Genomic DNA, 55,464 nt, shown 5'->3' with positions numbered 1-55,464 from the left:
GCTCGCCGACGACGTCGTCCACCGGGTCACCGGGCGGGGGAGGCTGAGCGGCGAGTACCGCACCGCCGAGGAGGTCCTCGGCTACTACGTCCGGCTGTTCGAGCTGTCGGGCGGGACGTTCCGCGCCGAGCCGTACGCCCTGATGGCCAACGACGAGTACGGCACGGCCCTCGTCCACACCTACGCCGAGCGCCCCGGCCGGGTCCTGCACGGCCGCTCCGTCGAGCTGTTCCGCATCCGGGACGGCCGGATCGCCGAGATCCGCACGGTCCCGGAGGATCAGTACGCCGACGACGCGTTCTGGTCCTGACGCGGCCTCGGGGCCGCCACGACCGGCGGGTCGCACCGCTCGTCGGCCCGCTCGGGGCTGTCCTCGTCGGCGCTGAGGACGACCCGCCGCGTCGCCGTCCAGGCCGCCGTGAACAGCACGTACCGGGACGCGATGTTGATCCACACCATCAGCCCCACCAGCACGGCGAACGACGCGTAGACCGGGTTGCCGGTGGTGTGCCCGACCAGCACCGAGGCGATCTGCTTGAGCGCCTCGAAGCCGAGCGCGCCGACCAGCGCGCCCCGGCCGATGCTGCGCCAGGACGCCTGCGTCCCCGACAGCCGGGTGAACAGCACCAGGAAGATCACCGTGTTGAGCCCGACGCCGCAGCCGAGGGACAGCAGCCGGAACCCGGTGCCCGCGCCCGGCACGTCCTCCAGGCCCACCCAGTCCAGGAGCATGTGCGTCGAGGCCGTCGCCACCGACGACACCGCCATCCCGGAGATGAGGATCACGCCGAGGAACGCGAGGACCGCCGCGTCCCAGAGCCGCTTGCTGACGAAGTTTCCGCCGCCGCCCGGCTCGTTCGCCCAGATGTCCCGCAGCGACTCCCGCAGCACCTGCACCCAGCCGAGCCCGGTGATCAGCAGCGCGGCCGCGCCGAACAGCCCGACCGCCGTCTTGGACTGGGCGATCTGCTCCACCTGCAGCTGGTCGGACAGGCCGGGCAGCAGCGAGTTGACCGCCCGGACGAAGTAGTCCCGCGCCTGCTCGCTGATCCCGACGACGTAGCCGAGCAGCGAGTACGCGAGCGCCAGCAGAGGGAAGAACGACAGGAATCCGTAGCAGGAGAGCGCCGCCGCGAGCCGGTCGCCGCGCCGCTCCTGGTACCGCTCGAACGCCCGGCCGAGGTGGTCCAGCCACGGCCGCCGCTCGCGAGCACCGCGCCACCGTTCGCGGACGGCCTCCCCGAGCGCCTCGCCCCGGCTCTGCGCCCACCCGACCGCCCGCTCGATCACCCGCCGCATGCCCCCGCACGTACCCCCTGGGGCCCGGACGAAGCCGAGTGCGGTGCGCCATCGCCGACGGGTGCCGCGCGGGACGCCGGTTCTCAGGCCGGGCGGTTCTCTCCCCGGTGGGGGCCGGCGGCGCCGACACCGAAGACGAAGTCGCGCTGGGGGCGCCAGACGCCGTCCGCGCCGTGCTCGTACAGGGAGAAGCCCCAGACGTCGAAGTCGGCGCTGTAGGCGGACAGGTCCTTGAAGGCGCGGTCCATGACGTCGTCCGGCAGGTGGTGGGCGACCGTCACGTGCGGGTGGTACGGGAACGGCGGCAGATGAGCGAGCGGACCTGACGAAACCTTCGTCTGGACGCGGGAGCAGCCCTCGATTCCTTCGGCCAGTGCCACGTACACGACCGGTGACACCGGACGGAACGTTCCGGTGCCCCGCAAGCGGATGCGGAACCTGCGCTCGGCCCGCGCGATCTCCCGCAGATGCCCCTCGATCACGTCCAGGTCCGCCCCGGCGACCTCCGTCGGCGGGACCAGCGTGATGTGCGTCGGGATCGCGTTCGCGAGCGGGTCGCCGTACGCGGCGCGCCGGCCCTGGAGGTCCGCGCCGAACGGGGCGGGAATCGGGATGGCCACGCCGATCGTGCGGGTCGGGTCAGTGGCCACGTCCCACGAATCCCACCCGCTCGCGCACGGTGTCCATCGTCCGGGTGGCGACCGCGGAGGCCCGCTCGGCGCCGCGGGCGAGGATCGAGTCGAGGTGCTTCTCGTCGTCCAGCAGTTCGAGGGTGCGCTCCCGGATCGGGCCGAAGGTGTCCAGGACGACCTGCGCGAGGTCCTTCTTGAACTGGCCGTAGCCGGAGCCCTCGTAGCGGCCCTCGAGGTCGGCTATGGAGGTGCCCTCCAGCGCGGAGAAGATCCGCAGCAGGTTCGTGACGCCCGCCTTCTCCTCCTCGTCGTAGCGGACCTCGGTGCCGGTGTCGGTGACGGCCCGCATGATCTTCTTGCGCATCGGGCCGGGCTCCTCGAGGACGTCCAGGATGCCCTGCGGCGACGACGCCGACTTGCTCATCTTCGCGGTCGGCTCCTGGAGGTCGGTGATCTTCGCGGCGCCCTCCGGGATGAACGCCTCCGGCGGCGTGAACGTCTCGCCGAACCGGTGGTTGAACCGCTGCGCGAGCGTGCGGGTGAGCTCCAGGTGCTGCCGCTGGTCCTCGCCGACGGGCACGTGGAAGACCCGTTCTCCCTCGCCCGGCTCCGGCGTGTAGAGCAGGATGTCGGCGGCCTGCAGGATCGGGTACGTGAACAGCCCGACGGACGTACCGGACGTCCCCTGCTTGGCCGACTTGTCCTTGAACTGCGTCATGCGGCCGGCCTCGCCGAACCCGGTCAGGCAGCCCAGGACCCAGGCCAGCTCGGTGTGCTCGGGCACGTGGCTCTGCACGAACAGGGCCGACCGCTCGGGGTCGACGCCCATCGCGAGCAGCTGCGCCGCGGCGACCTTCGTCCGGCGCCGCAGCAGCGCGGGGTCGTGCTCCACGGTGATCGCGTGCAGGTCGACGACGCAGTAGAACGACTCGTGCGTCTCCTGGAGCGCGACCCACTGCCGCAGCGCGCCCAGGTAGTTCCCGAGGTGGAACGAGTCGGCGGTGGGCTGGATTCCGGACAGCACCCGCGGGGTCGGCGCGGCGCTGCTGGGGCTGGAGGCTTCGGGCGTCTGCACGGTTCGATTCTCTCAGGCTTCTCCGACGGACGGGGCGACCGGTGCAGGGTCCCGCCCTCCGGACGCCTCTCGCGGCGGACCTGTCGACCGGGTCCCGCCTTCCCACCGCGCCGATGCGGATAGCCTTGCCGCATCCCGGTCGCGCATTTGGAGGTCTCTTCGTGAAGCTGCTCGTCACCGGCGGCGCCGGCTACATCGGCAGCGTCGTCTCCGCCCAGCTCCTGGAGGCGGGCCACGAGGTGGTCGTGCTGGACGACCTGTCCACCGGGCACGCCGACGCCGTCCCGGACGGGGCCCGGCTCGTCCGCGGCACGCTCCGCGACACCGCGGCCGAGGTGCTCGGCGGCGCCGGATTCGACGCCGTGCTGCACTTCGCCGCCAAGTCCCTCGTCGGCGAGTCGGTCGAGAAGCCCGGCCTGTACTGGGACAAGAACCTCGGCGAGTCCCTCGCCCTGCTGGACGCCATGCGCGTCGCGGACGTCCCCCGCATCGTGTTCTCCTCGACCGCCGCGACCTACGGCGAGCCGGAGTCGACGCCGATCCTGGAGACGGACCCGACCCGCCCGACGAACCCCTACGGCGCGTCCAAGCTGGCGATCGACACCGCCCTCGCCGAGTACGCGCGGCTGCACGGCATCGGCGGCGTCTCACTGCGCTACTTCAACGTCGCGGGCGCGCAGGGGCGGCAGGGCGAGCGGCACACCGTGGAGACCCACCTGATCCCGAACGTGCTGAAGGCCGCGGACGGCGGCGGGCGGCCGCTGCGGATCTTCGGCACCGACTACCCGACGCCGGACGGCACCTGCGTCCGCGACTACGTGCACGTCACCGACCTCGGCAACGCGCACCTTTTGGCGCTGGACGCCTGCGCCCCCGGCACCCACACGATCTACAACCTGGGCAGCGGCAGCGGCTACTCCGTCCTCGAGGTCCTCGAGGTCTGCCGCGAGGTCACCGGACGCGACATCCCCGTCGAGACCGGCCCCCGCCGCCCCGGCGACCCCGCCGTGCTGGTCGCCTCGTCCGACCGGATCCGGACGGAGCTCGGCTGGAAGCCCGAGCGGGACATGCGCGCCATGGTCTCCGACGCCTGGACCTTCCTGCGCTCCCGATGAGGGACGCCCCCTCCGCGGCGGCCGACGCCTTCACCGCCGCGTACGGAACGGCGCCGGAGGGCGTCTGGCGCGCCCCCGGACGGCTGAACTTGATCGGCGAGCACACCGACCACAACGACGGGCTCGTCCTGCCGTTCGCGCTGCCGCTCGGCGTGTCGGTCGCCGCGGCGCGCCGCGACGACGGCGTCATCGAGGTCCGCTCCCTCCAGATGGGCGGGAAGGCGGTGACCGCGCCCGCCTCGGGCGGCCCGATCACCGCCGAGGGGTGGCCCGCCGCCGACGCGTGGGCCGCGTACCCGATCGGCGTGGCGCGCGTCCTGTACGGGTCCGGGACGGGCGGCGCGTCCCTCGTCATCGACTCCGACCTGCCGCGGGGCGCGGGCCTCTCCTCGTCCGCCGCGCTGGAGTGCGCCACCGCCCTCGCGCTCGCCGACCTGTACGGGATCGGCCTCGACCGCGCCGAGCTGGCCCGCCTCGCCCGCCGCGCCGAGCACGAGCACGCCGGCGTCCCCTGCGGCCCGATGGACCAGGCGGCTTCTCTGCTGTGCACGGCCGGCCACGCGCTCATGCTGGACTGCCGCAGCGGCCTGTCCGCCCAGGTGCCCTTCTCCCCCGCCGACGCGGGTCTGACGGTCCTCGCCATCGACACCCGCGTCTCGCACGCCCTGACCGGCGGAGGGTACGCCGCCCGCCGCCACGAGTGCGCCGAGGCCGCGTCCCTCCTCGGCGTCGAGGCGCTCCGCGACGTGAAGGACCTCCCCGCCGCGCTGCGCGCCCTCCGCGACCCGGTGCTGCGCCGCCGCGTCCAGCACGTCGTCACGGAGAACCACCGCGTGGAGGCCGCCGTCGGCCTCCTGCGGGCGGGCGCGGCGGCGGAGCTGGGCGCCCTGCTGAGCGCGTCCCACATGTCGCTGCGCGACCAGTTCGAGGTCTCCTGGCCCGAGGCGGACGCGGCCCTGGACGCGGCCCTGCGCGCGGGTGCCCGAGGCGGCCGGATGGTGGGCGCGGGCTTCGGCGGCTCGGTCCTCGTCCTGACCGCCGCCGACCGTGCCGGCACCGTCCGCGAGGCCGTCCGGAACGCCTATGACCTGCGCGGCTGGACGCCCCCGGCCTTCATCGAGGCCGCTCCGTCGGCCGGCGCCCACCGCGTCGCCTGACCGGCCGGCCTCGCAGAGGGCCGTCCTTCGTTCCGGCCGTCTACCCGTTCTCGCCGCGTCCCTCCAGGTCTTCGGCGATCTGGGTGCGGAGGGCCTCCGCGTCGGCGGCGGGGCCCTCCTGGTTCACGGCGCGGAAGCCCTCCCCGGCCCTGGTCGCGTGCTTCAGGGCTTCGTGCGGGTCGCCCGTCTGGGCCAGCAGGCGCGCCTCGTCGTAGGCGACCAGGGACGCGTACCAGGTGCGCGCGTCCTCGGCTTCGGCCGGGATGGCGTCGATCGACTCGCGGGCGGCGGTCATCGAGGCGGCCGCGGCCTCGGGGTCGCCGCTCCACAGGTGGCACATCGCGGCGCGGCGGCGGGCGTCGACGACGCCGTACGGATTCCCGGCCTTCTCGTGCGCGTCCGCCGCCGCGCCGAAGCGCTCGGCCGCCAGGGCGTCCTTGTCGAGGTCCGTCAGGATGCCGCCGGCCTCTTCCAGGAAGTGCGCGACCGCGGCGGGCTCGCCGTCCCGCGCGGCGTCCTCGGCCAGGGCCGTGAACGTGCCGGCGGCGTCCTCCTCGCCGAGCTCCTTCTGCGCGTGGCCGAGGATCAGGCGGCAGCGGCGCTCCGCGTCGGCCGCGCCCAGGTCCGCGAGGGCGGGCAGCGCCTCCTCCGCGACCTCGGCGGCCTCCAGCGCGCGGCCGCCCGACAGGTAGCCGGCGGCCAGGTCCACCCGGGCGAACGCGGCGTTCGCGTGCTCGCCCGCCGCCGTCCACCCCGCGACGGCCTCGACCAGGTCGGCGACGGCGTCGGCAGGGCGGTTCGCCGCCAGCAGGACGGAACCGCGCCGGCTGTGCGCCCCGAGCCTCATCCCCGACGACGCAGGCAGCGCTGCCACCGCCTCGTTCAGCAGCGCGACGATCTCGTCGGTGGGCTCCTCCACCTCGGCGCCGAGCGCGTCGGAGAGCATCAGCGCCGTCCGCGCCAGGTTCTCCGGCGAGCCGCCCGCGCGAGCCAGGGGAAGGGCACGGCGCAGCTCCGCGATCGCGCCCGGCACGTCCCCGGTCACCAGCAGGGCGTGCCCGCGCATCGCGTGCGCCTCGCCCCCGCCGGACGGGTCGTCGTCCGGATCGACGCGGTCGAGCGCCGCGAGGGCCTCTGCGGGACGGCCGCCCTCCAGATGGACGGCGGCCAGCCGCATGAGCGCGGCCGTGGCGGCGCCGTCCCCCGGCGGACGCGCCGTGAGGAAGTCCGCGGCGGCCGTCAGGTCGGCCAGCCCTTCGGGATCGCCGAGCGAGATCCGGATCGCGCCGAGACGGCTCAGCACCCGGTGCCGCCGCACGTCCTCGCCGAGCTCGCCGAACATGCGCGCGGCCTCCGCGAAGCGCAGCGCGGCGCTCTCGGCGTCGCCGTTCACGGCGCTTTCGACACCGATGCCGTCGATGCGGCGGGCGCGCTGCAGCGGGGTGAGGTCGACCGTCTCGGAGAGGGCGTCCACGCGGTGCCAGGCCGCGAACACGCGCGCCATGTCGTCGTCGGCGCGGCGCCGGTCCGCGAGGTCGAGGAGCGCGTCGACGTCACCGGGGAGGTCCGGTGCCGCCGGGGGCTCGGGCGCCGGGGCGGGCGCGGCCGGACGGCGGTGGTGCGCCGCCAGCGGCAGGAACTCGGTGAGCGGTTCGGCATCCAGCAGCGCACGCACCTTGTCGCCCTGGTGGGACGTGCCGTTCCGCGCGTCGAACCGGGCCGCGATGGCCGTCGCCGTCTCCGTCAGCTCCGCCCGCAGCACGTCGAGGGCCACTTCGCCCGAGGTGCCGCGGCGGATCGTCCCGGCGTGCCCGGCCGCCGCCACCCGGCGCAGCAGCAGCGCCGCCGCCGACGCGAACGACATGGCGTCCCGGGGGCTCGGCGCCCGGTCCAGCCAGCCGAGATGCCGCTCCACGATCTCCAGGCCGCGCGCCGCGTTGCCCGTCACCGCACAGAACCACACGTGCTCGGCGATGTCGCCCAGGTCGGCGAGGCGGGTACGGTGCACCCGGTACGCGCGGCGGTGCGCGTCCACGGCCTGCTCGGCGCGGCCCGTCCGCAGGTACACGTGCATCATCGCCGTCTGGACGGACTGCGGCTGCTCGTTGCAGCCCAGCTCCGCGTTCAGCACCGGCGCCGCGATCTCGAACGCGTCCTCGTGGCGTCCGGTGCCGACGAGATGCCACACCATGCCGGTCGGGTCGCAGCCCGCGCAGTCCGACAGCTCGTCGCGCGGCGCCGCCCGCCACTTCAGGAACCACTCGTCGGCCGACCCGTCCCCGACGTGCCGCGCCACCACGTTCCGGTAGTGGTACACCGCCTGGAGGCTGTGCCCACCGGCGCGGTACCGCCGCTCCATGTCGTCCAGGACGGCGTAGGCCCGGTCGAGGGGGATCTCCGGGAAGCGGGTGAGGGAGTTGACCGCCGCCTTCATCTGCCACAGCAGCATGTGGGTCTCGTCGAACCGGGCGGGGTCGCGGTCATGGTCGGCGAGCGTCCGGCCGAACGTCGCGAGCGCCTTCGCGGGCTCGCCGCCGTACTGGTAGGCGTCCGTCAGGCGGACCCGGATCCGGAACGCCAGCTCCTCCTCGCCGGCCGCCTCCGCCCGGCGCAGCGCGTCCTCCACCAGGACGGTCCGCGCCTCGCCGTAGGGCAGCTCCTCCGACCGCGACATCAGGTCGAAGACGTCCTCAATGCTCATCGCCGGCCTCCGGCCTCAGTGCTCTCATCGCCGCCCTCCGGGGCGTGGACGGCCCACTCCAGCAGACCGATGAACGAACGGTTCAGCACGGCCGTGTCGACCGGCCGCAGCGGATGGTGCCCGAGCAGCAGCGCCTGCCCGTACAGCGCCTGGACGGCCGACTCCACCGGGCCGCCCGCGCCGAGCGCCGTGATGCGTCGGGTCAGCGGGTTGCGATGGTTCAGGACGAGCTGCGGCCGGTCCGGGGCGGCGGTCGCGCCGACCGCGCCGAGCACGTCCGCCCACAGCTCGCCGGCCTGCTCGCGGGCCCGCGACAGCTCCTCCTGGAACTGCGCGTCCCGGCTGGTCAGGTACAGCGCGGGCAGCGACGCCGGGTCGAAGTCGCGGACGACCACCTCGCAGCCGAGCCGCTCCACCGCCGCCCGCGCCGCCGCGAGGAACGGCCGCAGCGCCAGCTCCGTCGCCGGGTCGAGGACGCCGAACGTCGTCGTCAGCTCCGCCGCGTCCAGCGGCGTGAGGCGGATGTCGGGATCGATCGCGGGCAGCCGCTCGATGATCTCCGTGTCGTGGACGTAGCCGCCGTTGACCAGGCCCAAGCCCTGCGCGCCCGCGACCGCCGACAGCCGCCGGAACTCGTCCACCGATGTCGTGAACCGGCCCTCGGGGTGCCGCCGCCGGAACTCCGACAGCGTCATCGCCCCCGCGGACGTCTCGAACTCCAGCCGGCGGTCCACGATGCGCAGCATGTCGTCGTCGTGCAGCGCCATCGCCTTCACGCCGAGCTGGTGCAGCCGCAGGAAGCCCCGCATCGCCGCCGGGTCCGTCTCGGCGAGGGTCACGAGCCACTGCCGCAGCACCTCGCCGAGGCCCTGCCGCGTCGCGTCGAGCAGCTCGTCCTCGAACAGGGCCTCGCGGCTCGCGGTCGGACGCAGCTCCCCCGCGTCCACGACGCAGCGCGCGAAGAACGCCCACTCGGGCAGCAGCCCCTCGACGCCCTCCGCCAGCAGCATCCGCTTCAGGTACACGCGGTGCGAGGCCCGCGCGGTCGGCGACACCGGATGCGGCAGGACGAACGCGACGCCCGTCAGGCCCGCTTCGGGCACGTCCAGATCGACCACGTCGAACGGCGTGAAGCCGTACAGGTCCTCGCAGTAGCGCTCGAGAGAGCGCCGCCGCGTCGCCGGGTCGGAGTACGCCGCCCGCCAGGGCGGCCCGTCGCCCGTGATCGGAACGCCGTCCACGGTCAGCTCGACCGGCAGCAGACCGCCGTAGGTGCGCGCCAGATCCGCCACCACGGACGGGCTCAGCAGCTCCGCCGCGCCGGGCCGCGCCCGCAGCGTCACCGTCGTGCCCGGTTCGTCCCGCTCCGCCGGCTCCACCCGGTAGCTGCCGCCCGAACGGCCCGTCCACCGGACGGCGTCGCCGCCCTTCGCGGACCGTGTCACGACTTCGATCTCGTCCGCGACCAGGAACGCCGACAGCAGCCCGATGCCGAACTGGCCCAGGAAGTCGTGCCGTGCGAACCCGAGCTCGTCCCGCTTCGACGACCGGCCGATCGTCGCCAGGAGGGCGTGCACCTCGTCCGCCGTCAGCCCGACCCCGTCATCGTGGACCCGCAGCGTCCCGCCGCCGGTCTCGATCGTCACCCGGCCACCGCCGCCACCGCGCGCGGTGATCGCGTCCACCGCGTTCTGCAGCAGCTCCCGCAGGTACACGCGCGGGCTCGTATAGAGGTGATGGCTCAGCAGATCCACCACGCCGCGCAGATCCACTTTGAACGCCTGCTCCGCCACCCGACGCCTTCCTGATCACGTTCTTTGGCATTCACACCCTAGCGACCGGTACGGACGCACCATCCCGGTTTTTCACGCGAACGAGCCCCGGCCCGTCGGGGCGCCGGGGCTCGCTGCGAGCGTCGGATCGGCTCAGATCAGGCCGAGCTTGCGGACCGCGTCGCGCTCCTCGACGAGCTCGTTCACCGAGGCGTCGATCTTGGCGCGGGAGAAGTCGTCGATCTCCAGACCCTGGACGATCTCCCACTCGCCGTCCCTGGTGGTGACGGGGAAGGAGGAGATGATGCCCTCGGCGACGCCGTACGAGCCGTCCGACACGACGGCCATGGACGTCCAGTCGCCCTCGGCGGTGCCGTTCACCCAGGTGTGGACGTGGTCGATCGCGGCGGACGCGGCCGACGCGGCCGAGGACGCGCCGCGCGCCTCGATGATCGCGGCGCCGCGCTTGGCGACGGTCGGGATGAAGTCGTTCTCCAGCCACGCCTGGTCGTTGACCGTCGCGGCGGCGTTCTTGCCGGCGATCTCGGCGTGGAAGATGTCGGGGTACTGGGTGGCCGAGTGGTTGCCCCAGATCGTCATCTTCTTGATGTCGGCGACGGACACGGCGGCCTTCTTCGACAGCTGCGCGAGGGCGCGGTTGTGGTCGAGGCGCGTCATCGCGGTGAACCGGCCCGCCGGGACGTCCGGCGCGTGCCGCTGCGCGATCAGGGCGTTCGTGTTCGCCGGGTTGCCGACGACGAGGACCTTGACGTCGTCCGCCGCGCCCGCGTTGATGGCCTCGCCCTGCGGCTTGAAGATGCCGCCGTTGGCCTCCAGCAGGTCGCCGCGCTCCATGCCCTTCGTGCGCGGACGGGCGCCGACGAGCAGCGCGACGTTCACGCCGTCGAACGCCTTCGTCGCGTCGTCGAAGATGTCGACGCCGGACAGCAGCGGGAACGCGCAGTCGTCCAGCTCCATCGCGGTGCCCTCGGCGGCCTTCACCGCCTGCGGGATCTCCAGCAGGCGCAGGCGTACGGGTACGTCCGCGCCGAGCAGGTGCCCGGACGCGATGCGGAACAGCAGCGCGTAGCCGATCTGGCCCGCGGCGCCGGTGACGGTGACGGTGACTGGGGTGCGCGTCATTGTTCTTCTCCTGCTGGTGACCTGACGTGGCTCAGGCGGCCATCCTGGGAACCCGACCGCCCGAGAGCCACGCCGCCGCGCGTGATCTCTCGGTGTCGAGATAGTTCGCCCTCAGGCTATCGCGCGGGACCTCCCCCGCACCCGCCAGGTGCACCCCGCAAATCTCACAGACGCGGAAGGCCGCCCCGGACGGATCCGGGACGGCCTTCGAGGATCGGACGGGATCAGCCGTTGATCTTCTTCTGAAGGTTGGTGTCGAGCGCCTCCAGGAATTCCTGCGTCGTCAGCCAGGGGGTCTCACCGCCGACGAGGAGGGCCAGGTCCTTGGTCATCTGGCCGCTCTCGACGGTCTCGATGCAGACCTGCTCCAGCTGCCGGGCGAAGTTGACGACCTCGGGCTGGGAGTCGAGCTTGCCGCGGTGCTCGAGGCCGCGTGTCCAGGCGAAGATCGACGCGATCGGGTTGGTCGACGTCGGCTTGCCCTGCTGGTGCTGCCGGAAGTGGCGGGTCACCGTGCCGTGCGCGGCCTCGGCCTCGACGGTCTTGCCGTCGGGCGTCATGAGGACGGACGTCATCAGGCCGAGCGAGCCGAAGCCCTGCGCGAGCGTGTCGGACTGGACGTCGCCGTCGTAGTTCTTGCACGCCCAGACGAAGCCGCCCTCCCACTTGAGCGCCGCGGCGACCATGTCGTCGATCAGGCGGTGCTCGTAGGTGAGGCCCTTGGCGGCGAAGTCGGCCTTGAACTCGGCCTCGAAGATCTCCTGGAAGAGGTCCTTGAAGCGGCCGTCGTACGCCTTGAGGATCGTGTTCTTCGTGGACATGTACAGCGGCATCTCGCGGCTGAGCGCGTACCGCATGCTCGTCCGCGCGAAGTCGCGGATGGAGTCGTCGAAGTTGTACATGCCCATCGCGACGCCGCCGCCGGGGAATTCGGCGATCTCGAATTCCATCGGCTCGCCCTCGCCGGTCGGCGTGTAGGTGATCGTCACCTTGCCGGGGCCGGGGACCACGAAGTCCGTCGCCTTGTACTGGTCGCCGTGGGCGTGGCGGCCGATGATGATCGGCTTCGTCCAGCCCGGGACCAGCCGGGGGATGTTCGACACGACGATGGGCTCGCGGAAGATGACGCCTCCGAGGATGTTGCGGATCGTCCCGTTCGGGGACCGCCACATCTTCTTGAGGCCGAACTCTTCGACGCGCGCCTCGTCGGGGGTGATGGTGGCGCACTTGACGCCGACGCCGTGCTCCTTGATGGCGTTCGCGGCGTCGATGGTGACCTGGTCGTCGGTCGCGTCCCGGTGTTCCATCCCGAGGTCGTAGTACTTCAGATCGACGTCGAGGTACGGGAGAATCAGCTGGTCCTTGATGAATTTCCAGATGATCCGCGTCATCTCGTCGCCGTCGAGCTCGACGACGGGGCCCGCTACTTTGATCTTGGGCATGCTGTTGCTGTCCCTTTCCTACACCGGCCAGCAGTCCTTGTAAGGCTCAACTGGCAAGGCTAGCCGAGCGCGTCAGGAGGTCTAGACCTGCCCCGGCAGACTTTCCACTATACAGCCGCCTACCAGGGGAAACGCGGACAGCCCGGTCTCATCTACCGGTACGGGACGCCTTGCGGGCGGCGCGCCGCTCGGCGAACAGGTACCGGACGCCCCGCACCGCCAGCGCGAGGATGATCAGCACCCCGAAGGCGCCCGCGAGGGCGAGGCCCGTCTTGTTCATCGGCGGGATGGACAGCGCGACGAACGCGACCGTCTCGCCGAGGATCACGAGCGTCCAGCAGTCGACCGGACGGCTGCGCACCGCGAGCAGGCCGAGCTGCGACTCCGGCAGCAGCAGCCGCGCGAGCGCGCCGAGCAGCAGGGCGGCGGCCATCAGGCCCGAGCCCTTGCGGAAGTAGTCGAGCGCGCAGAGGGCGAGACCGCCCGCGACGCCGCCGAGAACGAGCAGGTACGGCAGCGAGCCGAGCCAGTGCGGCGCGGCGCCGTGGCCGCGCGGCGCCCTGCGCCGGCGGCGCTGCACCTGGGTGCCGGAGTTCGCGCCGTGTGTCGCCATGTCCTTCTTCACGTTAGTGCCTCGGCGGGCGCCGCACGACATCGGTCCGGCTTGTCGCCGGGTGTCCGATACGGGGTGGACGGTGCGCGAAAACCCCTGCCCCGGCAGTGCTACTCGCCGGTAGGAGGGTGTGACGCACCCCCGCCCGGGTAACCCGGACGACAGGGGTCGCTAACTAGCTGGGAGGACTGCCGTGGAGGGGCCGTTCATGCGGATCGAGGACAGCGGGCTGGTGATGCCGCTGCGCCCCGACGTGACGACGGTCGGGAGAGGGAGAGGAGTCGACGTCCACCTCGACGACCCGAGTGTGTCCCGTCTGCACGCCGAGATCATCCGGCGTGGCCCATACGTCTATGTCGTCGACCTGGGATTGTCCCGCAACGGGACCCGGGTCAACGGCCGACCGATCGCCCGCCGTGTCCTGGAGGACGGCGATGTCGTGAGCTTCGGCACGGCCAGGGTCCGCCTGGGGGGAATCCCCCGGGAGGAGGTCGAGCCCGATGTCGAGCTGCGCCGCGCCGTCGCACCCGAGCTGACCCGCCGCGAGGTGGACGTCCTGACCGCCCTGTGCCGGCCCGCCCTGTCGGACGAGGCGTTCGTGGCACCCGCCACGGCGCGCGACATCGCCAGGGACCTCGTCGTGACGGAGGCGGCCGTCAAGCAGCACCTGCTGCGCCTCTACCAGAAGTTCCGCATCCCCGAGGGGCCGAACCGGCGGACCCGGCTGGCGAACGAGGTCATCGCGATGGGCCTCGTCCGTCCGCTGCCGCCGGTGCAGGTCCCGCAGCAGGGGCGTCCGCCGGTGGACGGCCGGACGACCGGGGGGGGGGCCCCCCCCCCCCCCCCCCCCCGCGCCCCCCCCCCCCGCGGGGGGGCCCGCCGCCGTGTCCACGTGGGGCGGGGCCGTCTGTCTAGGCGGCGGAGTTCTCGGCGGCCTCGACGACGTTGGCCAGGAGCATCGCGCGGGTCATGGGGCCCACGCCGCCCGGGTTCGGGGCCACCCAGCCGGCCACGTCCATCACGTCGGCGGCGACATCGCCGGCGAGCTTGCCGTCGACGCGCGAGACGCCGACGTCCAGGACCGCGGCGCCCGGCTTCACCATGTCGGCGGTGATCAGGCCGGGGACGCCGGCGGCCGCGACGACGATGTCGGCGCCGCGGGTGTGCGCGGCGAGGTCGCGGGTCGCGGTGTGGCAGAGGGTGACGGTCGCGTTCTCGCTGCGGCGCGTCAGCAGCAGGCCGAGGGACCGGCCGACGGTGATGCCGCGGCCGACGACGGCGACCTCGGCGCCCTTCAGCGGGACGTCGTGGTGGCGCAGCAGCTCGACGATCCCCTTCGGGGTGCAGGGCAGCGGGCCGGGCTGCATGAGGACGAGCCGCCCGAGGTTGGTGGGGTGGAGGCCGTCGGCGTCCTTGGCGGGGTCGATGCGCTCCAGGACGCGCTGCTCGTCCAGGCCCTTCGGCAGGGGCAGCTGGACGATGTAGCCGGTGCAGGCGGGGTCGGCGTTCAGCTCGGCGACGGCGCGTTCGACGTCGTCCTGGGCGGCGTCGGCGGGCAGGTCGCGGCGGATGCTCTCGATGCCGACCTCGGCGCAGTCGCGGTGCTTCATGTTCACGTACGCGTTGCTGCCGGGGTCGTCGCCGACGAGGACGGTGCCGAGCCCGACGGCGACGCCGCGCTCGCGCAGCGCCTCGACGCGGCCCTTGAGGTTGGAGCGGATCGCGGCGGCGAGCGCCTTGCCGTCCAGGATCTGTGCCGTCATGGTTTCCTCCGCGTGGGTCGCGCCGGGACCGAGCCCGGCTCGAGGTCCCGTCCACCCAGGCGCGCGGTGTCCGGACTGTTGGTTCGCTCCCCGGTGGTGATCCACCTTGACCGCGCCAGTCGCGTCGAAGTCCATGGTAGCGGCGCCGGACGGGCGTTCCGCGGGCCCGTCCGGAGCGCGGGTCAGTCCTCGTCGGGGCGGCGCCAGGCGATGAGGCGGTCGGTGCCGTGCCAGCCGAGCTGCGCGGCCAGCATCGCCGCGAGCGCCGCCGCGATCAGGCCGACGAGCTGCCGGGACTCCAGCAGCAGGGAGTCGGCTTGGGCGATCATGCCCACGGCGAGGATCACCAGGTCGTCCATCAACGCCTCCCAAGGGCCGCGCGACGGTCACGGAACGGTCAAGGAGGCGCGGCGAATGCGAGGCTACCAACGCGGAAGAGTAAAGGGACCGAAAAACCCGGCGAGGGGGTCCCCCGCCGGGTCTCCGCAGGTCATGATCAGTGGAAGAAGTGCCGGACGCCCGTGAAGTAGAGGGTGATCCCGGCCTTCTCCGCCGCCTCGATGACGAGGTCGTCCTTGACGGACCCGCCCGGCTCCACGATGGCCCGGACGCCCGCCTCCGCGAGCACCTCCAGGCCGTCGGGGAACGGGAAGAACGCGTCGGACGCGCCGACCGCCGCCGCGGCCCGGTCTCCGGCGCGGGCGACCGCGAGCTTCGCCGAGTCGACCCGGTTGACCTGGCCCATCCCGACGCCGACGGTCGCGCCGTCCGCGGCGAGCAGGATCGCGTTCGACTTCACCGACCGGCACGCCCGCCACGCGAACGCGAGGTCGCGCATGGTCGCCTCGTCGGCGGCGGCGCCCGCCTTCAGCTCCCAGGCGGACGGGTCGTCGCCGGGCGCGTCGATCCCGTCGACCGACTGGAGCAGCAGGCCGCCGTCGATCCGGCGGTACTCGGTGCCGCCCTCGGGGGCGTCGGGGCAGACGAGCAGGCGGATGTTCTTGAACCGCTCCTTGAGGACCTCGACGGCCTCGTCCTCGAACGCGGGGGCGACGAGCACCTCGGCGAAGCTCTCCGTCACCTGCCGCGCCATCGCGGCGGTGACCGGGCGGTTCGCCGCGATCACGCCGCCGTAGGCGGACACCGGGTCGCAGGCGTGCGCCCTGCGGTGCGCCTCGGCGATGTCCGCCGCCGTCGCGATGCCGCACGGGTTGGCGTGCTTGATGATCGCCACGGCCGGCTCGGCGAAGTCGTACGCGGCGCGGCGGGCCGCGTCGGTGTCGACGTAGTTGTTGTACGACATCTCCTTGCCGTACAGCTGCTCGGCGCCGGCCAGGCCGGTCTCGCCTGGCGTGCGGTACAGGGCGGCGCGCTGGTGCGGGTTCTCGCCGTACCGCAGCGGGTTCGACCGCTCCCAGGTGGCGCCGAGGAAGTCGGGCCACCGCGTGTCGGCGGCGGTCTCGTCCGGCGCGTAGGCGCCCGCGAACCACGACGCCACGGCCACGTCGTAGGACGCGGTGTGCGCGAACGCGAGGGCGGCGAGGCGGCGGCGCTCCTCGAGGGTGAACCCGCCCGCCTTCACGGCGGCCAGGACGTCCCCGTACGCGGCCGGGTCGACGACGACCGACACGCTCGCGTGGTTCTTCGCGGCGGCGCGCACCATCGTGGGGCCGCCGATGTCGATCTGCTCGACGCACTCGTCCGGCGCCGCACCGGACGCGACCGTCGCCGCGAACGGGTACAGGTTCACCACGGCCAGGTCGAACGGCGCGACGCCGAGCTCGTCGAGCTGCCGGCCGTGCTCGTCCTTGCGCCGGTCGGCGAGCAGCCCCGCGTGCACCCGGGGGTGCAGGGTCTTGACCCGGCCGTCCAGGCACTCGGGGAACCCGGTGAGCTCCTCGACCTTCATGACCGGCACCCCGGCGGCGGCGATCCGCGCCGCCGTCGACCCGGTGGACACGATCTCCACGCCGGCCTCGTGCAGGCCGCGGGCCAGGTCCTCCAGCCCGGTCTTGTCGTACACGCTGACCAGCGCGCGCCTAATCGCCACACGGCTCACCGGCCGAGCTCCCCTCATCGTCGGACGAATCCCTGCAGGTCCTGCACTTCAGTGAGACCCGCCTGCCCCGCGTCGTCCAGCCGTCGCGGGCCAGCCGCCCGACGACGTCGACCAGGAGCCGGCGCTCCACCCGCTTGATGCGCTCGTGCAGGGAGTCTTCGTCGTCATGCCAGCCCACGGGGACGGTCTCCTGGGCGATGACGGGTCCGGTGTCCACGCCTTCGTCGACGAAGTGCACCGTACAGCCCGTGACCTTGACCCCGTACGCCAGGGCGTCGCGAACCGCGTGCGCGCCCGGGAACGACGGGAGCAGCGCCGGGTGCGTGTTCACGGTGCGGCCGCCGAACGCGGCGAGGAAGCGCGGGCCGAGGATCCTCATGAAGCCGGCGGACACCACGAGGTCGGGCTCGTGCCTCGCGACCTCGGCGGTGAGCGCGGCGTCCCAGTCGTCCCGGCTCGCGAAATCGGGGATGCAGACGGTGAACGCGGGCAGGCCCGCGCGCACGGCGCGCTCCGTCCCGGCGATGTCCCGGCGGTCCGCCCCGACGGCGACGACCTCCGCCCCGTAGGCTGGATCCGCGCACGCGTCGAGCAGCGCTTGTAGGTTGGTCCCCGCGCCGGAGACGAGGACGACGAGCCGGGCGGGCACCAATGACTCCCTGATGGACGACGGGGTTCGGTCGGATCGACACGAAGCCTATCGGCCCAGCTCGGCATGCCAGGCACCCATGGTCAGGAGGACGACGAACGTGAGCGAGCAGCCGCCGGCGCCGGCGGGCAAGACGGTCCGGAGCACGGGCCTGCGGGCCCTCTGGCTGGGCGCCTTCGCGCTGTTCACCGCGCTGTTCTTCTACCCGCTGGGGCTCGTCCTCGGGGTGGCGGCACTGATCGTGGGGATCCGCGCCCGCCGGGCCGCGAGGGCCGCCGCCGAGAAGGCGCCGGGCGCGCTCGGGGGGATCGTCCTCGGCGGGATCGGCCTGACGGTGTCGGCCGCGTCCGTCGCGGTGACGGCGTACCTGTGGCCCGAGCTGAACCGGTACGAGGAGTGCCTCGGCAAGGCCAACACGAACACCGACGAGCAGGCGTGCCGCGACGAGCACTTCCCGAAGATCGAGAAGAAGCTCGACCTGCCCCCGGGCAGCATGGACCGCTACGGCGGCCTGTTCTAGCCCTCGGCCTCCGGGGCGGGCTACTCGTCGCGGAGGACGTAGATGGCGCCGCCGCGCTTCTCGGTGCGCTCGGGGTCGTCCCTCGGGCGCGGGAGGGGCTCCTCGTCCGGCTCGGGCCCCGGCTCGTGCTCCGAGCCGGGGTCGCGGTCGGGGTCGGGGTCCTCGTCAAGATGGCCTTCGACGACGACGGTGCCGGACGGCTCGTCCCGGACGGGCGGTTTGCGCCGCGGACGGCGGCGCGCCAGGACGGGTTCGGCCTCCTCGAACTGGAGCGGGTCCGGAGCCTGCGGCGCGGTGGGCGCGGGAGCGGGAGCCGGCTCGGGCTCCACCGGCACGGGCGCGGGGACGGGGACCGGTACCGGCGGGGCCGCGGCCTTGCGCGCGGACGGGCGCTCGGGGGCCTTCTCCGGGCGGGACGGCCCGGCCGCCCGCCGCCGCTGCATCCGGTTCGCGACCCAGGCCGCGATGGCCGCCGAGACCCCGACCTCCAGCGCCGCCATCAGCCCGACCTGCCAGGTGGACGGCCCGACGGTCGTGAGGCGCCCGCCGCCGAGGGGGCCGCCCGACAGGGCGGTGAGGACGGCCGCGACCACGCCCGTCAGCGCCCCGGACGCGAACCCCCACAGCGGGGCCGCCTCGTCCACGGAGCTGGGCATCGTGCGGATCGTCAGGGTGCCGCCCACGGCCCCCGCCACGAACGGCGCGGCGAGCGCCAGCAGTGAGATGACCGGGGCCGGGCCGGGTTCCGGCAGGGCCGCCAGGGGCGGGAAGGCGGGCACCGCGTCCAGGAAGACGCCGGTCGGGGAGACGCTCGTCCGCGTCCCGACGGAGAACCCGGGGCCGACCGCGTACGCCATGCCCCAGATCACCGCGTTCGGCAGGAACGCGAGCTCGACCAGCAGGAGCAGCGCGCCGCCGACGACGCCGGGGGCGAGCATGTCGTACAGGCGCGTCGCGTCCCGCATGTGCAGCGCGAGCGACACGCCGACCAGCAGCGCGCCCGACGCGAGCAGCACGGCCACCGAACCCGTCACCCCGATCACGAGGGACCGCGGGCGCGGCGGCAGCAGCCGCAGCAGCGCCCCGAGCCCGGACCGGACCCGCTCGCCCCGCGCCTGCGCCGCGACCTGCGCGGCGACCACGGCCCGCGCCGCGCCGAGCCCGCCCGCCACGACCGCCACGACGAACGACGCGACCAGCGCCTGCCACGCCGACGGCTGCACGGTCGGCCCCGCCGCGGCCAGCGCGAGCAGCGCCGCGAGGACCGAGTACGGGACGGCGAGGGCCAGCGCCACCCGCACCACCGCGGCGCGCGGCCGGCGGGGCCGCCCGGCCCCGCGGATCATCCACGCGCCGCCCCGGTAGAGCATCGCGCCCGGCAGGACGAGCACGCCGAGCGGCAGCAGCCCCACCCGCCCGTGCGCGGTGCTGAACCCCGCGTGGTGGGACACGAGCCAGAAGTTCACGGCCGTCCGGAACACGCCGGGCATGCCGTGTCCGAGGGCGGTGCGGGGCGCGGCGATCCAGCCGATCAGTGTGATCGTGGTGAGGACGGCGAGCCCGATCCCGATGCACCACAGCGCCGCCACGAGCCCCGACACCTGCAGCGGCCGCGCGGCCGGGGCGGCCCGCCGGGCATCGGACGATACGCGCTGTCCTGGCCTCTCGTCGCTCACGCGGTCCATGCTGGCACCCCGCCGATCCCCCGGCGCGCCCCTGGGCCCGGCGTGTCGCCTTTGTCGTCCCGTCCCGCGATCCCCGGCGGGAAACGGAAAGACGCCCGGACCTGGACGGCCCGGACGTCTTATCCGTGAACTCGCGGCGGAGGTCAGAGGTTCTTCATGATCTCCCGCATCAGGACGGCGGTCTCGCTCGGGGTCTTCCCGACGCGGACGCCGACCTTCTCCAGGGCCTCCTTCTTCGCCTGCGCGGTGCCGGCGGAGCCGGACACGATCGCGCCCGCGTGGCCCATCGTCTTGCCCTCGGGGGCGGTGAAGCCCGCGACGTAGCCGACAACCGGCTTCGTCACGTTCTTCTCGACGTAGGCGGCCGCGCGCTCCTCGGCGTCGCCGCCGATCTCGCCGATCATGACGATGGCGTCGGTCTCCGGGTCGTCCTGGAACGCCTGGAGGGCGTCGATGTGGGTCGTCCCGATGATCGGGTCGCCGCCGATGCCGACGCAGGTGGAGAAGCCGATGTCGCGCAGCTCGTACATCATCTGGTAGGTCAGCGTGCCCGACTTGGACACGAGCCCGATCCGGCCGGGGGTGGTGATGTCGGCCGGGATGATGCCCGCGTTCGACTTGCCGGGCGACGCGATGCCTGGACAGTTCGGCCCGATGATGCGGGTCTTGTCGCCCTTCGCACCGGCGTGCGCCCAGAAGACGGCCGTGTCATGGACGGGCATGCCCTCGGTGATGACGACGGCGAGGGGGATCTCGGCGTCGATCGCCTCGATCGCGGCGTCCTTGGTGAACTTCGGCGGGACGAAGACCACGGACACGTCCGCGCCCGTCTCGGCCATCGCCTCGGCGACCGTGCCGAACACCGGCAGGTTCGTGCCGTCGAAGTCGACGCTCGTCCCGGCCTTGCGGGCGTTCACGCCGCCGACGACCTGGGCGCCGGCCGCGAGCATCCGGCGGGAGTGCTTCATGCCCTCCGAGCCGGTCATGCCCTGGACGATGATCTTGCTGTTCTCGGTGAGCCAGATGGCCATCATGCACCTGCCGCGGCGAGTTCGGCGGCGCGCTTGGCCGCTTCGTCCATGGTGTCGACCCGCTCGACGCCGGGCAGCGCCGCGTCGGAGAGGATCTCGCGTCCGAGCTCGGCGTTGTTGCCGTCGAGCCGGACGACGAGGGGGCGGTTCACGGTCTCGCCGCGCTCGGCGAGCAGCTTGTACGCGGTGACGATGCCGTTCGCGACGGCGTCGCAGGCCGTGATCCCGCCGAAGACGTTGACGAACACCGACTTGACGTCGGCGTCCGACAGGACGATCTCCAGGCTGTCCGCCATGACCTCGGCGGACGCGCCGCCGCCGATGTCGAGGAAGTTCGCGGGCTTCTGGCCGCCGAAGTCCTCTCCGGCGTAGGACACGACGTCGAGGGTGGACATGACCAGCCCGGCGCCGTTGCCGATGATGCCGACGGTGCCGTCGAGCTTCACGTAGTTGAGGTCCTTGGCCTTCGCCGCGGCCTCCAGCGGGTCGGTGGCGGCCTTGTCCTCGAGCTTGTCGTGCTCCTGGCGGAACCCGGCGTTGTCGTCGAGGGTGACCTTGCCGTCGAGGGCCTTCACCTGGCCGTCGGCGGTGAGGATGAGCGGGTTCACCTCGACGAGGGTGGCGTCCTCGTCGATGAAGACGGCCCAGAGCCGCTCGATGAGCTCGGCGGCGCCGTCCAGCGCCTCCTCGGGCAGGCGGCCCTGCTCGGCGATCGCCCGCGCCCTGGCGCGGTCGACGCCCTCCAGCGGGGAGATCGGCACCAGCGCGAGCCGGTCGTGCGGCACCTCCTCGATCTCCACGCCGCCTTCGACGGAGCAGATGCTGAGGAAGGTGCGGTTGGCGCGGTCGAGCAGGAAGGAGAAGTAGTACTCCTGCGCGATCGCGCTGCCCTCCTCGATCAGGACCTTGTGGACCGTGTGGCCCTTGATGTCCATGCCGAGGATCCGACCGGCGAGGTCCTCCGCCTCGTCGGCGTTGTCGGCCAGCTTCACGCCGCCGGCCTTGCCGCGGCCCCCGGTCTTCACCTGGGCCTTGACGACGACCTTCTTACCGCCGGCGGAGAAGAGTTCCTCCGCGATGGCGCGTGCTTCCTGGGGAGTATGGGCGACCTTGCCGGTGGGCACCGGTACCCCGTACTCGGCGAAGAGTTCCTTCGCCTGATGTTCGAACAGGTCCACGAGGGCGTCCCTTTACGGATCGACAGCCAATGACCACTCGAGTGGGGAGTGCACGGATGCCCGTGCGGTGCCGCCACCCTGCGGTCCGCTCCGTCGATGCAGCCTAGTAAACCCCTCTTCATGGTGACGCCGCCGGGTCTCGTCGGCCGCCCTTTCCCCCGAATCCGCAGGGTATGGATGCGTTCCTTGCGGGCACGGACCCTGTACCCGGGATGGGCGCACCCGTTTCCGGGGTTAGATGTAGGGGCGGGCGGCGTGACGGGTATGCGGGGATCGTTAAGGGGTGCGGGGCTTGTCGGGGGTTCATGGGTTTCGGACGGCGACCGCGATCCTCGTCGCGGCCGCCCTGATCGGCGCCGGCGGCGCGGCCGCCCCGGACCGGCCGGAACGTCCGGGCTGGACGAGCCCCGGACTCGTCGGCGGGTGCGGCTGGCCCTCCACGGGCGTCCCGCTCCCCCCGGACGAGGCCGACGGCGCGTCCTACCTGCCGGACAGCACGGTCGTCCGGCTGGCCGACGGCCGGGTGCGGCTCGTCGAGCCCGGCACCGCCGGGACGATCCTGGTGCGCGCGAGCGACCGGCGGGTCCGGGCGGCGGTCCGCTCCGACCGGGCCTGGCTCGCGCGCGGCGCCGTTCCCGGCGGCGGCGCGCACCGCGAGATGGCGGTCCGCGCCCTGCTCGACCTGCACATGCTGACGCGGCCGAACGGCGCGTCCCTCGCGTCCTGGTACGGGGCGTGGGAGTACACGTGGCCGCGCGACTCGGCGTTCGCCGCCGCCGCCTTCACCGTGACCGGCCACACGTCCGAGGCCGTCCGCATCCTCCGCTTCTTCGCGAACGTCCAGCACGACGACGGCCGCTGGGCCGCGCGCTACCACCCCGACGGGACCGCCGTCATCGACGGCCGCGAGCCGCAGACCGACGCGCTCGGCTGGATGCTGTGGTCGAGCTGGCTGCTGCGCACGCTGGAGCCGTCCGAGCACGTCCCGGAGCTGTGGCCGATGGTGCGGCGCGCCGCCGACCACCTGGCAGGCTCCCTCGGCCCGGACGGCCTGCCGCCGCCCTCGCCCGACTACTGGGAGCGCCGGGTCACCCGGGAGCAGGCGCCGGACCGCCCGACCCTCGGCGTCGTCGGCCCCGTCCTCGCGGGGCTGCGCTCGGCCGCCGCGATCGCGGACGGCTACGCCCGCCCCGCCGAGGCCGCCCGCTGGCGCGCCGCCGCGCACCGCGTCGGCGGCGCGGTCGTCCGGCACTTCGCGCCGCACGGGTACCCGCGCTCCCCCGTCCAGGGCGGCCACATGGACACGTCCGTGACCTTCATCGCGCCCCCGTTCGCGCCGCTCGACCCGTCCGTGTCGGCCGCGGTCTCCGACGCCGCGCGCAAGCTGGCCCTGCCGAACGGCGGCGTCCTTCCGGGCGAGTACTGGTCGGGCGACCCCGACGTCGCCTGGACGCCGGAGACGGCCCTGTTCGCGCTGAACGCGGCGGCGTCCGGCCGCGAGGCGAAGGCGGCGCAGGAGCTCGACTGGCTGGCCCGGCACGCGACCTCGCTGGGCGTCCTGCCGGAGAAGGTCGGCGAGAACGGCGAGCAGGCCGGCGTCGCACCCCTGGGCTGGACGGCGTCTCTCGTCCTGCTGACGCTCGCGTCGCTGGAACGCCCCCTCCCGATCCCGCCCGCCTAGCCGAACTGCTCGTAGCCGAGCTTGAGGACGAGCGCGCCCACGACGCAGAGCAGCACGGCCCGCACGAACCCGGTGCCCCGCTTGATCGCGGTGCGTGCGCCCACCTGCGCGCCGACGCTGTTGCACGCGGCCATCGCGAGCCCGATCGCCCACAGCACATGGCCCTGCGCGGCGAACACCAGGAGCGCGCCGAGGTTCGTCCCGGCGTTGATGAGCTTGGACGTGGCGGACGCGGTGACGAAGTCGACGCCCAGCACGGTGGTGAACGCGATGACGAGGAACGTCCCCGTGCCCGGCCCGACGAGCCCGTCGTAGAACGCGATGACGACCCCGGGCACCAGGACGGCCGCCGCCACCCTCCGCCGCGTCCGGCGCACGAGCCGCGGCGCCCGGCCGAGCTCGGGCTTGAGCACCACGAGCGCCGCGACGGCCAGCAGCACCACCATGATCACGGGCTTGAGGACGTCCGACGAGATGGCCGCCGCGCCGAGCGCCCCGACCGCCGCGAACGCGACCGCGAGCCCCGCCGCCGGAAGCGCCACCCGGAGATCGGGCCGGGCCTTCCGCAGGTAGGCGTAGGCGGCGGAGGACGTCCCGCCGATGGACCCGAGCTTGTTGGTCGCCAGCGCCGTCGCGACCGGCGCCCCCGGGTTGGCCAGCAGCAGCGCGGGCAGCTGGATCAGCCCGCCGCCCCCGACCACCGCGTCCACCCACCCCGCCGCCACGGCGGCGGCCAGCAGCATGACGACATGCTCGGCGTCCAAGCGGGCTCCCGGGGGGGGTAATGAGTCAAACCAACATCACCCATGACTGTACAGACCGGCCGCGGGCCGGTTCCGCGCGCCCGCCCCGACCACACCCGGCCAGGCAGGACGCCCGGTTCCGATCGGCCGGCGGCCCGTCACCAGTCGCGGGTGCCGATCAGCGTCTCCACATCGGCGTCGGGGAAGCCGTATGCCTCCGCGATGACGGCGAAGTCCTCGGCGATCACCTCGCGCGCGACGGTCTCGATCTCGCTGCCGGCCGCGTCGAACTCGGCCTCCAGGTCGTTGAACTCCTCCGTCGCGGCCTGGGTCAGCGCGTAGAGCGCCGCCAGATCCGCCGGGCGCTCGGCCTCGATCCGCTCGCAAAGCCGCAGCAGGATCGCCTTCCCCATATCGACGACGTGATCGGGAAAGTAGCCGTCGGCGTACATGCCGGCGAGGAAGGCGTGGCCGCGTGCCCGCTCATTACTGATCATGATCTGGTCAGCGTAGCGGCGGGACGGAATGTCCCGGATATGTCCCTGGTTCGCATCCCCGGCGAATGAGGACGCTGATCCCGTGCGCCCTCCGGCGGCGCTTGCCAGGGTTGTGCCCAGCACCCGACGGGGGTCGGGGCGAAGGGAGCGATGATGAGCAAGGCACGGGGGAACCGCTGGGTGCGCAGGGCCGTCACCCTCACCACGGGGGCGATGGTGACGGCCGGTGTCGTCACCGCGCTGGGCGCGCCGGCGAACGCCGCGCCGTCCGGGTGCACCTACACGTGGGGCGGGGGGCGGAGCCTCACGGTGAAATGCGCTCAGGGCGACGGCATGTACCGCGCGAAGGCCACGTGCGCGCGTATCGACGGCCGGATCCCGAGCCGCTACCAGACGTCGGGGCCCTGGGTCGCCGCCGGTCCCGACACGAAGTCGACGGCGGTGTGCGGGCTGAACGCCTTCACCTACAGCGGCGGCGTCGAGTTCGCCTGATTCCGGGGCCGCGTCCTGAGCGCGGTCGGCTTCTTCGCTCTCGTGCCGTTTGTAGGCTGCATGCGGCACGAGAGCGGGGGTCCGGATGGGCGGCAGGCGGGGTGGGGCGCGGGAGCGGGTGCTGGACGTCGCGCTGGAGCTGTTCGTCCGGCACGGGGTGGGCGGCACGTCGCTGCAGATGATCGCGGACGGGCTCGGGGTCACCAAGGCGGCGGTGTACCACCAGTTCCAGAGCAAAGAGGACATCGTCTGGGCGGTCGTCGCGCCCGCGCTGGACGAGCTGGCCGAGGTGGCGGAGCGTGCCGAGGCCCGGCGGCGCAGATCGGAGCGGCTCGGGACGGCGCTTGAAGGCGTGGTGGACCTGGTGGTGCGCAACCGCCGGGTCATGGGCATCATCCTGGCCGATCCCGCCGTGAGCCGGCTGGTCCGGGAGCACCAGGTGCTGTTCTCCCTGGAAGAGCGCATCAACGCCATCATCACCGGGCCGGATCCGGGCCCGGAGGATCTTGTGAACGCGGCCGTGGTCAGCGGGGGGCTGATGGCGGCCGGAATGGATCCACGGCTCGCGGAACTGGACGACGACGTGCTGCACCGGCACCTCCTCGACACAGCCCGCCGGCTGCTGCGGCTGCGCCCGCTGCGCCGTCCGCGGGACTGATCCGACGAACCGGTGATAGCCGATCGGCTAGTGACTTCCTAGCCGATCGGCTAGACAGTCGTGGATCTCGCCGGTTACGCTCCACAGCGTCTACCTGCCGGTAACCGCTGGCTTCCGATCTCCGCGCATCCCCCCGACAGGAGTATCGCCATGCCCGAAAGCCCCGCCGTGCCCCCCGCCGTGCCCCCCGTCAGCCGCCGCGCCGTCCTCGGGGCCGCCGCGCTCGGCGGGCTCGGAATCGCCGCCGGATCCGGGACGGCGCACGCCGCCCCGCGCGAGCGGGTCCCCGTGACGACGCATCGCGCGCGGGCCGTGGTGGTCGGCACGGGGTTCGGCGGCGGTGTGACCGCGCTGCGGCTCGCGCGGGCCGGGGTGCGGACGCTGGTGCTGGAGCGGGGGCTGCGGTGGCGGACCGGGCCGAACGCCACGACGTTCGCGCGGATGGCGGACGTCGACAACCGGTCGTCCTGGCTGACCGACCACAGCACGATCCCCGGCGTCGTCAAGAACTGGAAGCCCTTCACCGGCGTCCTGGAGACCATCAAGGGCCAGGGCATGACCGTCAACTGCGGCGCGGCGGTCGGCGGCGGATCGCTGATGTACCACGGCATGACGCTGCAGCCCACAGAGGAGTACTTCGCCGCGTCTATGCCGTCGCTCGCCGGCGTCTACGGAGACCTGGAGCGGTGGGCGTACCCCTCGGTCGCGAAGATGCTGAAGATCTCCACGGTCCCGGACGACATCCTCGCCACGGCCCCCTACCGGTCCTCGCGGCTGTTCCTGGACGTCGCGCCGAAGGCGGGCCTGGAGACGTTCAAGGTGCCGCTGCCCGTCGACTGGCGGTTCGTCCGCGGCGAACTCGAGGGCAGGTACAAGCCGACGTACATCACCAGCGACCTGACGTTCGGCGTCAACAACGGCGGCAAGCACTCGATCGACGTCACCTACCTGGCTGCCGCCGAGAAGACCGGGAAGGTGCAGGTCGCGCCGCTCCATGTGGTCCGGGACGTCTCGATGGACGCCCGTAGGCGGTGGGTGCTGCACGTCGACCGGATCGACACCGGCGGCACCGTTCTGGAGCACAAGAGGATCGTCGCGGACGCGGTGTTCCTCAACGCGGGTTCGCCCGGCACGACCCGGCTCATGGTGAAGGCGCGGGCGAAGCGGCTCGTCCCGGACCTGCCGGACGCGGTCGGGACGGGCTGGGGCAACAACGGCGACCGCATCTTCTTCTGGCTGCAGCCCGACGGCGACCCGGGGTTCAGCCAGGGCGGGCCGGCGTGCGTCGGGGGACGCGTCCCGGACGCACCGATCCCCTACACGATCATCCACGCGGGGTCGCCGCTGCTGCCGCCCGCGCCGATCAAAGCGATGACCGCCGTCGGGTTCGGGATCGTCAAGCCCGCCGGGCGGTGGACGTACGACCCGTTCCTCGACGACGCCCGCCTGACCTGGCCCGCGAGCGCCGAGGCCGGGCTGCAGAAGCTCATCAAGGGACGCATGGACGCGCTCACCCGCGCCGGCGGCGGCGTCATGATCGACACGAACGCGCTGGAGCCGTCCACCTGGCACGCGCTCGGCGGCATGCCCGTCGACGGCGCCGTCGACCGGTACGGGCGGGTCCTCGGGCACCGCGGCCTCTACGTGCTCGACGGCGCGCGGATCCCGGGCTCGACCGGGGCGTGCAACCCGTCCATGACGATCGCGGCGCTCGCCGAGCACAGCATGGCCACGATCGTGCGCCGCGACGTCGGACGGGTGTTCTGAGGGCTACAGCTTCTCGACCGGGGCGTAGCGCAGGACGAGGCGCTTGACGCCGTACTCGCCGCCGAAGTCGACGCTGGCGGCGGCCTTGTCGCCGGCGCCGTCGACGGACACGACGGTGCCGAGGCCGAACGCGTCGTGGGTGACCTTGTCGCCCGGGGCCAGGGACGGGACGTCGCGGTTGCCCGGGGAGCGGACGCCGGGGCGGCTCGCCATCCGCGTCATCGCCGACGTGGTGGTGGACGCCTCGCGCTCCCAGTCGATGAGCGGCGTCGGGACCTCGCCGAGGAAGCGGGACGGCGGGTTGACCTGGGGCGCGCCCCACGAGCTGCGCATCGTGGCGCGGGACAGGTAGAGTCGCCGGCGGGCGCGGGTGATGCCGACGTAGGCGAGACGGCGCTCCTCCTCGAGCTCCTTCGGGTTGCTCATCGCGCGCAGGTGCGGGAAGACGCCGTCCTCCATGCCCGTCAGGAACACGACGGGGAATTCGAGGCCCTTCGCGGTGTGCAGGGTCATGAGGGTGACGACGCCGTGCTCGGTCTCCTCGGGCTGCTCGCCGGGGGGCACCGGGTTGCCCTTCGCGCCGCCGGGGATGGAGTCGGCGTCGGCGACCAGGGCGACCTGTTCGAGGAAGTCGGGGAGGCGGCCCTCGGCGGATTCGCCGTCGAGGCGCTCCTCGAACTCGCGGGCGACCGCCTCGAGCTCGTGCAGGTTCTCGACGCGGGTCTCGTCCTGCGGGTCCTTGGACGCCTGGAGTTCGGCGAGGTAGCCGCTCCGCCCGAGGATCTCGGCGATCAGGTCGGCGGGGGTGAGGGTCTCGGCGGCGGCGCGCAGCCCGTCGAGCAGGGTGACGAACTCGCGGACGGCGTTGATGGAGCGGGTCGCCATGCCCGGTACGTCCTCGGGGACGCGCAGCGCCTGCCAGAAGGAGAGCCGCTCTCGGGACGCGTACGCCTCGACGCACGCCTCCGCGCGGTCGCCGATGCCGCGCTTCGGGACGTTCAGGATGCGGCGCAGGGAGACGGTGTCCTCGGGGTTCGCGAGCACCCGCAGGTAGGCGAGGGCGTCCCGGATCTCCTTGCGCTCGTAGAAGCGGACACCGCCGACGACCTTGTACGGCAGGCCGGTGCGGATGAACACCTCCTCGAAGACGCGGGACTGGGCGTTGGTGCGGTAGAACACGGCGACGTCGCCGGGACGGGCGTCGCCCGCGTCGGTGAGCCGGTCGACCTCGTGGGCGACGAACGCGGCCTCGTCGTGCTCGTTGTCGGCCACATAGCCCGTGATCTTGTGGCCTTCGCCCTGGTCGGACCACAGCTTCTTGGGCTTGCGGTCGGCGTTGCGCTCGATGACCGCGTTCGCGGCGGTCAGGATCGTCTGCGTGGAGCGGTAGTTCTGCTCCAGCAGGATCGACGTCGCCTCGGGGTAGTCGCGCTCGAACTCGAGGATGTTGCGGATGGTCGCGCCGCGGAACGCGTAGATCGACTGGTCGGCGTCGCCGACGACGCAGAGTTCGGCCGCGCCGACGCCCTCGACCGGCGCGGTCAGCTCGCGGACCAGCCGGTACTGCGCGTGGTTGGTGTCCTGGTACTCGTCGACGAGGACGTGCCGGAACCGGCGCCGGTAGTGCTCGGCGGCCTCCGGGAAGATCTGGAGCAGGTTGACGGTCAGCATGATGAGGTCGTCGAAGTCCATCGCGCCGGCCTGCTGGAGCCGCGCCTGGTACATCTCGTACGCCTCGCCGAGCGTCTGCTCCATGTGCGTCGTCGCGCGCGCCTTGAACGTCTCGTAGTCGATCAGCTCGTTCTTCAGGTTCGACACCTGGGCGCTGAACGACTTCGGCGGGTACCGCTTCGGGTCGAGGTCGAGCTCCCGGCAGACGAGCGCCATGAGGCGCTGCGCGTCGGCCTGGTCGTAGATCGAGAAGCCGCTGGGGAAGCCGAGCCGCTTCGCCTCGCGGCGCAGGATCCGGACGCACGCCGAGTGGAACGTCATCACCCACATGGCGCGCGAGCGGGGCCCGACGAGGGTGTCGACGCGCTCCTTCATCTCGGCGGCGGCCTTGTTGGTGAAGGTGATCGCGAGGATCTGGCCGGGGTGCACGTCCCGCTCGCCGAGCAGGTGCGCGATGCGGTGGGTGAGCACCCGCGTCTTGCCCGAGCCGGCGCCCGCCACGATCAGCAGGGGGCCGCCCGAGTGCAGGACGGCGGCGCGCTGCTGCGGGTTCAGGCCTTCGAGCAGGGGGTGGGCTTCGGTCTTCGACATCATGTGCGAGTCTACGGCGCCGGGACGACCTTTTCGGCGCTCTCGCCGCCATCGACGCGTCACCGCGGAGTCACCGGGCCGGGGAGCCAAACCCCGCCGCCCGGCCGAGCGCGCGGTGCCGGTGCCCGAGTACTACGCGGTCGACGGCGAGAAGCCCACCGCGGGCGGATCGCTCACCGACGACGACATCCTCCACGATGACCTGGAGGAGCTGCGGCGGGCGTTCGGCGACCAGCCGGACGGAAAAAACGTCCTCGCTCCCGGTCGGCACACCCGCTTTCACGGGCATGACGACCGGGAGCGCGGGCCGTACCGGGCCCGCCGGGAAGATGGGGTGCGGCATGCGCGTGAAGGTGGAGAGCACCGGCGGTCTCGCGGGCCGGGAGGTCACGGTGGCGCTGTACGACACCGAGGACATGCCCGCCGAACAGGCGAAACAGGTCGAGGACGCGGTGTCGGCGCTGGGCGAGGCGAGCGCGGACGGCGCGCTGGGGGAGATCGGCGCCGACCTGCCCGCCTACCGGGTCACCGTCCTGGACGTGCCGTCGGCGGCGCCCACCGTGTACGAGGTGCAGGGCGACCCGTCCGAGCGGGCGGGCTCCCCGCTGACGACCCTGCTGTCGGGTCCCTGAGCCACCGGCTGCGATCACCCCGGCGGGCGGTCAGGTCTTTCGGTGGGACGCGGCGGCCTCGGCGGCGGCCTTGACGGTGGCCAGACCGGCGCCGGTCGCGGCCATCGACGCCGCCGCGACGGCGCCCTCGACGAGCGGGGCGTCCGCGAAGACGGCGTCCGCGCGGTCCTCGATGGCGAGCCGCGCGGTGAGGACGGAGCCGCCGAGATCGGCGAGGAGCAGGACGCCGGCTCCGCCGTCCGCCGCGTCGATGGCCTGTTCCACCAGGTCGATGCTGGTGCCGAGCCCGCCGTCGGGGCCGCCTCCGGCGGGTTCCACGACGGCCTTTCCGACGCCCATCGCGCGCGCCACCTCCGCGACGCCCGCGGCCAGGGCGCGGCTGTGGGAGATCACCACGATGCCCACCGTGCTCATGACGCGGTCTCCGCGAGCGCGCGCAGGATGAGCGCGGTCGACACCGCCCCCGGGTCGATGTGGCCGATGCTGCGTTCGCCGAGGTAGCTGGCGCGTCCCTTGCGGGCCTGGAGAGGGACGGTCGCGTCCGCGCCCGCAGCGGCGGCCTCGGCGGCGGCACGCGCGCAGGTTTCCAGGTCACCGCCTTCCGCGAGGGCGTTCTCGCAGGCGGCGACGGCGGGGGCCAGCGCGTCCACCATCGTCTTGTCGCCCTCGGACGCCCCGCCGAGTTCGGTGACGCCGTCGAGCGCGGCCCGGAGCGCGTCGCCAAGGCCGGCGGCGGAGACGACGGGCGCGTCGCCCAGCGCCTTGCCCGCGCGGCGCAGCGCCGTCCCGTAGAGGGGGCCGGACGCGCCGCCCGTCCTCGACACGATCGCCCGCCCTGCGGCGATCAGAATCCGGCCGGGCGGGGCCTCCCGGTCGACGGCGGCGCCATCGATGGCCGCCGCGGCGGCGGTGAACCCCCGGTCGAGGTTGTGGCCGTGGTCCCCGTCGCCGATCGCGGCGTCCAGGCGGGTGAGGCGGTCGGCCTCGGACGCGACGAGCGCGGCGGCGCGGATGATCCAGGCCGCGGCGCTCACCGGCCCCACCGCAGGCCGGGGGTCTGCACCGGCGCGTCCCAGAGGCGGGTGAGGTCGGGCGTCAGCCGGCAGACGCTGATCATGACACCGGCCATCTCCAGGCTGGTCACGTAGGGGCCGATCAGGGGGCGGGCGACGGTCGCGCCGTGGCCCGCCAGCCAGTCCGCCACGGCCGCGTACGCGACGTACTGCTCGATGAGCGGCGTCCCGCCCATGCCGTTCACGAGGACGAGCAGGTCGGCGCCGTCGAGGGGCATGTCGGCGTCGATCGCGGTCAGGGCGGCGTCCACGATCTCGGTGGCGGTCCCCGCCTTCACACGCCGCCGGCCCGGTTCGCCGTGGATGCCGACGCCGAGTTCCATCTCGCCCTCCCCCAGCTCGAAGGTGGGGGTCCCGGCCTCGGGGACGGTGCACGGCGACAGCGCCACGCCGAACGAGCGGCTGCGGGTGACGACCTCGCGGGCGACGGCGGCGACGGACCCGAGGCCGGCGCCCTCCTCGGCGAGCGCTCCCGCGATCTTCTCGGCGAAGAGGGCGGCTCCGGTGCCGCGGCGCCCGGCCGTGTGGAGGGAGTCCTCGACGGCGACATCGTCGTCGATGAGGACGGACTCGACCTCGATGTCCTCGTCCTCCGCCAGTTCGGCGGCCATCCGGAAATTGAGGACGTCGCCGGTATAATTCTTTACAAGGTGAATTACTCCGGCGCCGCTGCTCACCGCCGCGGTGGCGGCGATGACGGCGTCCGGGACGGGGGACGTGAAGACCTCACCGGCGCACGCGGCGTCCAGCATGCCGGGGCCCACGAACCCGCCGTGCAGCGGCTCGTGGCCGGAGCCGCCGCCCGACACCAGGGCGACCTTCCCGGTGACCGGGGCGTCGGCGCGCACGACCGTGCCGAGGCCGGGGTCGACCCGCAGCTCGGGATGCGCGGCGGCGAGGCCGCGCAGCGCGTCGGCCACGACGCCGGCGGGGGCGTTGATGAGTTTGCGCATGCCTCAGCTGTACCCCGGCGCGACGGGGCGTCCCAGGCCCAAGCGGGCCCGACGACAGGGCCCAAGCGGGCCTGACGACAGGGCCCAAGCGGGCCTGACGGTGGGCCCGATCGGGCCCTGGCGACAGGCACGATCCGGTGAGGCGACAGTGCCCGATCGGGCCTGACGACAGGGGCCGCCGGGCCCGGGCGCGCCGGCGCCGCGCCGCATATGGTTGAAACTGTGACGAGCGTTCTGGACGACGGTGAAGTGCGGCGGGTCCTCGCCGTGATGGCGCATCCCGACGATGTCGACTTCGGCGCGGCGGGCACGGTCGCGGGCTGGACCGACCGCGGCATCGAGGTGGCGTACCTGATGATCACCGACGGCGACGCGGGCGGCTCCGACGACGGGATCACGCGGGCGGAGCTGGCCGCGCTGCGGCGGGACGAGCAGCGCGCGGCGGCCAAGTCGATCGGCGTTGAGGACGTCCGGTACCTGGGCTACGCGGACGGCAGCCTGGAGGCGACGCTCGGGCTGCGCCGCGACATCGCGCGGGTCATCCGGCAGGTGCGGCCGGACCGGGTGCTCACGCAGAGCCCGGACCGCAACTACGAGCGCATCCATCCGAGCCACCCCGACCACAGGGCGGTGGGGGCGGCGGCGCTCGACGCCGTCTACCCTGACGCGCGCAACCCGCATGCGTTCCCCGAGCTGCTCGTCGACGAGGGGCTGGGGGCGTGGACGGTGCGGGAGGTGTGGCTGACCGGCGGCCCGATCGTGAACCACGTCGTCGACGTCACCGACCGGTTCGAGCGGAAGCTGACCGCGCTGCGGTCGCACGCCAGCCAGGTCGGGCATCTCGGCGACGAGCTGGCGGACGGGCTGCGGGGGTGGCTGGCGGCGACCGCGACGGCGGCCGGGCTGCCGGACGGACGGCTCGCCGAACCGTTCCAGGTCTTCTCGACCGTCTGAACCGCCACATTCCCCTGACCCCTTGTGGTTCGTTCCAAACGGTGGCGCGCCGGACGCCGTAATGTCGCTCCCAACGGGCATCTGACCCGGGACATGGGGGACAGCCGGGGGGAAGTCGCCATGCCGAAGGAGAACTCAGCACCGCAGGAGGACGCGGCGCCCCGAGACGACGCGGCACGACAGGACGGCGCGGCGGAGCGGGACGGTGCCGGACGCGCCGTCGAGGTGACCGCCACGACGGTCGCGCCCATCGAGGTGATCTACAAGCATCTGAGCGTGGGCGAGGCGTGGGACGAATGGGCCGGGTTCCGGGCCCAGGCGAGGCGCGTGAGCGAGGGCGACGAGCATCCCAACGGGATCGGGGCGGTCTGGCACATCCGGCCGTCGCGGCGCCGGGTCATCGCCTACGATCCGCCGCACCATTACGGGTACGTCGTCTTCTCGGGCCTTCCGCCCGGCTACCGGGCGGACATCACGCTGGAGCCGCTCGGGTCGGAGACGCTGATCCGCTGGCGCGCCGCGTTCGAGCGACGGGGTGTCCCGGGGATGGGACCGCTCGTGCGGGCGCTGCTGCGGCGGCGGCTCGACGCGCACGTCCGGCGGGTCGCGTGGCACGCGGAGCGCTGCGAGCCGGGCTGTCCGGCGCGGTTGCCGGGCGCCATCTGACGGCCCCCGCGACCGGGCGGCGGGCCGGCCGCCCAGCGGGGGTCGAGCGCCGGGCGCTCGGGCGGGTCAGGCGCGCAGGCGCCGGGTGAGCTTGCGGCCCTCGGTGGCGTGCACGGCGACGCAGGTGACCATGCGGTCGCCGCGCGCCCACGTGGCCGCCGTCGGGTAGTAGAACGACGACGCGAGCTGGGACGCGGCGGGGTCGCGGTTGAGCCGCGCGCCGATCCGGGCGCGGCAGCCGAGGCGGGCCTGCCGGCTCATCTCCGCGTCGCTCGGCATCGTCACCGCGGACAGCCGGAACACCGAGAGGACCTCGCCGTCGTGCGGGCCGTTGCACGGGACGATCTTGACGGACGAGACCTCGACCGGCGCGTCCGTCGCGGTGGCCGCGCCGGAGTTGTCGTTGATGCAGTCGCCGACCTTCATCTGCTTGACGTCGACCTTCTTCCCGGTCCGCCGGTCGGTCGGGCGGATGCCGTCCGACCGGTCGTCATCGGAGGCCGCGGCGAAGATGAAGAACCAGGTGACGGCGCCGCCGATCGTCCACAGGACGGAGAGGACGATGCCCGCGACGGCCATGCCGCGCCCGCGCCCGCCGCGCTGCTTGATCTGGTTCAGCGCGATGAAGCCGAGGATGGCGCCGAGGACCGCGAAGCAGCCGAGCAGCCCGGTCACGAGGCTCGCGATCGCGAGCGGGTTGGTCTTGTCGTTCGCGCCGTGCGAGCCGGGCATGCCGGGGCCGGGCGGCGGCGGATAGGAGGGTGAGGGCGGATTACCGGGAGATCCCGGTCCGGGGGGATATGTCATGACCAGCGACTGTGTCACAGTGTCAAGACCGCACGACCACCGATCCCCCCGAATCGGACATCACGATTGGCTAAACGAGCCGGCGGGCCGCCGCCCAGCGGGACAGTTCATGGCGGTTCGACAGCTGGAGTTTCCGCAGCACGCTGCTCACATGCGTCTCCACCGTCTTCACCGAGATGAACAGCTCCTTCGCGATCTCCTTGTAGGCGTAGCCGCGCGCGATCAGCCGCAGGACCTCCCGCTCCCGCTGGGTGATCTGGTCCAGCTCGGGATCGACGGACGGCGCGTCCGTCGCGGCGAACGCGTCCAGCACGAACCCCGCGAGGCGCGGCGAGAACACCGCGTCGTCCTCCGCGACCCGGCCGATCGCGTCGGTCAGCTCCGGACCCGAGATCGTCTTGGTGACGTAGCCGCGCGCCCCGCCCCGGACGACGCCGATCACGTCCTCCGCCGCGTCCGACACCGACAGCGCCAGGAACCGGGACGGGACGGTGCCGTGCAGCCGCCGCAGCACCTCGATGCCGCCGCCGCCCGGCAGATGCACGTCCAGCAGCACGACGTCCGGCACCACCGCCTTGATCACCGTGACGGCCTCGTCGACGTCGCCCGCCTCCCCGACGATCTCGACGGAACCGCCGAGCTCGGCCTTCACTCCCGTGCGGAACATCTGGTGGTCGTCCACCAGCACGACCCTCTTCTGCGGCTCGCTCACGACTTCGCGATCTCCAAACGCACCTCGGTGCCCTCGCCCGGCGCGGTCCGGACCGTCGCCGTCCCGCCGTTGCGCTCCATACGTCCGATGATGGACTCCCGGACGCCCATCCTGTCCGCCGGGACCTGGTCCAGGTCGAACCCCTTCCCCCGATCCCGCACGAAGATCTCCACCGCACCGCCCGCCACCTCGGCGTACACCGACACCGACGGCGCCTCCGCGTACTTCGCCGCGTTCACCATCGCCTCCCGGGCCGCCTGCAGCGCCGCGCCGAGCCGCTCGTCCAGCGCCGTGTCCCCGACGCAGACGACCTCGATCGGGACGCCGTGGTCGTCCTCGACCTCGCCGGCCGCCTCGCGGATCGCGGCGGCGAACGTCTGGTCCGGGTCGGCGCGCGGCTGGTAGAGCCAGCTCCGCAGCGTCCGCTCCTGCGAGCGGGCGAGCCGCTGCACCTCGCGGGGCTCGTGCGCGTTCCGCTGGATCAGCGTCAGCGTGTGCAGGACAGAGTCGTGGATGTGCGCGGCCAGCTCGGCCCGCTCCTGGGAGCGGATGCGCTCGTGCCGCTCGGCGTCCAGGTCCTGCCAGAGCCGCACCACCCACGGCGTGACGATCACCGCGACCCCGGTCAGGATGATCATCATCGCGATCACGACGGAGCGGGCCTGGTCGGCCTCCACCTTCTGCGCCACGAACCCGCCGATCCCGCCGACGACCAGCAGCAGGCCCAGCAGGCTGCGCAGCCAGCGCTGGCGCAGCGGCAGCACCCAGCGCTGCCGCTGGTCCCGGTCCGCCTGCTGCCACAGGATCGCCGCTCCGGTGCCGCCGACGACGAACGGCCACAGCGCCCACTGGACGACGCCCGCGCCGAGCGGCAGCGCCGCCATCCCGATCCCGACCGCCGCGTACGCGAGGAGCTGGCCCCAGTCGCGGCCGCCGCGGCGCGCCCGCGCCGCCTTCCCGTCGTCCTCCGGGCCCGCCGCGCGCGGCACCAGCACCCACAGCGCCCCGTACGCGGCGGCGCCGAGGCCGCTCGCGACCGTCAGCAGCAGGAACGCCGACCGGATGATCACCACGTCGACGCCGAGGTGGGCCGACATCCCGCGGCACACCCCGCCGACCAGCCGGCCGTCCACGGCGCGCGCCAGCGGCGCCGGCGCCGCTTCGCCCACCTGGTCGTCCACCATCGCCTGCACGTCACCGATCGTCACACGTCCGCGCGGCGCGCGCATCAGGGGGACACCCCGGACGCGTCTCAGGGTCGGCTCCGGGAGGTCCCGGATACCGCGCCCGCCCCGTGACCCGCGACGATGGTGGCCATGGACGACGACACCGTCACCACGGCGACCCGCGAGCCCGGCGCGCCCTACCGGCGCCTGGCCCGCGACCCCGAGCGGCGGCTCGTCGCCGGGGTCTGCACGGGGCTCGGCCGCTACACGGGCATCGACCCCGTACTGTTCCGGGTGGGTTTCGCGGTCCTGACCCTCGCGCACGGGCAGGGCCTCTTCCTCTACATCGCCGCGGCGCTGCTGATGCCCGCCCAGGCCGGCGCGTCCTCGCCGGTCGAGCGGCTGTTCCGGCGCTGGTTCGACGGCACGGCCGTGCTGACGGTCCTCGGCGCGCTGCTCTGCTTCGGCGCCGCGGGCACCCTGTTCGGCGGGTTCTCCGTCGACGCCATCGCGATCCTCGTCGTGTTCGCGCTCGTGCTGCTGGTCTCGCACGCCCGCGGGGTCGACCTGGTCGGGGCGGCGAGGGCCGTTCCCGAAAGGCTCGCCGGGCATCCGCCGGGAGAGACCGTCCCCGACAGCCTCCGGAAGGAGACACCCCAGACCGGCGCCGGACTGCCCGAAGGGATGATCGACCTGGCCGTGTACGGCCGTGACCGCACCGCCGCCACCGCGCCACCGGCACCGGCGACGCCGGGGATCATCGCGGCGCCGACCCCCGCGGCTCCGGCCGCGCCGGCGGCACGGTGCGGATCGCCCGCCACCGCGGTCACGCTGCTCGCCGCGATGGCGGCCGGCGCCGCGATGATCCCCGTCGCGCAGCCCCACCCGGCGCCGCAGGCCATGATGATCGTGCTGGCGCCCGCCCTCGCCGTCATCGGCTGCGGGCTCGTCCTCGGCGGCTGGCTCCGCACCCGGGGGCTCGCCGCCGCGGGCACCGTGCTGACGCTCACGCTGCTGGTCACGTCCGTCGCGTCCGAGGCGCCGAAGGACGCCGCGTACGGCGAGATCGAATGGCGGCCGACCGACGCGAACCGCACCCACCAGGAGTACCGGGTCGCCGTCGGGCAGGGCACGCTCGACCTCACCGCGCTGCCCGTCGCCCGCGGCCGGCGCGTCACGATCACGACCGAGGTCGCGCTCGGGGGGCTCGTCGTGCGGCTGCCCAGCACCGCCCGCGTCATCCTGGACGCGCGCGTCGGGTTCGGCGACCTCTCCGTCAACGGCCGGACCCGCAGCGGCCCCAACGCCAGGACCACCGAGGTCATCGAACCCGACGGCACGCCCGTCCCCGACCCGCCCGAGATCGTCCTGCGGATCAGGGGGAAGCTCAGCGATGTGGAGGTGATCACCCGTGGTTGAGCGGAGGCACCGCCGGTTCGACCCGGCGGGACCCGTCACCGGCCTGTTCTTCCTCGCCCTCGCGGGCCTCTTCCTCGCCGGCGGGCTCTCCGACGCGTCCGTCCTGGAGCCGTCGGTGCTGATCCCGGTCGTCCTCATCGGGCTCGGCCTCGTCGGGATCGTCCGCGTCCTCACCCGGGGACGCCGCCGGGAACGGTGAACCGGCGCCCGGCGCCGGTAGGGTGTCCTCAACGGCACGCGCCGCCCACCTGGGCGGACACGGGGCAGAGGAACACGCGGTTCGGTGATGTCACGGCAGCCCGGCGCACCGGGGACGAGCGGCCCCGAGCCGCCGCTGCCCGGCTCCCGCTCCGCCGCCTCGCCGGGCCCGCCATCCCTGCCCAGGACCGTCGTCGACGCGATCATCGGCGGCGTCTGCACCGCCATCTGCATCGAGGTGGAGACCGGCGACGCCGAACGCCTGCCCGACCTGCCGCCGTACCTCACCTACTTCGCCCTGCTCCCCGTCCTCGGGCGGGACGCCGCGTTCACAACCTCTGTGGTCAGTACAGCTAGCCCGCGGAGGCGTGGAGGGTGACCGCGTAGGCGGGGCCCGGATTGATCAGGCCGTGCGTCCGGTCGCCGCCGTGGACGCGCACGCGGTTGGGACGCAGCGGCCGCTCCGTCACCCCGTCCGCGCTGATCACGACCTCGGCCAGCTCCCCCGCCAGCAGCGTGCCGACGGTCGTGCCCGCGTGCTCGCCGTGGACGGCGCCGCGGTGGCCGGGCGGCCAGGTCGTCACCCACACGCGCGCGCCGTCCGGGCCGTCGAGCTCGGTGCGGACGGGAGCGCCGTCGTCGAAGGCCGCGCGGCGCCACCAGCCGGCGGGCCGGGCGGCCAGGTCGCGGACGTGGGCGGCGAGCTGGCCGACGGTCGGCGGGCGCGTGACGGCCGTCCGGCCGTGAGGGTCGTCCTGGCCGCGCATGGTGAGATCGGGAACCACTTGGGAGTCCTTCGTGTGAGCCGGATGACGGGCGGACATCACCTGGGCGCGGAAGGCCCGGCGAAACATCGCCCAAGACGGAGCGGGTCAGTGACTACGAGGTCAGTGACGACAACACGAAGGACACAGCGCGCTGGCCACGCGGCGGAGGGCCACGGGGCTGTCGAAGAAGAGGCGCGCTGACATAGACCTATAGGAGACACTCCGTCACCCACAGTTGTCAAGTGGAACGTTCATCCACCGGCCATCGCCGATCAAGCCGGGCGCCGTCCGGACCCGGCCGTGCGGCGGCAGCATGCGCCCCGACCCCACGGGAACGGAGGACTCGATGGATCGGCGCACCCTTCTGCGCGGCGGCCTGGCGGCCGGCGGCGGCGCGGCACTCTCCTTGCTGGGCGGCGGCGCCCCGGCGCTCGCGGGCCCGGCGGCCGGCCTGCTGCGCGGCGGCCGGCCACGCATCACCCACGGCGTCCAGAGCGGCGACGTGAGCGCCCGCGAGGCCGTCATCTGGACGCGGTCCGACCGCCCGGCCCGGATGCTCGTCGAGCTGAGCCGCCGCCCCGACTTCCGCGGCGCCCGCACCGTCCGGGGGCCCGTCCTCACCCCGGACACCGACCTCACGGGCAAGGCGTTCCTGCGCGGCCTGCCCCCCGGCGAGGAACTGCACTACCGGGTGCGGCTGGACGCGCTCGACCGGCACCTCGCGTCCGAGCCCGTCACCGGACGGCTCCGCACGGCCCCCCGCCACGCCCGCGACATCCGTTTCGTCTGGTCGGGCGACCTGGCCGGGCAGGGCTGGGGCATCAACCCGGACCTCGGCGGCTTCCGCATCTTCCGGGCGATGAGCGCGGTCGACCCCGACTTCTTCTTGTGCAGCGGCGACTTCGTCTACGCGGACGGCCCGCTTCAGGAGACCGTGGCCCTCCCGGACGGCCGTGTCTGGCGCAACGTCGTCACCCCGGAGAAGTCGGCCGTCGCGCAGACGCTCCCCGAGTACCGCGGCCAGTTCCGCTACAACCTCCTGGACGACAACCTGCGGGCCTTCAACGCCCACGTCCCGATGCTGTACCAGTGGGACGACCACGAGGTCGTCAACAACTGGTACCCGGGCGAGATCCTCGACAGCCCGCTCTACACCGAGAAGCGCGTCGACGTCCTCGCCGCACGCGCCCGCCGCGCGGTGTTCGAGTACACCCCGATGGCCGTGCCCGCCCAGCGCGGCGGACGCATGTACCGGAAGATCTCCTACGGCCCCCTGCTGGACATATTCATGCTCGACATGCGGACGTACAAGTCGGCGAACGACGACGGCGCGTCGCCCACGCAGAGGGAGGGCCTGCTCGGCGCCGAGCAGCTCGCGTGGCTGAAGCGGGAGCTCCGCGCGTCCGCGGCGGTGTGGAAGGTCATCGCGGCCGACCTGCCGCTCGGCCTCATCGTCCCGGACGGCACGGCGCAGGAGGGCGTCGCCCAGGGCGACCACGGCGCCCCGCTGGGGCGGGAACGCGAGATCGCCGATCTCCTTTCGCACGCGAAGAGGCACCGCGTCCGGAACATGGTGTGGCTGACCGCCGACGTGCACTACACGGCGGCCCATTACTACGACCCGGCCAAGGCGGGCTTCTCCGACTTCGATCCGTTCTGGGAATTCGTGTCGGGCCCCCTGAACGCCGGCGCGTTCGGCCCCAACAGGCTCGACACCACCTTCGGCGCGACCGTGGCGTTCCAGCAGGCGCCGCCGCGCGCGAACACGTCACCGGCCGAGGGCCACCAGTTCTTCGGCGAGGTCGCGATCGACGCCGCGTCCCGCGCGCTGACCGTCCGGCTGAGGGATCTGGACGGGCGCGTCCTCCACGCCCGGGAGCTGACGCCGCGGCGACGCTGACCTTGCCCGCGTTTGACCAGCTCATATCGCGGAGGCGTGTTTTCGCGAGAAATCCGGAGAAGTAGGGGTCCTGCCCATTACGGTCGGTCGGGCGCCGCCCACTCGATGCGGCGGAAACGCACGACCGGCGCTGTGGAGGAGAAGTGACGACCCCCCGAGATATCGAAGAGCTGGAACATATGGACGAGGTGGACGTCCACCCGGACGTCCACCGACCCACGGAGGCGGACGAGGAGGAGGTGCTGCGGCGGCTGTACGGCGAGCCGGACGCGGACGGGATCTTCCGGGGAGAGGGTTCCTGATGGGGACGGCGGCCGGCATGCTGGCGGCGGCCCGGCGGACCCTCGGGATGTCGGGACGCCCGAACACGATCACGCGCGAGTACGCGGCCAGGCGCGGGAGCGAGTTCCTCAGGGCGCCGTGGTGCGACATGGCGGTGACCTACTGGGCGCGGCACAGCGACAACGCCGCCGCGGTCCTGCCGGGAGGCGACCGCGCCTACACGGTCTGGCACGCGGAAGATTTCGTGCGTATCGGACGCTGGCGCAACGGGACGACGGCCGGGGTGAACGCGGCCAAGCCCGGCGACCTGGTGTTCTTCGACTGGGGCGCGACGAACTCCGTCGGGGCCATCGACCACGTGGGCGTCGTCGAGGTCGTCCTCGGCGGGGGACGCGTCCAGACGATCGAGGGCAACACGGGCGACGCGGTGAAGCGCCGCGTCCGCGACGCGAGCGTCATCGCCGGCTTCGGACGGCCGGCGTACTCGGGCGGCCACTGGACGGAGGACATCGTGAAGAAACTGCCGATGCTGAGCCGGGGCGACACCGGCGAGCACGTCGAGACCGTGCAGGGCCTGCTGCTGGCGCGCAGCCACTCCGAGGTCCGAGTCAACGGCAAGTTCGACGGGACGACCGAGTCGGCCGTGAAGGCCGTGCAGCGCTGGGGCGGAGTCGAGGACGACGGCGTCGTCGGCCCGAAGACATGGCCGGTCCTGCTGCGGGTGCACTGAACCGGTGTGAATTAGGCCACGTCGAGGTCTAGTACGGATTTCAACTCCGGCTTACCTTCGTTAGGTCGCCTTCCACGGAGGTGGCCCCGATGACGTGGCCGGTGCAGCGCGGACCCCCAGGGACGTCGTTCTCGACGAGTCCCCCACCCTGAGACGTCCCTGGGAGCACTGCATGCCACGTATCCGTGTGGAGGTCGACGGTTCCTCGTACGAGGACGACGTCGAGCCGCGCCTCCTTCTCGTCCACTACCTGCGCGACCGGCTGGGGAAGGTCGGAACCCCCGTCGGCTGTGACACCACCAACTGCGGAGCGTGCACCGTCCTGATGGACGGGCTCAGCGTGAAGAGCTGCTCCGTGCTCGCCGTCCAGGCCGACGGGCGCGAGGTCACGACCGTGGAGGGGCTCCGCGCCGGCCACCCCATGCAGCGGGCGTTCCACGAGGAGCACGCCCTCCAGTGCGGCTACTGCACGCCCGGCATGATCATGGCGTCGATCGACCTGCTGCGCGAGAACGCCGACCCGTCCGAGGACGAGATCCGCGACGGCCTCGAGGGCAACCTGTGCCGCTGCACGGGCTACCAGAACATCGTGCGGGCCGTCCGGCGCGCGGCGACCGAGATGCGGCGCCCCGCCTCCGAGGAGGTGACGTCGTGACCGAGGTCGGCAGTCCCCGGCTGCGGTCCGAGGACGCGCGGCTCGTCACGGGCCGGACGCGCTGGACCGACAACATGACGCCGGCCGGGACCCTCCATGTCGCGTACCTGCGCAGCCCCATCGCGCACGCGCGCATCACCCGGGTCGACACGGAGCCGGCGAAGGGGCGTCCGGGGGTGGTGGCCGTGCTCAGCGGCGCCGACCTCGCGGACGAGCAGGGCTCGCTGCCGTGCGCCTGGGTCGTCACGGAGGACATGAGGCTTCCGGAGCATCCCCCGATGGCGGTGGACGAGGTCCGCTACGTGGGCGAGCCGGTGGCGTGCGTGGTCGCGCGGGACCCGTACGCGGCGGTCGATGCCCTGGAGGAGATCGACGTCGACTACGAGCCCCTGCCCGCTGTCGTCGACATGGAGGCGGCGCTGGAGGAGGGCGCCGACCTCGTGCACGAGGGCCTCGGGACGAACTCGTCCTACACGTGGGTCTTCGAGAACGGTGACGTGGACGCGGCGCTCAGGGACGCGCCCGTACTGATCGAGCGCCGGTACGTGCAGCAGCGGCTCATCCCGACGGCGATGGAGCCGAGGTCGGTCCTGTGCGTCCCGGAGGGGGACGAGTTCACGCTGTACTCCTCGACGCAGATCCCGCACATCCTGCGGCTGATGCTCGCGACGGTGACGGGCGTCCCCGAGCACCGGCTGCGGGTCGTCGCGCCCGATGTGGGCGGCGGTTTCGGGTCGAAGCTCCAGGTGTACGGGGAGGAGGTCATCGCGCTGCTGCTCGCGCGGCGGCTCGGGCGTCCCGTGAAGTGGACGGAGTCCCGGAGCGAAGGGAACATGACCGTCCACCACGGCCGCGACCAGATCCAGCGGCTCACGCTCGCGGCGGAGCGCGACGGACGCCTCCGCGGCATCAAGGTGGAGCTCCTGGCGGACATGGGCGCCTACCTGATGCTCGTGACGCCCGGCATCCCGCTGCTCGGCGCGTTCATGTACAGCGGCGTCTACAAGATGGACGCGTACTCGTTGACCTGCACGGGCGTCTTCACCACCAAGATGCCGACGGACGCCTACCGGGGGGCGGGGCGCCCGGAGGCGACGTTCGCGATCGAGCGCCTGATGGACGAGCTCGCCGCCGAACTGGACCTCGACCCCGTCGAGGTGCGGCGCCGCAACTGGATCCGGCACGAGGAGTTCCCCTACGACACGGTCGCGGGCCTCACGTACGACTCGGGCGACTACGAGTCGGCGACGGAGCGGGCCCTGGAGCTGTTCGCCTACGACAAGTTGCGCGCGGAGCAGGCCGACCGGCGGGAGCGGCGCGACCCGGTGCAGCTCGGCATCGGGGTGTCGGTGTTCACGGAGATGTGCGGGCTCGCGCCGTCGCGGGTGCTCGGGTCGCTGTCCTACGGCGCCGGCGGGTGGGAGCACGCGTCGGTCCGGGTCCTGCCGTCGGGGAAGGTCGAGGTGGTGACGGGGACGTCACCGCACGGGCAGGGCCATGAGACGGCGTGGGCGCAGATCACGGCGGACAGGCTCGGGGTCCCGTTCGAGGACGTGCGGGTCCTGCACGGCGACACCGCCGTCTCGCACAAGGGAATGGACACCTACGGGTCGCGTTCGCTCGCGGTCGGCGGGGTCGCGCTGTACTCCGCCTGCGAGAAGGTCGTCGACAAGGCCCGGAAGGTCGCCGCGCATCTGCTGGAGGCGTCCGAGCAGGACCTGGAGTTCAGCGGCGGGCGGTTCAGCGTCCGCGGCGTCGAGCAGGAGGGCCGCACCATCCAGGAGGTCGCGACGGCCGCGTTCGCCGCGCACGACCTGCCCGACGGCGTCGAGCCCTCCCTGGACTCGGACGCGACCTTCGACCCGGAGAACTTCTCCTTCCCCCATGGCACGCACCTGTGCGCGGCGGAGGTCGACACGGAGACGGGGATGGTGAGGCTCCGCTCGTACGTCGCGCTCGACGACGTCGGGAAGGTCGTGAACCCGGTCATCGTGGAGGGGCAGGTGCACGGCGGTCTCGCGCAGGGCATCGCGCAGGCCCTCTTCGAGGAGGCCGTGTACGACGCGGAGGGGAACCTGACCACGACGACCATGGCGGACTACCTGATCCCGACGGCGGCCGACCTGCCCGAGTTCGTCACCGAGCGGACGGAGACGCCCGCGACGACGAACCCGCTCGGCGTGAAGGGCGTCGGCGAGGCGGGCACGATCGCGTCCACGCCCGCCGTCGTGAACGCGATCGTGGACGCGCTGCGCCCGTACGGCGTCCGGGACGTCCCGATGCCGTGCACGCCCGAGCGGGTGTGGCGGGCGCTCCGCGACGAAAGCCCGCCCGACCTGGCCGAACCGGGTGCGGGCGGCGGGCTCGGCTCGGCGGGAGGTGCCCGATGATCCCCGCGTCGTTCGACTACGTGCGGCCGGAATCGGTGGACGAGGCCCTGGAGGCCCTCACCGACGCGGGCGAGGACGCGAAGATCATCGCGGGCGGGCAGAGCCTCATGCCGCTGCTGCGGATGCGGCTCGCGATGCCCGACACGCTGATCGACCTCGACCGGCTCGACTCCCTGCGGGACGTCCGGGACGACGGCGACGCCATCGTCATCGGCGCGCTCGCGACGCACCACCGGGTGCTGCGCGATCCCCTCGTCCGCGCGCACGCCCCGCTGCTCGTGCGGGCGACGGCGAAGGTCGCGGACCCGGCCGTCCGGCATCGCGGCACGTTCGGCGGGGCCCTCGCGCACGCCGATCCGGCGAGCGACCTCCCGGCGGTGGCGGTGGCGCTGGACGCGGAGCTCCTCGCACGGTCGGCGCGGGGCGAGCGGCGGATCCCGGCGGCGGACTTCTTCGTCGACTGGATGACGTCGGCGCTGGAGCCGGACGAGCTGCTCACCGGTATCCGGGTGCCGAAGCCCGGCGAGGGCTGGGGCGTCCACTACGAGAAGTTCCACCGGACGGCGCAGGCGTGGGCGATCGTGGGCGTCGCGTGCGCGGTCCGCCGCGACGACGGCCGGGTCGGCGACGCGCGGGTCGCGCTGACGAACATGGGCCCGGTGCCGGTGCGGTGCCGCGCGGTCGAGGAGGCCCTGGCCGGCGGCGCGGCGATCCGGGACGCGGCGGAGCTGGCCGCCGAGGGCACCGAGCCGCCCTCCGACCTGGACGGGTCGGCCGAGTATCGGACGCATCTCGCGGCGGTCCTGACCGCGCGGGCGCTGGCCGCCGCGGCGGCGGTCTGAGGATGCGCGCGGCCGGGCGGGCCGGACCGGCCCGGCCGCGCGGACATCCCAAACCACCCGAACCGGACGTTGTAGGGTCGCGGGCAAGTTCTCCGGACGAAGAAGGACTGATCATGGAGCTCGACCACGATTTCACCGTCCCCGTACCGGTGGACGAGGCCTGGTCGGTGCTGCTCGACGTGGAACGCGTCGCGCTGTGCATGCCGGGAGCGACCCTCGACGCGTCCGACGGCGACGAGCACACCGGCCGGCTCAAGGTGAAGGTCGGCGCGATGACCATCACCTACCGGGGCACCGCCCGCATCGTGTCCGCCGACGCGTCGTCCCGCACGGTCGCGATCGAGGCGGCCGCCAAGGAGGCGCGCGGCTCCGGCACCGCCAACGCGACCGTCCAGGCCCGCCTGACCGAGGAGGACGGCACGACGAAGGTCGCCGTCCACACCAAGCTGAACGTGACGGGCCGTCCCGCCCAGTTCGGCCGCAACATCCTCGCCGAGGTCGGCTCGAAGCTCATCGCCCGCTTCGCCAAGGCCCTCGCCAAGGAACTCGAATCCCCCGCCGAACCCGCGCCGACCCCCGAGCCCCCGGCGGCACCAAACACCACCCCCGAAGCCGCGGCGGCCGCTGAGCCCGAGGCGGCGGCCGAGCCCGCTGAGCCGGTCGAGGCCCCGGCCGTGGAGACGCCGCGTCCGCGGGCCGTCCCGCAGCAGGCGCCCGCTCCCGCCGTCGAGCAGGAGCCGGCGCCGGTCGTGGAGCAGAAGCCGGTCGTGGAGCGGGCCTCGGTGACGCCCATCCGGGCCGAACGGGACGACGACGTGATCGACCTGTTCGAGGTGGCCGGGCCGTCGGTCGCCAAGCGGGCCGTCCCGGCGGCCGGCGGGCTCGTCGCGCTGCTGCTCGCCGTCCGGTTCCTCGTGCGGCGCCGCACGCGGGGGCGTCGGCGCCGGCGCTGACTTCAGCCGGCGGTCAAGGCCCGGTCAACGCTCCGCAGCGGGCGGCGGCGAGAGTGGCCCGGACCGCGCCCGGGCGGTCGGCTGGGGGCGTGGACACGAGCGAGATCCAGCGGATCGCGCGGATCGAGGACGCCAACTGGTGGTACCGGGAGCGCCGCGCGATCGTGTCGCGGGAGCTGCCGCACCTCGGCGTCCCCGGCGTGGCCCTCGACGTCGGCGCGGCCACCGGCGGGACCGCGCGGGTGCTGCAGCGGCGCGGCTGGCACGTCACGGCGGTCGACCTGAACCCGGACGCGGTGGCGCTGGCGAGGGAGCGGGGCGTCGACGCCCACCAGGGCGACGCGCGCTACCTGCAATGCCCGACGTCCCGGTACGACCTGGTGCTGGCGCTGGACGTTCTGGAGCACATCGAGGAGGACGCGCGCGCCGCCGCCGAGATCGCGCGGGTGCTGCGGCCCGGCGGGGTCGCGCTGGTGTCCGTCCCGTGCGACATGGAGCTGTGGTCGGCGCACGACGTGGCGGCCGGGCGGGTGCGCCGGTACGAGCGGCAGGACCTCATCACCCTGATCGAGGACGCGGGGCTGATGGTCGAGCGGCTGTGGAGCGCCGGCGTGCTGCTGCGCCCGCTGCTGCGGCGGCTCCGGCACCGCAGCCCGCGCCGGGAGGACCTGGCGCCGCTGCCGCCGCCGGTGAACGCGGCGCTGGCCCGCCTGTGCGCGATGGAGCGGCGGCTGCCGGTCTCGGGCCGGCCGGGGACGCGGGTGTTCGTCCGTGCCCGCCGCCCCTGGGGCGCGGCGATCGGCGCGGACGGCGGCCCGTAGACTTGGGGTCCCGCCGAAATCCCGTCTTGCCCTGTGAAAGGCGTTGCTGGTGTCCGCAGACCAGTCCTTTGACACCGTTCTCGTCGTCGATTTCGGCGCGCAGTACGCGCAGCTGATCGCCCGGCGGGTCCGCGAGTGCCATGTGTTCTCCGAGATCGTGCCGTCCACGATGCCGGCCGCGGAGATGCGCGCGAAGAACCCCAAGGCGATCATCCTGTCGGGCGGGCCGTCGTCGGTGTACGAGCCGGGCGCCCCTGCCGTCCCGGACGGGCTGTTCGACCTCGGGATCCCCACGTTCGGGATCTGCTACGGCCACCAGGCGATGGCGCGGGCGCTCGGCGGGACGGTGGAGAACTCCGAGGTCGCCGAGTACGGCGGCGCGACGGTGGCGGTGGCGTCCCCCGGCATCCTGTTCGCGGGGCTCCCGCACGAGCAGGCGGTGTGGATGTCGCACCGCGACTACGTCAGCGACGCGCCCGAGGGCTTCACGGTGACGGCGAGCACGGACGTGACGCCGGTCGCGGGCATGGAGGACCTGAAGCGCGGGTTCTTCGGCGTCCAGTTCCACCCCGAGGTGCTGCACACCGAGCACGGCATGGAGATCTTGCGCCGGTTCCTGTACGAGGGCGCGGGCTGCCGTCCGAACTGGACGATGGTCAACATCGCGGACGAGTCGATCGAGGCCGTCCGCAAGCAGGTCGGGACGAAGCGGGTCATCTGCGGCCTGTCCGGCGGAGTGGACTCGGCGGTCGCGGCGGCCCTCGTCCAGCAGGCCATCGGCGACCAGCTGACCTGCGTCTTCGTCGACCACGGCCTGCTGCGCAAGGGCGAACCCGAGCAGGTCGAGAAGGACTTCGTCGCCGCCACCGGCGTGAACCTCCACGTCGTGGACGCCCAGGAGCGCTTCCTCAGCGCCCTCGACGGCGTCACCGACCCGGAGACCAAGCGAAAGATCATCGGCCGGGAGTTCATCCGCGTCTTCGAGGAGGCGGCCCGCGAGATCGTCGGCGAGGAGGCCCCCGAGCCCGTCGAGTTCCTCGTCCAGGGCACCCTCTACCCGGACGTCGTGGAGTCGGGCGGCGGCACCGGCGCGGCGAACATCAAGTCGCACCACAACGTCGGCGGCCTCCCCGACGACCTCCAGTTCAAGCTGATCGAGCCGCTCCGCACCCTGTTCAAGGACGAGGTCCGGGCGCTCGGCGAGCAGCTCGGCCTGCCGTCGGAGATCGTGTGGCGGCAGCCGTTCCCCGGCCCCGGCCTCGGCATCCGCATCATCGGCGCCGTCGACCGCGAGCGACTCGACATCCTGCGCGAGGCCGACGCGATCGCCCGCGAGGAGCTGACCCGCGCCGGGCTCGACCGCGACATTTGGCAGTTCCCGGTGGTGCTGCTGGCGGACGTCCGCTCGGTCGGCGTCCAGGGCGACAGCCGCACCTACGGCCACCCGATCGTGCTGCGCCCCGTGACCAGCGAGGACGCGATGACCGCCGACTGGGCCCGGCTGCCCTACGACGTCCTGCAGAAGATCTCGACCCGGATCACCAACGAGGTCCGCGAGATCAACCGAGTGACGGTCGACATCACCTCGAAGCCCCCGGGCACCATCGAGTGGGAGTGAAACGCGGAGGCCCGGGTGCGTCGCACCCGGGCCTCGCGTCTTCCGGTCACACGCCGGCGGGGACCAGCGCGGCCTCCGCGTCGAGCGTCGCGGCGGTCGCGTTCACGACGGCCGCGATGCGCAGCGCCTCCTGGACGAGCTCGCGCGACAGGCCCGCCTCGCGGATGACCTTCTCGTGCGACTCCAGGCACCGGCCGCAGCCGTTGATCGCCGACACGGCGAGGCACCACAGCTCGAAGTCGACCTTGTCCACACCGGGCTTCCCGATGATCGACATCCGCAGCTTGGCGGGCAGCGTCGCGTACGTCTCGTCGCCGATCAGGTGCGTGGCGCGGTAGTACACGTTGTTCATCGCCATGATCGAAGCGGCGCCCTTGGCCGCCTCGAACGCCTCGGCGGTCAGGTAGTCCCCCGCCTCCTCGGCCAGCTCGCGGATGACGTTCGCGCTGCGCGTGGCGAGCGCGCAGGCCAGGACCGTCCCCCACAGCTGCTGCTCGGACAGCGCCGAGGTGGTGGTCAGCGACCCGAGGTTGAGCTTGGTGTCCTTCGCGTACGCCGGGAGGGCGCTCTTCAGTGCGTCGACGCTCATGCTCAGACGCCCGCCATCAGCTTGGTCGCGTCCAGGGTCTCCTCGCCCTTGTTCCAGTTGCAGGGGCACAGCTCGTCGCTCTGGAGGGCGTCGAGGACCCGGAGGACCTCCTTGACGTTCCGGCCGACGGACCCGGCGGTGACCATCGAGAACTGGATCTCGTTGTTCGGGTCGACGATGAACGTGGCGCGCTGCGCGACGCCGTCCGGCGTGAGGATGCCGAGCGCGGAGGCCAGCTCGCGGTTGAGGTCCGAGAGCATCGGGAAGGGCAGCTCGCGGAGGTCCGGGTGGTCCTTGCGCCACGCGAAGTGGACGAACTCGTTGTCGACGGACGCGCCGAGCACCTGCGCGTCACGGTCGGCGAAGTCCTCGTTCAGCCGGCCGAACTCCGCGATCTCCGTCGGACAGACGAACGTGAAGTCCTTCGGCCAGAAGAACACCACGCGCCACTTGCCCTCGTAGGTCTTGTGGTTGATCGTCTCGAACGCGTTGTCCGCGTCCAGCGAGACGCAGGCGGTCAGCTCGTACTCGGGGAACTGGTCACCGACAGTAAGCACGCGTGCTCCTTTGGTTCGCGAGTCTGTTTTGTGGTGAAGCGCCGCCGGAGGCGGCGGGACGGCTCCCACATTGCCGCAGCGCCACACGCTGGGCCAATCAATCCAGCGCATGAATTCGATAGACAACGCCTATCAACACCGCGAAAGCGCCGCTGTGCAGGCTTTCAATCCCTCAAACCGGCCCTCGCGTCCCGAAGACGATGAGGAAGATCACATCAGCGACCCGTCAGACCTGCGAAAACACGCAAGCTCCGATCATATGCCCCACACCTCCCATAGCCCCAGGGGGCGGAGCCCGGAGGGGTCGCCGCTTCGTCGGCTCGATCGGGTGACGGATCGACGCGCCGATCAATCGCCGCGATTGCGTCCGGCCATGAAGCCGGCCCAGTCTCGGATCGTCTGTGCGGTCTCGTCGGTGATGTCCGAGCCGTCCACATCCACGGGGGCGAGCCACCGGTAGGTGGTGTGTTCGGCCGACAGCGTGATCGGCTGCTGGTGGTATGCGAGCCCGAAGGTGTATTGACGTGCTCTGCGACCAGATCCGGACGTGTAGTCGAACCGTGCGACGAATCCGGGGTCGAGGACCGGCCGTCCGGTCCAGCCGATCTCTTCGGTGAGTTCGCGGCGCAGCGCGGTGAGCAGGTCTTCGCCGGGCTCGACGCCGCCGGAGGGCAGTTCCTCGATGCCGGGCAGGAACGTGTCGTCACCTGAGCGGCGCAAGATGAGCACCCGCCCGCCGGTGTGGACGACGGCGCCGACCACGAGCTTCTCGACGCCGTCGCGGTCGGCGTCGTCGACCAGACCTCGAAAGTCGATGCCCTGGGTGGTGGTCACGGTCACAGCGTAACCGTGAGGACGGTGGCGAGGGCGTCGGTCATCTCGTCGATCGCGGTGTCGGTGAACGTGCGGCCGACCGGGCCGTCCGTGGCCGGGACGGCGATGCGCAGCGAAGTGGCGGCCAGTTGCTCGGCCACGCGCGGCTCTGATCGGATGCACGAGGCGGCGTAGGTGGTGACCGGGGATCTGGGCGAGGCGAAGATCGGGTAGGTGTGCAGCGGCCGCATGGCGTCGCAGGTGGTGATCTCGCCGTATCCGCGCCGGTGGAGGGTCCGGAGAAGATCATCGCGGGTGAATCCGGCGACCACCGGGTCGATGGTGAACACGAAGGCATAGAAAGTGGCGGTCCGGTCAGGGCCGGTCGGCGTGAGCACACCGATGCCGGGTAGTCCGGACAGCAGGTGTTCCAGACGCGCGGCGTGCCGCTCGCGGACGGTGAGCCAGTGGTCCAGGCGCCGCAGGTACACCTCGGCCATCGCCAACCCGAGCGGGTGGGCCCGGTACTTGAGCCCGAGGCCGGTCTCGGCGAACCGGTACAGCGGTGACTCACGGCCGACCTCGCCCATGGCCCGCTTGTTGAAGTGCCCGAGCAGGGTGGCCTTCTCGTAGACGTCGCGGTGCGGGGTGGTCAGGATGCCACCTTCGCCGGCGGTGATCGTCTTGCGGCCCTGCAGACTCCAGCAGGCCGCGTCGGCGAGCTCGCCGACGCAGATGCCGTCGCGGGCGGCACCGTGGGCGTGGGAGCAGTCCTCCACCAGCGCCAGACCGCGAGTGTCACACCAGGCCCGCAGTTTTCGGGTGTCCTGCGGGTCGCCCCACATGTGTGTGACCACGATCGCCTTGGTGCGGTCGGTCACCAGCCCGGCGGCGCGTTCGAGATCCAGTTCGCCGTGGGCGTCGACGTCGGCCAGAACCGGCACGGCGCCCAGTTGCAGCAGCGGCATCGCGGTCGCGAAGAAGGTGTAGTCCTGCACGATCACCTCATCACCCGGGCCCAGGCCCAAGGCGTAGTAGGCCGAGTGCAGAGCCGCTGTCCCCGAGGACGTGAGCAGTGCGTGCGAGGGCTTTCCGATGCTGCTGTGGCGGGGAGGCGAAGGCGTCCTCGAACCGGGCGATGATCCCGGACCGGCCGTAGAGGGAGATGTCGGTGTGCAGCTGCCGGGCGACGGCGGCGGAGACCTCGGCGTCGATCGGCGGCCAGGGGAGCGTCATGAGACGAGCCTTTCCGGAAGATGGGCGGAACCGGGGCCGGGGGTCTGCACGGTGGCGACGGGAGCGGGGCGGCGCAGACGGACCGAGGTGTAGGCCGCCTCCATCAGCGCGGTCGCGGCGACACCGACCCGCGCCTCGGCGGCCGTGACCGCTGCCTCACCGAGGCTGCGTACGTGGTGCCCCAACATGGCCGCCCAGGGGTCATCGTCGGAGGTCATATCCACCCGATGGGTGATGCCGCCGGTATCGGCGGTCTGGATCTTCGCACGGTCGCCAGCGATCGTGATGCGGCCGTGCTCGGCGACCAGGTCGACCTCGTCGGCGCGCTCCTCACAGCGGGACAGGTGCACGGTTCCCGCGCACCCGTCCGCGTGCGTGATGGTCAGATGGGCGCTCTCCTCTACCGCGACGGCGGGTCGGTGCGCTGGAGAACCGGTGGTGACCGCGTACACCGTGGTCGGGTGGGTGCCCGGACGGATCGCCCAGCGGCTGATCAGGTCGAATGCGTGGTAGCCCAGATCGCAGATCGCGCCGCCGCCGGCGCGCTTCGCCGAGGCCCGCCACGTGCCGGTGTAGTCGCCGACGGGCCGGGTGATCCGGATTCGATAGGACAGCAGCCGTCCCCACGCCGTCAGACGGTCGGCGGCCAGCTGCAGCAGCTGCCCGTGCGGCCGGTGGGCCAGCACCCGCACATCCCGGGTCGCAAGCTGGACGGCGTGCTCGAGGATGAGGGCGTATGGCTTCTCCTTCCACACCGCCGAACCCGCATCGGCCAGTCGCAGCGTCAGGTCCTGGTGGTGGTCATGGGGGCACGCGACAAGCGCCACCTCGTACGGTCGCTCGGCCAGCGCCCGATCCAGGTCTGTGAACACCGGCACGTCGGGGCCAGAAGCCCGGCGGCCACCAGTTCGGCGGCCCGGTCGCCGGTTGCAGGATCGGGGTCGCAGATCGCGGCGGGCTTCAGTGGCAGGGACGCCCGAGCCAGCGCGGGCAGCAGGACACCGGTGACGCGCTGTCCGCGCCGACGATCAGCAACCGCGGATGCTCGCTGAGGTCCCGGCCGGCGGGCCGGGACCCGGCGGGGGCGATGTCGACCATCGTGGCCTCCTCGTGGTATGCGCTACGGAGGCCAGGAGACCTGCCATGCGGCCGGTGAGGCCATGCTGAGACGCCCTCATTCACGGTTCATTCACCACCTCACCCCTGATTGGAGAGATGATCGGGGCATGCCAGCGCTGCCACCCCCCGGAGACCCGGCCCCCGGCTCGACAAGCGGACCTTCGGGAGGGAGCATCTCGTTCGGCGCGGCTTTGACCCGATGGCGCGAGCACCGCCGGATGCCCAAGAAGAAGCTGGCGGCCGCGATGGGCTTCGATCCCTCATACATCAGCCATGTCGAAGCCGGGCGCCACCCGGCCAGCGAAGACTTCACCCGCAAAGCCGAGAGCGTGCTCAATACAGGTGGCGCGCTGTGGCAGGCATGGCGGGCCGAGGGCTCGACGCGCGTAAGCGGTACCGGTATCGGGACCGGAACCGTCGACGGCCTGGTGGTCGAGGAGGACCACGCCCGCCTGGTCTATGACGGCACGGTGTACCGGCCGCACCAGCGGCGCCGACTGTTCAACGGCGGCGCCGAGCCGGTCACCCGATACCTGATGCGCATCAGCGTCGACCGCTACCCCGGTCAACCTGAGCGCTCCAACGCCCTCTACCGGGCGCGTCCGCTGACCTTCGACGAGCTCGCGCTGGATGCGACCTGCGACGGGGAGCCCATGAAGTGGATGCCGAAACTGGATCGTGACAGCTTCAAAGAGGCATGGCTGTGCCTGGAAAACGACCGTGGCCGGTTCCCGCTCTACCCCGGGCAGCACTCGACCATCGAGTACGGCTACCGGGTGGACCACGACCGGTGGGGCCCGTGGTTCCAGCGAGCCGTGCGCCTGCCCACCCGGCACCTCTCGGTCGAGCTGGTATTCCCCCGCGGCCCTGGACCCGGTGGTGTGGGGGACGGAGACCTCCACCACCGCTCAGGCCGTCCCGCTGCGCACCCCCATCGCCCGCAAAGTCGACGGCGACCAGGTGGTGTTCTCCTGGGCCGCCACCGATCCGCCGATGGGCACCCGCTACCGGCTGGAGTGGCGGTTCCGCGCTCGCAGCGACAACGATGAACAGCTCCGCCCCGAGCTGCGCACGGCCAGCGACCGAATGAAGGCCGCCGGCATCGTCCAGCACGGCGACCCGATCCTGTCGCGGACCGCGCGGCCTTTCCACCTGCCCTCCGAGAACGAGTCGGCCAACGAGGTCGTCGACCGGTTGTTCGCCGCGATGCAGCGCGTCCGCGAGCACCACGTGTTCGGCAAAGGCATGGGCCTGGCCGCCCCGCAGATCGGCATCAACCGCGCCGCCGCCATAGTCCAGCCTCCCGACCCCGACGCCGAACCACTCGTGCTCCTCAATCCGCGAGTGATCGGCACGTCGGCCGAGACCGACGAACAGTACGAAGGATGCCTGAGTTTCTTCGACGTACGCGGACTCGTCCCACGGCCGCTGCAACTGGAAGTCGAGCACACGCGCTCGGACGGGCAGCGAAGCATCATCGTCTTGGAAGCCGGTCTGGCACGGCTGGCAGGGCATGAGATCGATCACCTGTACGGACGGCTCTACACAGAGCGCATGCGCAACGGCGTCGAACCCATCCTGAGCTTCCCCCGGTAGCACGGACACCCGATCTGAGTTGACCTTGATCAACTTGGGAAGGAGTGTCTCGTGCCACCACCTCACCCGCCGGAGTTCCGGC

57 protein-coding genes, 1 pseudogene and 1 riboswitch (1 of these 59 only partly in view) are annotated in these 55,464 nt (G+C 72.8%); of the genes and pseudogenes, 26 read left to right on the top strand and 32 right to left on the bottom strand.

Annotation, left to right across the window (positions count from 1 at the left end):
- On the top strand, positions 1–310 hold the 3' portion of the coding sequence (locus tag IE99_RS0123100) for a nuclear transport factor 2 family protein (RefSeq protein ID WP_051713077.1). It extends 140 nt beyond the left edge of the window; 310 of the gene's 450 nt are visible here — the last part of the coding sequence; its start codon lies off the left edge, out of view; it ends in the stop codon at positions 308–310.
- On the opposite strand, the gene IE99_RS0123095 is transcribed toward IE99_RS0123100, so the two are convergent.
- The 3 genes from IE99_RS0123095 to trpS form a co-directional block, all read right to left on the bottom strand.
- A complete protein-coding gene (locus IE99_RS0123095; protein ID WP_030174680.1) occupies positions 280–1,299 on the bottom strand; it encodes a YihY/virulence factor BrkB family protein in 1,020 nt (339 codons plus the stop codon). The two genes, IE99_RS0123100 and IE99_RS0123095, sit on opposite strands and share 31 nt — an antisense overlap.
- Positions 1,300–1,382: 83 nt before the next feature.
- Positions 1,383–1,949 (bottom strand): 2'-5' RNA ligase family protein, encoded by a 567-nt coding sequence (locus IE99_RS0123090; protein WP_030174677.1) that lies wholly within the window; start codon positions 1,947–1,949, stop codon positions 1,383–1,385.
- The gene (gene trpS, locus IE99_RS0123085) at positions 1,939–3,006 is read right to left on the bottom strand and encodes a tryptophan--tRNA ligase (protein ID WP_030174674.1); all 1,068 of its coding nucleotides are present in this window, start codon (positions 3,004–3,006) and stop codon (positions 1,939–1,941) included. The genes IE99_RS0123090 and trpS overlap by 11 nt, the downstream gene beginning before the upstream one ends.
- Before the next feature lie 161 nt (positions 3,007–3,167).
- Between trpS and galE the strand changes: the two genes are divergently transcribed.
- Both galE and galK read left to right on the top strand, forming a co-directional pair.
- Complete coding sequence (galE, locus tag IE99_RS0123080) at positions 3,168–4,121, top strand: UDP-glucose 4-epimerase GalE (RefSeq protein WP_030174671.1); 954 nt, start codon at positions 3,168–3,170, stop codon at positions 4,119–4,121.
- Positions 4,118–5,278, top strand: coding sequence for a galactokinase (gene galK / locus IE99_RS0123075; protein WP_030174670.1), 1,161 nt, complete (start codon positions 4,118–4,120; stop codon positions 5,276–5,278). The genes galE and galK overlap by 4 nt, the downstream gene beginning before the upstream one ends.
- Before the next feature lie 40 nt (positions 5,279–5,318).
- On the opposite strand, the gene IE99_RS0123070 is transcribed toward galK, so the two are convergent.
- From IE99_RS0123070 to IE99_RS29660, 5 genes are all read right to left on the bottom strand, one after another.
- On the bottom strand, positions 5,319–7,979 hold the full coding sequence (locus IE99_RS0123070) for a hypothetical protein (protein WP_051713072.1): 2,661 nt from the start codon (positions 7,977–7,979) through the stop codon (positions 5,319–5,321).
- Positions 7,976–9,772 (bottom strand): HSP90 family protein, encoded by a 1,797-nt coding sequence (locus tag IE99_RS0123065; protein ID WP_030174666.1) that lies wholly within the window; start codon positions 9,770–9,772, stop codon positions 7,976–7,978. Before IE99_RS0123065 ends, IE99_RS0123070 begins: the two co-directional genes overlap by 4 nt.
- 132 nt (positions 9,773–9,904) lie before the next feature.
- Positions 9,905–10,894: a malate dehydrogenase gene (locus IE99_RS0123060; protein WP_030174664.1), complete on the bottom strand. Its 990-nt coding sequence runs from the start codon at positions 10,892–10,894 to the stop codon at positions 9,905–9,907.
- Between the two features lie 224 nt (positions 10,895–11,118).
- Positions 11,119–12,336 (bottom strand): NADP-dependent isocitrate dehydrogenase, encoded by a 1,218-nt coding sequence (locus IE99_RS0123055; protein ID WP_030174662.1) that lies wholly within the window; start codon positions 12,334–12,336, stop codon positions 11,119–11,121.
- 148 nt (positions 12,337–12,484) lie between these two features.
- The gene (locus IE99_RS29660) at positions 12,485–12,949 is read right to left on the bottom strand and encodes a DUF3017 domain-containing protein (protein ID WP_084219861.1); all 465 of its coding nucleotides are present in this window, start codon (positions 12,947–12,949) and stop codon (positions 12,485–12,487) included.
- A 208-nt stretch (positions 12,950–13,157) separates the two neighbouring features.
- Here IE99_RS29660 and IE99_RS33730 point away from each other — a divergent pair.
- A pseudogene (locus IE99_RS33730) lies at positions 13,158–13,358 on the top strand (FHA domain-containing protein); the annotation flags it as partial.
- 502 nt (positions 13,359–13,860) lie between these two features.
- Here the strand turns inward: IE99_RS33730 and IE99_RS0123040 are convergent.
- From IE99_RS0123040 to purN, 4 genes are all read right to left on the bottom strand, one after another.
- Positions 13,861–14,712: a bifunctional methylenetetrahydrofolate dehydrogenase/methenyltetrahydrofolate cyclohydrolase gene (locus IE99_RS0123040; RefSeq protein ID WP_030174653.1), complete on the bottom strand. Its 852-nt coding sequence runs from the start codon at positions 14,710–14,712 to the stop codon at positions 13,861–13,863.
- Positions 14,713–14,758: 46 nt separating this feature from the next.
- Positions 14,759–14,845, bottom strand: a riboswitch (ZMP/ZTP riboswitch).
- Between the two features lie 49 nt (positions 14,846–14,894).
- On the bottom strand, positions 14,895–15,071 hold the full coding sequence (locus IE99_RS32095) for a hypothetical protein (protein WP_157610453.1): 177 nt from the start codon (positions 15,069–15,071) through the stop codon (positions 14,895–14,897).
- Between the two features lie 137 nt (positions 15,072–15,208).
- Entirely contained in the window at positions 15,209–16,771 is a 1,563-nt protein-coding gene (gene purH, locus IE99_RS0123030) for a bifunctional phosphoribosylaminoimidazolecarboxamide formyltransferase/IMP cyclohydrolase (protein ID WP_211258900.1), read from the bottom strand.
- Complete coding sequence (gene purN / locus IE99_RS0123025) at positions 16,752–17,420, bottom strand: phosphoribosylglycinamide formyltransferase (RefSeq protein ID WP_084219831.1); 669 nt, start codon at positions 17,418–17,420, stop codon at positions 16,752–16,754. Before purN ends, purH begins: the two co-directional genes overlap by 20 nt.
- Positions 17,421–17,520: 100 nt before the next feature.
- Between purN and IE99_RS0123020 the strand changes: the two genes are divergently transcribed.
- Complete coding sequence (locus IE99_RS0123020) at positions 17,521–17,940, top strand: hypothetical protein (RefSeq protein WP_051713070.1); 420 nt, start codon at positions 17,521–17,523, stop codon at positions 17,938–17,940.
- 20 nt (positions 17,941–17,960) lie between these two features.
- Here the strand turns inward: IE99_RS0123020 and IE99_RS0123015 are convergent, their stop codons facing one another.
- From IE99_RS0123015 to sucC, 3 genes are all read right to left on the bottom strand, one after another.
- Positions 17,961–19,625 (bottom strand): cell division protein PerM, encoded by a 1,665-nt coding sequence (locus IE99_RS0123015; RefSeq protein WP_425423850.1) that lies wholly within the window; start codon positions 19,623–19,625, stop codon positions 17,961–17,963.
- Between the two features lie 143 nt (positions 19,626–19,768).
- Positions 19,769–20,656, bottom strand: a complete 888-nt coding sequence (gene sucD, locus IE99_RS0123010) for a succinate--CoA ligase subunit alpha (protein ID WP_030174637.1) — start codon at positions 20,654–20,656, stop codon at positions 19,769–19,771.
- Entirely contained in the window at positions 20,656–21,834 is a 1,179-nt protein-coding gene (sucC, locus tag IE99_RS0123005) for an ADP-forming succinate--CoA ligase subunit beta (protein WP_030174635.1), read from the bottom strand. Before sucC ends, sucD begins: the two co-directional genes overlap by 1 nt.
- A 292-nt stretch (positions 21,835–22,126) precedes the next feature.
- Here sucC and IE99_RS0123000 point away from each other — a divergent pair, with 292 nt between their 5' ends.
- Positions 22,127–23,515 (top strand): glycoside hydrolase family 15 protein, encoded by a 1,389-nt coding sequence (locus tag IE99_RS0123000; protein WP_030174632.1) that lies wholly within the window; start codon positions 22,127–22,129, stop codon positions 23,513–23,515.
- Here the strand turns inward: IE99_RS0123000 and IE99_RS0122995 are convergent.
- Both IE99_RS0122995 and IE99_RS0122990 read right to left on the bottom strand, forming a co-directional pair.
- On the bottom strand, positions 23,512–24,279 hold the full coding sequence (locus IE99_RS0122995; RefSeq protein WP_030174629.1) for a sulfite exporter TauE/SafE family protein: 768 nt from the start codon (positions 24,277–24,279) through the stop codon (positions 23,512–23,514). The genes IE99_RS0123000 and IE99_RS0122995 overlap by 4 nt on opposite strands.
- Before the next feature lie 137 nt (positions 24,280–24,416).
- Entirely contained in the window at positions 24,417–24,755 is a 339-nt protein-coding gene (locus tag IE99_RS0122990; RefSeq protein WP_211258899.1) for a DUF5713 family protein, read from the bottom strand.
- A 153-nt stretch (positions 24,756–24,908) separates the two neighbouring features.
- Here IE99_RS0122990 and IE99_RS0122985 point away from each other — a divergent pair, with 153 nt between their 5' ends.
- From IE99_RS0122985 to IE99_RS0122975, 3 genes are all read left to right on the top strand, one after another.
- The gene (locus IE99_RS0122985; RefSeq protein ID WP_030174624.1) at positions 24,909–25,247 is read left to right on the top strand and encodes a hypothetical protein; all 339 of its coding nucleotides are present in this window, start codon (positions 24,909–24,911) and stop codon (positions 25,245–25,247) included.
- 85 nt (positions 25,248–25,332) lie between these two features.
- Positions 25,333–25,905, top strand: coding sequence for a TetR/AcrR family transcriptional regulator (locus IE99_RS0122980; RefSeq protein ID WP_030174620.1), 573 nt, complete (start codon positions 25,333–25,335; stop codon positions 25,903–25,905).
- 150 nt (positions 25,906–26,055) lie between these two features.
- Positions 26,056–27,672, top strand: a complete 1,617-nt coding sequence (locus IE99_RS0122975; protein WP_030174612.1) for a GMC oxidoreductase — start codon at positions 26,056–26,058, stop codon at positions 27,670–27,672.
- Between the two features lie 3 nt (positions 27,673–27,675).
- On the opposite strand, the gene pcrA is transcribed toward IE99_RS0122975, so the two are convergent.
- Both pcrA and IE99_RS32090 read right to left on the bottom strand, forming a co-directional pair.
- Positions 27,676–29,934, bottom strand: a complete 2,259-nt coding sequence (pcrA, locus tag IE99_RS0122970; RefSeq protein ID WP_211258898.1) for a DNA helicase PcrA — start codon at positions 29,932–29,934, stop codon at positions 27,676–27,678.
- A 70-nt stretch (positions 29,935–30,004) separates the two neighbouring features.
- Complete coding sequence (locus IE99_RS32090) at positions 30,005–30,277, bottom strand: hypothetical protein (RefSeq protein ID WP_030174606.1); 273 nt, start codon at positions 30,275–30,277, stop codon at positions 30,005–30,007.
- Between IE99_RS32090 and IE99_RS32085 the strand changes: the two genes are divergently transcribed.
- Positions 30,276–30,566, top strand: coding sequence for a protealysin inhibitor emfourin (locus IE99_RS32085; protein WP_030174603.1), 291 nt, complete (start codon positions 30,276–30,278; stop codon positions 30,564–30,566). The two genes, IE99_RS32090 and IE99_RS32085, sit on opposite strands and share 2 nt — an antisense overlap.
- Before the next feature lie 30 nt (positions 30,567–30,596).
- Here IE99_RS32085 and IE99_RS0122955 read toward each other — a convergent pair whose 3' ends face one another.
- From IE99_RS0122955 to dhaK, 3 genes are read right to left on the bottom strand one after another with little or no spacing between them, the layout of a single operon-like run.
- Complete coding sequence (locus tag IE99_RS0122955) at positions 30,597–30,980, bottom strand: PTS-dependent dihydroxyacetone kinase phosphotransferase subunit DhaM (RefSeq protein WP_030174601.1); 384 nt, start codon at positions 30,978–30,980, stop codon at positions 30,597–30,599.
- Positions 30,977–31,600, bottom strand: coding sequence for a dihydroxyacetone kinase subunit DhaL (dhaL, locus tag IE99_RS0122950; RefSeq protein ID WP_245623314.1), 624 nt, complete (start codon positions 31,598–31,600; stop codon positions 30,977–30,979). The genes IE99_RS0122955 and dhaL overlap by 4 nt, the downstream gene beginning before the upstream one ends.
- Positions 31,597–32,592, bottom strand: a complete 996-nt coding sequence (gene dhaK, locus IE99_RS0122945; protein ID WP_030174597.1) for a dihydroxyacetone kinase subunit DhaK — start codon at positions 32,590–32,592, stop codon at positions 31,597–31,599. The genes dhaL and dhaK overlap by 4 nt, the downstream gene beginning before the upstream one ends.
- 222 nt (positions 32,593–32,814) lie before the next feature.
- On the opposite strand from dhaK, the gene IE99_RS0122940 reads away from it, so the two are divergent.
- Positions 32,815–33,546 carry a PIG-L deacetylase family protein gene (locus tag IE99_RS0122940; protein ID WP_245623313.1) on the top strand — a complete coding sequence of 244 codons (732 nt, stop codon included), beginning with the start codon at positions 32,815–32,817 and terminating at the stop codon, positions 33,544–33,546.
- Positions 33,547–33,666: 120 nt separating this feature from the next.
- On the top strand, positions 33,667–34,212 hold the full coding sequence (locus IE99_RS0122935; RefSeq protein ID WP_084219825.1) for an SRPBCC family protein: 546 nt from the start codon (positions 33,667–33,669) through the stop codon (positions 34,210–34,212).
- 66 nt (positions 34,213–34,278) lie between these two features.
- Here the strand turns inward: IE99_RS0122935 and IE99_RS0122930 are convergent, their stop codons facing one another.
- The 3 genes from IE99_RS0122930 to IE99_RS0122920 form a co-directional block, all read right to left on the bottom strand.
- Positions 34,279–34,944 (bottom strand): DUF4190 domain-containing protein, encoded by a 666-nt coding sequence (locus IE99_RS0122930; protein WP_030174591.1) that lies wholly within the window; start codon positions 34,942–34,944, stop codon positions 34,279–34,281.
- Positions 34,945–35,089: 145 nt separating this feature from the next.
- Complete coding sequence (locus tag IE99_RS0122925) at positions 35,090–35,731, bottom strand: LuxR C-terminal-related transcriptional regulator (protein WP_030174589.1); 642 nt, start codon at positions 35,729–35,731, stop codon at positions 35,090–35,092.
- Positions 35,728–36,915, bottom strand: coding sequence for an ATP-binding protein (locus IE99_RS0122920; protein ID WP_211258902.1), 1,188 nt, complete (start codon positions 36,913–36,915; stop codon positions 35,728–35,730). The genes IE99_RS0122925 and IE99_RS0122920 overlap by 4 nt, the downstream gene beginning before the upstream one ends.
- A 132-nt stretch (positions 36,916–37,047) precedes the next feature.
- Between IE99_RS0122920 and IE99_RS0122915 the strand changes: the two genes are divergently transcribed.
- The 3 genes from IE99_RS0122915 (at position 37,048) to IE99_RS0122905 (ending at position 38,893) form a co-directional block, all read left to right on the top strand.
- The gene (locus IE99_RS0122915; RefSeq protein WP_030174585.1) at positions 37,048–38,316 is read left to right on the top strand and encodes a PspC domain-containing protein; all 1,269 of its coding nucleotides are present in this window, start codon (positions 37,048–37,050) and stop codon (positions 38,314–38,316) included.
- The gene (locus tag IE99_RS0122910; protein WP_030174583.1) at positions 38,309–38,515 is read left to right on the top strand and encodes a hypothetical protein; all 207 of its coding nucleotides are present in this window, start codon (positions 38,309–38,311) and stop codon (positions 38,513–38,515) included. The genes IE99_RS0122915 and IE99_RS0122910 overlap by 8 nt, the downstream gene beginning before the upstream one ends.
- 87 nt (positions 38,516–38,602) lie before the next feature.
- The gene (locus tag IE99_RS0122905; protein ID WP_157610451.1) at positions 38,603–38,893 is read left to right on the top strand and encodes a hypothetical protein; all 291 of its coding nucleotides are present in this window, start codon (positions 38,603–38,605) and stop codon (positions 38,891–38,893) included.
- On the opposite strand, the gene IE99_RS0122900 is transcribed toward IE99_RS0122905, so the two are convergent.
- On the bottom strand, positions 38,868–39,299 hold the full coding sequence (locus IE99_RS0122900; RefSeq protein WP_030174577.1) for a cupin domain-containing protein: 432 nt from the start codon (positions 39,297–39,299) through the stop codon (positions 38,868–38,870). The genes IE99_RS0122905 and IE99_RS0122900 overlap by 26 nt on opposite strands.
- 328 nt (positions 39,300–39,627) lie before the next feature.
- On the opposite strand from IE99_RS0122900, the gene IE99_RS0122895 reads away from it, so the two are divergent.
- From IE99_RS0122895 to guaA, 9 genes are all read left to right on the top strand, one after another.
- Complete coding sequence (locus IE99_RS0122895; protein ID WP_030174575.1) at positions 39,628–41,181, top strand: alkaline phosphatase D family protein; 1,554 nt, start codon at positions 39,628–39,630, stop codon at positions 41,179–41,181.
- Positions 41,182–41,324: 143 nt separating this feature from the next.
- Positions 41,325–41,483, top strand: a complete 159-nt coding sequence (locus IE99_RS32080) for a hypothetical protein (protein WP_157610450.1) — start codon at positions 41,325–41,327, stop codon at positions 41,481–41,483.
- Positions 41,483–42,193 carry a peptidoglycan-binding domain-containing protein gene (locus tag IE99_RS0122885; RefSeq protein ID WP_030174572.1) on the top strand — a complete coding sequence of 237 codons (711 nt, stop codon included), beginning with the start codon at positions 41,483–41,485 and terminating at the stop codon, positions 42,191–42,193. The genes IE99_RS32080 and IE99_RS0122885 overlap by 1 nt, the downstream gene beginning before the upstream one ends.
- Positions 42,194–42,365: 172 nt before the next feature.
- Positions 42,366–42,848: a (2Fe-2S)-binding protein gene (locus tag IE99_RS0122880; RefSeq protein ID WP_037559952.1), complete on the top strand. Its 483-nt coding sequence runs from the start codon at positions 42,366–42,368 to the stop codon at positions 42,846–42,848.
- Positions 42,845–45,238, top strand: a complete 2,394-nt coding sequence (locus IE99_RS0122875; protein WP_030174566.1) for a xanthine dehydrogenase family protein molybdopterin-binding subunit — start codon at positions 42,845–42,847, stop codon at positions 45,236–45,238. The genes IE99_RS0122880 and IE99_RS0122875 overlap by 4 nt, the downstream gene beginning before the upstream one ends.
- Positions 45,235–46,080 carry an FAD binding domain-containing protein gene (locus IE99_RS0122870; protein ID WP_030174563.1) on the top strand — a complete coding sequence of 282 codons (846 nt, stop codon included), beginning with the start codon at positions 45,235–45,237 and terminating at the stop codon, positions 46,078–46,080. Before IE99_RS0122875 ends, IE99_RS0122870 begins: the two co-directional genes overlap by 4 nt.
- A 113-nt stretch (positions 46,081–46,193) precedes the next feature.
- On the top strand, positions 46,194–47,033 hold the full coding sequence (locus IE99_RS0122865; protein ID WP_030174560.1) for an SRPBCC family protein: 840 nt from the start codon (positions 46,194–46,196) through the stop codon (positions 47,031–47,033).
- A gap of 89 nt (positions 47,034–47,122) precedes the next feature.
- On the top strand, positions 47,123–47,854 hold the full coding sequence (locus IE99_RS0122860; protein WP_051713065.1) for a class I SAM-dependent methyltransferase: 732 nt from the start codon (positions 47,123–47,125) through the stop codon (positions 47,852–47,854).
- Between the two features lie 43 nt (positions 47,855–47,897).
- Positions 47,898–49,472 (top strand): glutamine-hydrolyzing GMP synthase, encoded by a 1,575-nt coding sequence (gene guaA / locus IE99_RS0122855; RefSeq protein ID WP_030174554.1) that lies wholly within the window; start codon positions 47,898–47,900, stop codon positions 49,470–49,472.
- Positions 49,473–49,518: 46 nt separating this feature from the next.
- On the opposite strand, the gene ahpD is transcribed toward guaA, so the two are convergent.
- The 6 genes from ahpD to IE99_RS32075 form a co-directional block, all read right to left on the bottom strand.
- Positions 49,519–50,061 carry an alkylhydroperoxidase, AhpD family gene (ahpD, locus tag IE99_RS0122850; RefSeq protein ID WP_030174551.1) on the bottom strand — a complete coding sequence of 181 codons (543 nt, stop codon included), beginning with the start codon at positions 50,059–50,061 and terminating at the stop codon, positions 49,519–49,521.
- 2 nt (positions 50,062–50,063) lie between these two features.
- Positions 50,064–50,618 carry a peroxiredoxin gene (locus tag IE99_RS0122845; RefSeq protein ID WP_030174547.1) on the bottom strand — a complete coding sequence of 185 codons (555 nt, stop codon included), beginning with the start codon at positions 50,616–50,618 and terminating at the stop codon, positions 50,064–50,066.
- A gap of 348 nt (positions 50,619–50,966) precedes the next feature.
- On the bottom strand, positions 50,967–51,452 hold the full coding sequence (locus tag IE99_RS0122840) for an NUDIX domain-containing protein (RefSeq protein WP_211258896.1): 486 nt from the start codon (positions 51,450–51,452) through the stop codon (positions 50,967–50,969).
- Between the two features lie 2 nt (positions 51,453–51,454).
- Positions 51,455–52,507 (bottom strand): DegT/DnrJ/EryC1/StrS family aminotransferase, encoded by a 1,053-nt coding sequence (locus tag IE99_RS29655; RefSeq protein ID WP_281176576.1) that lies wholly within the window; start codon positions 52,505–52,507, stop codon positions 51,455–51,457.
- Between the two features lie 156 nt (positions 52,508–52,663).
- Complete coding sequence (locus IE99_RS0122830; protein WP_030174544.1) at positions 52,664–53,545, bottom strand: Gfo/Idh/MocA family protein; 882 nt, start codon at positions 53,543–53,545, stop codon at positions 52,664–52,666.
- An 82-nt stretch (positions 53,546–53,627) separates the two neighbouring features.
- On the bottom strand, positions 53,628–53,765 hold the full coding sequence (locus tag IE99_RS32075) for a hypothetical protein (protein ID WP_157610449.1): 138 nt from the start codon (positions 53,763–53,765) through the stop codon (positions 53,628–53,630).
- 239 nt (positions 53,766–54,004) lie between these two features.
- Between IE99_RS32075 and IE99_RS32800 the strand changes: the two genes are divergently transcribed.
- Together IE99_RS32800 and IE99_RS32795 are read left to right on the top strand one after the other, a co-directional pair.
- Positions 54,005–54,835, top strand: coding sequence for a helix-turn-helix domain-containing protein (locus IE99_RS32800; protein ID WP_211258895.1), 831 nt, complete (start codon positions 54,005–54,007; stop codon positions 54,833–54,835).
- On the top strand, positions 54,780–55,382 hold the full coding sequence (locus IE99_RS32795; protein ID WP_211258894.1) for a peptide deformylase: 603 nt from the start codon (positions 54,780–54,782) through the stop codon (positions 55,380–55,382). Before IE99_RS32800 ends, IE99_RS32795 begins: the two co-directional genes overlap by 56 nt.
- The last annotated feature ends 82 nt before the right edge of the window (positions 55,383–55,464 follow it).

The organism is Spirillospora albida (assembly GCF_000718255.1).
GTDB classification, from domain to species: domain Bacteria; phylum Actinomycetota; class Actinomycetes; order Streptosporangiales; family Streptosporangiaceae; genus Spirillospora; species Spirillospora albida.
Note: the sequence above shows the minus strand (reverse complement) of the source record. Positions and strands in the feature narration are given on the sequence as shown.

What these genes read in the sequence shown, in the direction of transcription:
- IE99_RS0123095 (WP_030174680.1), bottom strand. Translation starts at nt 1,299, where the DNA reads ATGCGGCGGGTGATCGAGCGGGCGGTCGGGTGGGCGCAGAGCCGGGGC.
- galK (WP_030174670.1), top strand. Translation starts at nt 4,118, where the DNA reads ATGAGGGACGCCCCCTCCGCGGCGGCCGACGCCTTCACCGCCGCGTAC.
- IE99_RS0123070 (WP_051713072.1), bottom strand. Translation starts at nt 7,979, where the DNA reads ATGAGCATTGAGGACGTCTTCGACCTGATGTCGCGGTCGGAGGAGCTG.
- IE99_RS0123060 (WP_030174664.1), bottom strand. Translation starts at nt 10,894, where the DNA reads ATGACGCGCACCCCAGTCACCGTCACCGTCACCGGCGCCGCGGGCCAG.
- IE99_RS0123055 (WP_030174662.1), bottom strand. Translation starts at nt 12,336, where the DNA reads ATGCCCAAGATCAAAGTAGCGGGCCCCGTCGTCGAGCTCGACGGCGAC.
- IE99_RS29660 (WP_084219861.1), bottom strand. Translation starts at nt 12,949, where the DNA reads ATGGCGACACACGGCGCGAACTCCGGCACCCAGGTGCAGCGCCGCCGG.
- IE99_RS0123040 (WP_030174653.1), bottom strand. Translation starts at nt 14,712, where the DNA reads ATGACGGCACAGATCCTGGACGGCAAGGCGCTCGCCGCCGCGATCCGC.
- IE99_RS32095 (WP_157610453.1), bottom strand. Translation starts at nt 15,071, where the DNA reads ATGGACGACCTGGTGATCCTCGCCGTGGGCATGATCGCCCAAGCCGAC.
- IE99_RS0123015 (WP_425423850.1), bottom strand. Translation starts at nt 19,625, where the DNA reads ATGGACCGCGTGAGCGACGAGAGGCCAGGACAGCGCGTATCGTCCGAT.
- sucD (WP_030174637.1), bottom strand. Translation starts at nt 20,656, where the DNA reads ATGGCCATCTGGCTCACCGAGAACAGCAAGATCATCGTCCAGGGCATG.
- IE99_RS0122990 (WP_211258899.1), bottom strand. Translation starts at nt 24,755, where the DNA reads ATGATCAGTAATGAGCGGGCACGCGGCCACGCCTTCCTCGCCGGCATG.
- IE99_RS0122985 (WP_030174624.1), top strand. Translation starts at nt 24,909, where the DNA reads ATGAGCAAGGCACGGGGGAACCGCTGGGTGCGCAGGGCCGTCACCCTC.
- IE99_RS0122980 (WP_030174620.1), top strand. Translation starts at nt 25,333, where the DNA reads ATGGGCGGCAGGCGGGGTGGGGCGCGGGAGCGGGTGCTGGACGTCGCG.
- IE99_RS0122975 (WP_030174612.1), top strand. Translation starts at nt 26,056, where the DNA reads ATGCCCGAAAGCCCCGCCGTGCCCCCCGCCGTGCCCCCCGTCAGCCGC.
- pcrA (WP_211258898.1), bottom strand. Translation starts at nt 29,934, where the DNA reads ATGTCGAAGACCGAAGCCCACCCCCTGCTCGAAGGCCTGAACCCGCAG.
- IE99_RS32085 (WP_030174603.1), top strand. Translation starts at nt 30,276, where the DNA reads ATGCGCGTGAAGGTGGAGAGCACCGGCGGTCTCGCGGGCCGGGAGGTC.
- IE99_RS32090 (WP_030174606.1), bottom strand. Translation starts at nt 30,277, where the DNA reads ATGCCGCACCCCATCTTCCCGGCGGGCCCGGTACGGCCCGCGCTCCCG.
- IE99_RS0122955 (WP_030174601.1), bottom strand. Translation starts at nt 30,980, where the DNA reads ATGAGCACGGTGGGCATCGTGGTGATCTCCCACAGCCGCGCCCTGGCC.
- dhaK (WP_030174597.1), bottom strand. Translation starts at nt 32,592, where the DNA reads ATGCGCAAACTCATCAACGCCCCCGCCGGCGTCGTGGCCGACGCGCTG.
- IE99_RS0122935 (WP_084219825.1), top strand. Translation starts at nt 33,667, where the DNA reads ATGCCGAAGGAGAACTCAGCACCGCAGGAGGACGCGGCGCCCCGAGAC.
- IE99_RS0122930 (WP_030174591.1), bottom strand. Translation starts at nt 34,944, where the DNA reads ATGCCCGGCTCGCACGGCGCGAACGACAAGACCAACCCGCTCGCGATC.
- IE99_RS0122920 (WP_211258902.1), bottom strand. Translation starts at nt 36,915, where the DNA reads ATGGTGGACGACCAGGTGGGCGAAGCGGCGCCGGCGCCGCTGGCGCGC.
- IE99_RS0122915 (WP_030174585.1), top strand. Translation starts at nt 37,048, where the DNA reads ATGGACGACGACACCGTCACCACGGCGACCCGCGAGCCCGGCGCGCCC.
- IE99_RS0122905 (WP_157610451.1), top strand. Translation starts at nt 38,603, where the DNA reads ATGTCACGGCAGCCCGGCGCACCGGGGACGAGCGGCCCCGAGCCGCCG.
- IE99_RS0122895 (WP_030174575.1), top strand. Translation starts at nt 39,628, where the DNA reads ATGGATCGGCGCACCCTTCTGCGCGGCGGCCTGGCGGCCGGCGGCGGC.
- IE99_RS0122885 (WP_030174572.1), top strand. Translation starts at nt 41,483, where the DNA reads ATGGGGACGGCGGCCGGCATGCTGGCGGCGGCCCGGCGGACCCTCGGG.
- IE99_RS0122880 (WP_037559952.1), top strand. Translation starts at nt 42,366, where the DNA reads ATGCCACGTATCCGTGTGGAGGTCGACGGTTCCTCGTACGAGGACGAC.
- IE99_RS0122870 (WP_030174563.1), top strand. Translation starts at nt 45,235, where the DNA reads ATGATCCCCGCGTCGTTCGACTACGTGCGGCCGGAATCGGTGGACGAG.
- IE99_RS0122865 (WP_030174560.1), top strand. Translation starts at nt 46,194, where the DNA reads ATGGAGCTCGACCACGATTTCACCGTCCCCGTACCGGTGGACGAGGCC.
- ahpD (WP_030174551.1), bottom strand. Translation starts at nt 50,061, where the DNA reads ATGAGCGTCGACGCACTGAAGAGCGCCCTCCCGGCGTACGCGAAGGAC.
- IE99_RS32075 (WP_157610449.1), bottom strand. Translation starts at nt 53,765, where the DNA reads ATGGTCGACATCGCCCCCGCCGGGTCCCGGCCCGCCGGCCGGGACCTC.
- IE99_RS32800 (WP_211258895.1), top strand. Translation starts at nt 54,005, where the DNA reads ATGCCCAAGAAGAAGCTGGCGGCCGCGATGGGCTTCGATCCCTCATAC.
- IE99_RS32795 (WP_211258894.1), top strand. Translation starts at nt 54,780, where the DNA reads ATGGGCACCCGCTACCGGCTGGAGTGGCGGTTCCGCGCTCGCAGCGAC.